General features: G+C 38.0%; 52 protein-coding genes, 2 tRNA genes and 2 other RNA genes (1 of these 56 running past the window's edge). 32 read left to right on the plus strand and 24 right to left on the minus strand.

Translation table 11 applies throughout. The features are described from left to right. Positions 1-126: 126 nt before the first annotated feature. Together BMX11_RS13690 and gltB are read right to left on the minus strand one after the other, a co-directional pair. Positions 127-1,593, minus strand: a complete 1,467-nt coding sequence (locus BMX11_RS13690) for a glutamate synthase subunit beta (RefSeq protein WP_090885202.1) — start codon at positions 1,591-1,593, stop codon at positions 127-129. Between the two features lie 3 nt (positions 1,594-1,596). Beyond that, on the minus strand, positions 1,597-6,096 hold the full coding sequence (gene gltB, locus BMX11_RS13695) for a glutamate synthase large subunit (protein WP_090885203.1): 4,500 nt from the start codon (positions 6,094-6,096) through the stop codon (positions 1,597-1,599). A gap of 458 nt (positions 6,097-6,554) precedes the next feature. On the opposite strand from gltB, the gene ffs reads away from it, so the two are divergent. After that, an RNA gene (gene ffs, locus BMX11_RS13700) (signal recognition particle sRNA small type) lies at positions 6,555-6,654 on the plus strand. A 92-nt stretch (positions 6,655-6,746) separates the two neighbouring features. Continuing rightward, positions 6,747-7,406 carry a fructose-6-phosphate aldolase gene (gene fsa / locus BMX11_RS13705; protein WP_090885204.1) on the plus strand — a complete coding sequence of 220 codons (660 nt, stop codon included), beginning with the start codon at positions 6,747-6,749 and terminating at the stop codon, positions 7,404-7,406. A gap of 356 nt (positions 7,407-7,762) precedes the next feature. Here the strand turns inward: fsa and BMX11_RS13710 are convergent, their stop codons facing one another. From BMX11_RS13710 to BMX11_RS13720, 3 genes are all read right to left on the minus strand, one after another. After that, positions 7,763-8,257: a D-glycero-alpha-D-manno-heptose-1,7-bisphosphate 7-phosphatase gene (locus BMX11_RS13710; protein ID WP_090885205.1), complete on the minus strand. Its 495-nt coding sequence runs from the start codon at positions 8,255-8,257 to the stop codon at positions 7,763-7,765. Between the two features lie 131 nt (positions 8,258-8,388). Then, positions 8,389-9,675 (minus strand): sugar MFS transporter, encoded by a 1,287-nt coding sequence (locus BMX11_RS13715; RefSeq protein ID WP_090885206.1) that lies wholly within the window; start codon positions 9,673-9,675, stop codon positions 8,389-8,391. 104 nt (positions 9,676-9,779) lie between these two features. After that, on the minus strand, positions 9,780-10,892 hold the full coding sequence (locus BMX11_RS13720) for a formylglycine-generating enzyme family protein (RefSeq protein WP_245738670.1): 1,113 nt from the start codon (positions 10,890-10,892) through the stop codon (positions 9,780-9,782). 291 nt (positions 10,893-11,183) lie between these two features. Here BMX11_RS13720 and BMX11_RS13725 point away from each other — a divergent pair. The 3 genes from BMX11_RS13725 to BMX11_RS13735 all read left to right on the plus strand — a co-directional run bounded on the left by BMX11_RS13725 (position 11,184) and on the right by BMX11_RS13735 (position 14,678). Next, positions 11,184-11,256 (plus strand) — tRNA-Lys (locus BMX11_RS13725). Between the two features lie 780 nt (positions 11,257-12,036). Continuing rightward, positions 12,037-14,196 (plus strand): FUSC family protein, encoded by a 2,160-nt coding sequence (locus BMX11_RS13730; RefSeq protein WP_090885207.1) that lies wholly within the window; start codon positions 12,037-12,039, stop codon positions 14,194-14,196. A 71-nt stretch (positions 14,197-14,267) separates the two neighbouring features. Continuing rightward, the gene (locus BMX11_RS13735; protein WP_090885212.1) at positions 14,268-14,678 is read left to right on the plus strand and encodes an organic hydroperoxide resistance protein; all 411 of its coding nucleotides are present in this window, start codon (positions 14,268-14,270) and stop codon (positions 14,676-14,678) included. Between the two features lie 125 nt (positions 14,679-14,803). On the opposite strand, the gene bioB is transcribed toward BMX11_RS13735, so the two are convergent. The 4 genes from bioB to BMX11_RS13755 all read right to left on the minus strand — a co-directional run bounded on the left by bioB (position 14,804) and on the right by BMX11_RS13755 (position 19,058). Then, positions 14,804-15,805 (minus strand): biotin synthase BioB, encoded by a 1,002-nt coding sequence (gene bioB, locus BMX11_RS13740; protein ID WP_090885213.1) that lies wholly within the window; start codon positions 15,803-15,805, stop codon positions 14,804-14,806. Between the two features lie 58 nt (positions 15,806-15,863). Then, positions 15,864-17,213, minus strand: coding sequence for a magnesium transporter (gene mgtE / locus BMX11_RS13745; RefSeq protein WP_090885214.1), 1,350 nt, complete (start codon positions 17,211-17,213; stop codon positions 15,864-15,866). 108 nt (positions 17,214-17,321) lie between these two features. Then, the gene (corA, locus tag BMX11_RS13750) at positions 17,322-18,443 is read right to left on the minus strand and encodes a magnesium/cobalt transporter CorA (protein WP_175474562.1); all 1,122 of its coding nucleotides are present in this window, start codon (positions 18,441-18,443) and stop codon (positions 17,322-17,324) included. Positions 18,444-18,446: 3 nt separating this feature from the next. Further along, positions 18,447-19,058 (minus strand): WbqC family protein, encoded by a 612-nt coding sequence (locus BMX11_RS13755; protein WP_090885215.1) that lies wholly within the window; start codon positions 19,056-19,058, stop codon positions 18,447-18,449. A gap of 121 nt (positions 19,059-19,179) precedes the next feature. Here BMX11_RS13755 and BMX11_RS13760 point away from each other — a divergent pair, with 121 nt between their 5' ends. After that, entirely contained in the window at positions 19,180-20,193 is a 1,014-nt protein-coding gene (locus tag BMX11_RS13760) for a glycosyltransferase family 2 protein (RefSeq protein ID WP_090885216.1), read from the plus strand. A gap of 377 nt (positions 20,194-20,570) precedes the next feature. On the opposite strand, the gene BMX11_RS13765 is transcribed toward BMX11_RS13760, so the two are convergent. Further along, complete coding sequence (locus BMX11_RS13765) at positions 20,571-21,290, minus strand: TlpA family protein disulfide reductase (RefSeq protein ID WP_090885218.1); 720 nt, start codon at positions 21,288-21,290, stop codon at positions 20,571-20,573. 11 nt (positions 21,291-21,301) lie between these two features. After that, the gene (gene aroQ, locus BMX11_RS13770) at positions 21,302-21,724 is read right to left on the minus strand and encodes a type II 3-dehydroquinate dehydratase (RefSeq protein WP_090885219.1); all 423 of its coding nucleotides are present in this window, start codon (positions 21,722-21,724) and stop codon (positions 21,302-21,304) included. A gap of 158 nt (positions 21,725-21,882) precedes the next feature. Between aroQ and xerD the strand changes: the two genes are divergently transcribed. Continuing rightward, the gene (gene xerD, locus BMX11_RS13775) at positions 21,883-22,779 is read left to right on the plus strand and encodes a site-specific tyrosine recombinase XerD (RefSeq protein WP_175474563.1); all 897 of its coding nucleotides are present in this window, start codon (positions 21,883-21,885) and stop codon (positions 22,777-22,779) included. A gap of 10 nt (positions 22,780-22,789) precedes the next feature. Here the strand turns inward: xerD and prmC are convergent, their stop codons facing one another. Further along, on the minus strand, positions 22,790-23,632 hold the full coding sequence (prmC, locus tag BMX11_RS13780) for a peptide chain release factor N(5)-glutamine methyltransferase (RefSeq protein WP_090885220.1): 843 nt from the start codon (positions 23,630-23,632) through the stop codon (positions 22,790-22,792). Between the two features lie 79 nt (positions 23,633-23,711). Between prmC and ribD the strand changes: the two genes are divergently transcribed. From ribD to BMX11_RS13800, 4 genes are read left to right on the plus strand one after another with little or no spacing between them, the layout of a single operon-like run. Beyond that, positions 23,712-24,764: a bifunctional diaminohydroxyphosphoribosylaminopyrimidine deaminase/5-amino-6-(5-phosphoribosylamino)uracil reductase RibD gene (gene ribD, locus BMX11_RS13785; protein ID WP_090885221.1), complete on the plus strand. Its 1,053-nt coding sequence runs from the start codon at positions 23,712-23,714 to the stop codon at positions 24,762-24,764. Beyond that, on the plus strand, positions 24,765-25,631 hold the full coding sequence (locus BMX11_RS13790; RefSeq protein WP_090885222.1) for a DMT family transporter: 867 nt from the start codon (positions 24,765-24,767) through the stop codon (positions 25,629-25,631). It begins immediately after the preceding gene. After that, complete coding sequence (locus BMX11_RS13795; RefSeq protein ID WP_090885224.1) at positions 25,621-26,235, plus strand: IMPACT family protein; 615 nt, start codon at positions 25,621-25,623, stop codon at positions 26,233-26,235. The genes BMX11_RS13790 and BMX11_RS13795 overlap by 11 nt, the downstream gene beginning before the upstream one ends. 20 nt (positions 26,236-26,255) lie before the next feature. Next, a complete protein-coding gene (locus BMX11_RS13800; RefSeq protein WP_090885227.1) occupies positions 26,256-27,125 on the plus strand; it encodes a nucleoside phosphorylase in 870 nt (289 codons plus the stop codon). A 19-nt stretch (positions 27,126-27,144) separates the two neighbouring features. Here the strand turns inward: BMX11_RS13800 and BMX11_RS13805 are convergent, their stop codons facing one another. Beyond that, positions 27,145-27,537 (minus strand): DUF1398 domain-containing protein, encoded by a 393-nt coding sequence (locus tag BMX11_RS13805; protein WP_090885229.1) that lies wholly within the window; start codon positions 27,535-27,537, stop codon positions 27,145-27,147. A gap of 4 nt (positions 27,538-27,541) precedes the next feature. Beyond that, positions 27,542-28,588 (minus strand): aldose epimerase family protein, encoded by a 1,047-nt coding sequence (locus BMX11_RS13810; protein ID WP_090885230.1) that lies wholly within the window; start codon positions 28,586-28,588, stop codon positions 27,542-27,544. Between the two features lie 77 nt (positions 28,589-28,665). Here BMX11_RS13810 and BMX11_RS13815 point away from each other — a divergent pair, with 77 nt between their 5' ends. From BMX11_RS13815 to BMX11_RS13830, 4 genes are all read left to right on the plus strand, one after another. Then, positions 28,666-29,817, plus strand: a complete 1,152-nt coding sequence (locus BMX11_RS13815) for a galactokinase (RefSeq protein WP_090885231.1) — start codon at positions 28,666-28,668, stop codon at positions 29,815-29,817. A 55-nt stretch (positions 29,818-29,872) separates the two neighbouring features. Next, positions 29,873-30,403, plus strand: a complete 531-nt coding sequence (locus tag BMX11_RS13820) for an RNA methyltransferase (protein WP_090885232.1) — start codon at positions 29,873-29,875, stop codon at positions 30,401-30,403. A 10-nt stretch (positions 30,404-30,413) separates the two neighbouring features. After that, a complete protein-coding gene (locus BMX11_RS13825; protein WP_090885233.1) occupies positions 30,414-31,076 on the plus strand; it encodes a YdeI/OmpD-associated family protein in 663 nt (220 codons plus the stop codon). Between the two features lie 216 nt (positions 31,077-31,292). Continuing rightward, the gene (locus BMX11_RS13830) at positions 31,293-32,609 is read left to right on the plus strand and encodes an OmpA family protein (protein ID WP_090885234.1); all 1,317 of its coding nucleotides are present in this window, start codon (positions 31,293-31,295) and stop codon (positions 32,607-32,609) included. Between the two features lie 60 nt (positions 32,610-32,669). On the opposite strand, the gene BMX11_RS13835 is transcribed toward BMX11_RS13830, so the two are convergent. Beyond that, on the minus strand, positions 32,670-33,395 hold the full coding sequence (locus BMX11_RS13835; protein ID WP_090885235.1) for a hypothetical protein: 726 nt from the start codon (positions 33,393-33,395) through the stop codon (positions 32,670-32,672). A gap of 116 nt (positions 33,396-33,511) precedes the next feature. Next, a complete protein-coding gene (locus tag BMX11_RS13840) occupies positions 33,512-33,922 on the minus strand; it encodes a DUF5991 domain-containing protein (protein WP_090885236.1) in 411 nt (136 codons plus the stop codon). 213 nt (positions 33,923-34,135) lie between these two features. On the opposite strand from BMX11_RS13840, the gene BMX11_RS13845 reads away from it, so the two are divergent. From BMX11_RS13845 to BMX11_RS13885, 9 genes are all read left to right on the plus strand, one after another. Next, a complete protein-coding gene (locus BMX11_RS13845; protein WP_090885237.1) occupies positions 34,136-34,507 on the plus strand; it encodes a hypothetical protein in 372 nt (123 codons plus the stop codon). Positions 34,508-34,643: 136 nt separating this feature from the next. Continuing rightward, positions 34,644-35,414: an MbnP family protein gene (locus BMX11_RS13850; RefSeq protein WP_090885240.1), complete on the plus strand. Its 771-nt coding sequence runs from the start codon at positions 34,644-34,646 to the stop codon at positions 35,412-35,414. Next, positions 35,414-36,451 (plus strand): cytochrome-c peroxidase, encoded by a 1,038-nt coding sequence (locus BMX11_RS13855; protein WP_245738671.1) that lies wholly within the window; start codon positions 35,414-35,416, stop codon positions 36,449-36,451. Before BMX11_RS13850 ends, BMX11_RS13855 begins: the two co-directional genes overlap by 1 nt. Further along, complete coding sequence (locus BMX11_RS13860; RefSeq protein WP_090885242.1) at positions 36,414-37,391, plus strand: transporter; 978 nt, start codon at positions 36,414-36,416, stop codon at positions 37,389-37,391. Before BMX11_RS13855 ends, BMX11_RS13860 begins: the two co-directional genes overlap by 38 nt. Positions 37,392-37,397: 6 nt before the next feature. Then, the gene (locus BMX11_RS13865; protein WP_090885244.1) at positions 37,398-37,862 is read left to right on the plus strand and encodes a hypothetical protein; all 465 of its coding nucleotides are present in this window, start codon (positions 37,398-37,400) and stop codon (positions 37,860-37,862) included. Between the two features lie 126 nt (positions 37,863-37,988). Beyond that, positions 37,989-38,639, plus strand: a complete 651-nt coding sequence (locus BMX11_RS13870) for an SCO family protein (RefSeq protein WP_090885246.1) — start codon at positions 37,989-37,991, stop codon at positions 38,637-38,639. A gap of 66 nt (positions 38,640-38,705) precedes the next feature. Further along, complete coding sequence (locus tag BMX11_RS13875; RefSeq protein ID WP_090885248.1) at positions 38,706-39,128, plus strand: c-type cytochrome; 423 nt, start codon at positions 38,706-38,708, stop codon at positions 39,126-39,128. 213 nt (positions 39,129-39,341) lie between these two features. Continuing rightward, an RNA gene (gene rnpB, locus BMX11_RS13880) (RNase P RNA component class A) lies at positions 39,342-39,719 on the plus strand. 124 nt (positions 39,720-39,843) lie between these two features. Beyond that, entirely contained in the window at positions 39,844-41,247 is a 1,404-nt protein-coding gene (locus BMX11_RS13885; protein WP_090885250.1) for a sigma-54-dependent transcriptional regulator, read from the plus strand. Between the two features lie 166 nt (positions 41,248-41,413). Here the strand turns inward: BMX11_RS13885 and BMX11_RS13890 are convergent, their stop codons facing one another. The 5 genes from BMX11_RS13890 to gatB form a co-directional block, all read right to left on the minus strand. Next, positions 41,414-43,204, minus strand: coding sequence for a chloride channel protein (locus tag BMX11_RS13890; RefSeq protein WP_090885252.1), 1,791 nt, complete (start codon positions 43,202-43,204; stop codon positions 41,414-41,416). 65 nt (positions 43,205-43,269) lie between these two features. Further along, positions 43,270-43,992: an RluA family pseudouridine synthase gene (locus BMX11_RS13895; protein WP_090885254.1), complete on the minus strand. Its 723-nt coding sequence runs from the start codon at positions 43,990-43,992 to the stop codon at positions 43,270-43,272. Between the two features lie 130 nt (positions 43,993-44,122). Then, positions 44,123-44,812: a response regulator transcription factor gene (locus BMX11_RS13900; RefSeq protein WP_090885256.1), complete on the minus strand. Its 690-nt coding sequence runs from the start codon at positions 44,810-44,812 to the stop codon at positions 44,123-44,125. A gap of 103 nt (positions 44,813-44,915) precedes the next feature. Next, positions 44,916-46,028 (minus strand): TlpA disulfide reductase family protein, encoded by a 1,113-nt coding sequence (locus BMX11_RS13905; protein ID WP_090885258.1) that lies wholly within the window; start codon positions 46,026-46,028, stop codon positions 44,916-44,918. Positions 46,029-46,080: 52 nt separating this feature from the next. Then, a complete protein-coding gene (gene gatB / locus BMX11_RS13910; RefSeq protein ID WP_090885260.1) occupies positions 46,081-47,538 on the minus strand; it encodes an Asp-tRNA(Asn)/Glu-tRNA(Gln) amidotransferase subunit GatB in 1,458 nt (485 codons plus the stop codon). A 134-nt stretch (positions 47,539-47,672) separates the two neighbouring features. On the opposite strand from gatB, the gene BMX11_RS13915 reads away from it, so the two are divergent. Both BMX11_RS13915 and BMX11_RS13920 read left to right on the plus strand, forming a co-directional pair. Next, positions 47,673-48,176, plus strand: a complete 504-nt coding sequence (locus BMX11_RS13915; protein WP_090885262.1) for a hypothetical protein — start codon at positions 47,673-47,675, stop codon at positions 48,174-48,176. Positions 48,177-48,291: 115 nt separating this feature from the next. Continuing rightward, positions 48,292-48,804 carry a hypothetical protein gene (locus BMX11_RS13920; RefSeq protein ID WP_139180190.1) on the plus strand — a complete coding sequence of 171 codons (513 nt, stop codon included), beginning with the start codon at positions 48,292-48,294 and terminating at the stop codon, positions 48,802-48,804. A 60-nt stretch (positions 48,805-48,864) separates the two neighbouring features. On the opposite strand, the gene alaS is transcribed toward BMX11_RS13920, so the two are convergent. After that, positions 48,865-51,480: an alanine--tRNA ligase gene (gene alaS / locus BMX11_RS13925; protein WP_090885265.1), complete on the minus strand. Its 2,616-nt coding sequence runs from the start codon at positions 51,478-51,480 to the stop codon at positions 48,865-48,867. A 115-nt stretch (positions 51,481-51,595) separates the two neighbouring features. On the opposite strand from alaS, the gene BMX11_RS13930 reads away from it, so the two are divergent. Together BMX11_RS13930 and BMX11_RS13935 are read left to right on the plus strand one after the other, a co-directional pair. Next, positions 51,596-51,931: a MerR family transcriptional regulator gene (locus BMX11_RS13930; protein ID WP_090885267.1), complete on the plus strand. Its 336-nt coding sequence runs from the start codon at positions 51,596-51,598 to the stop codon at positions 51,929-51,931. Between the two features lie 229 nt (positions 51,932-52,160). Beyond that, positions 52,161-52,739, plus strand: coding sequence for a hypothetical protein (locus tag BMX11_RS13935; protein WP_090885269.1), 579 nt, complete (start codon positions 52,161-52,163; stop codon positions 52,737-52,739). 368 nt (positions 52,740-53,107) lie between these two features. Here BMX11_RS13935 and BMX11_RS13940 read toward each other — a convergent pair whose 3' ends face one another. Together BMX11_RS13940 and BMX11_RS13945 are read right to left on the minus strand one after the other, a co-directional pair. Then, positions 53,108-54,352, minus strand: coding sequence for a thioredoxin family protein (locus tag BMX11_RS13940; protein ID WP_090885271.1), 1,245 nt, complete (start codon positions 54,350-54,352; stop codon positions 53,108-53,110). Positions 54,353-54,428: 76 nt separating this feature from the next. Further along, positions 54,429-54,893, minus strand: a complete 465-nt coding sequence (locus tag BMX11_RS13945; protein WP_090885272.1) for a DUF1572 domain-containing protein — start codon at positions 54,891-54,893, stop codon at positions 54,429-54,431. Between the two features lie 297 nt (positions 54,894-55,190). Here BMX11_RS13945 and BMX11_RS13950 point away from each other — a divergent pair. The 4 genes from BMX11_RS13950 to BMX11_RS13965 all read left to right on the plus strand — a co-directional run. Next, positions 55,191-55,263 (plus strand) — tRNA-Lys (locus BMX11_RS13950). A gap of 122 nt (positions 55,264-55,385) precedes the next feature. Further along, on the plus strand, positions 55,386-55,592 hold the full coding sequence (locus tag BMX11_RS13955; protein WP_090885274.1) for a hypothetical protein: 207 nt from the start codon (positions 55,386-55,388) through the stop codon (positions 55,590-55,592). An 18-nt stretch (positions 55,593-55,610) separates the two neighbouring features. Then, positions 55,611-56,186, plus strand: a complete 576-nt coding sequence (locus tag BMX11_RS13960) for a hypothetical protein (protein WP_090885276.1) — start codon at positions 55,611-55,613, stop codon at positions 56,184-56,186. Next, on the plus strand, positions 56,176-57,671 hold the 5' portion of the coding sequence (locus BMX11_RS13965) for a helix-hairpin-helix domain-containing protein (protein WP_090885278.1). Its footprint extends 421 nt past the window's final position; the window shows 1,496 of its 1,917 coding nt (coding positions 1-1,496); its start codon is at positions 56,176-56,178; its stop codon lies off the right edge, out of view. The genes BMX11_RS13960 and BMX11_RS13965 overlap by 11 nt, the downstream gene beginning before the upstream one ends.

A 57,671-nucleotide genomic window follows, 5' to 3' on the forward strand; every position in this document is an offset into this window, starting at 1 on the left:
TAGCTAACACTTCCTACTGCAAAGCGTGTTCGGGACTCTAACCCTATAGTCGATTGCCATGCCCGGCGCACCATAAAAAAAGCCCTGGCTTTCACCAGGGCTTTAAAATATAAATTTTAAACCTATTTATGCATAAGCAACTGCATCTCTTGATGCGAGTTTAGTGGTGCCCATGAGGTATTCGTCTACCTTACGAGCGGCTTCTCTTCCTTCAGAGATAGCCCATACTACCAATGATTGACCACGGCGAACGTCGCCGGCAGCAAATATTTTAGCAATATTGGTTTGATAAGTGTGCTCAGAAGCCTTAACGTTTCCGCGGTTATCTAATTCTACGCCTAAATTTTCGATTAATCCTTCTTTTTGAGGGTGTAAGAATCCCATTGCTAAAAGAACCAATTCGCAAGGTAGATCTCTTTCAGAACCCGCTACTTCTTTAAATGTTACCGGACGGCCATTGGCATCAATCTCCCACTCTACGTCAACTACTTTCAATGCTTTTAAATTGCCATTTTCGTCTGCTATAAACTCTTTCGTGTTAACCGACCAGGCTCTTTCTGCTCCTTCTTCGTGAGATGAAGTATGCTTCAATAACATTGGATAAGTTGGCCAAGGCATGTTTGAACTACGTGCTGAAGGTGGCATTGGCATGATCTCGAATTGAGTTACCGATTTAGCACCATGACGATTTGATGTTCCGATACAGTCAGATCCTGTATCACCACCACCAATCACGATAACATTTTTACCGGTAGCCATAATATCCTCAAACTCAACAGGCCTGTTTGCGACACGCTTGTTTTGTTGCTTTAGGAAATCCATTGCGTAATGAACGCCTTTAGCAGAACGACCTTCGATAGGTAAATCACGAGGGATAGTGGAACCACCAGCCAATACAATTGCCTGATAGTCTCTTAGCAAGGTGCTGATTTCCACGTTTTCACCTACATTGGCATTGCATTTAAAAATAATGCCTTCTTCTTTCATTAAGTCGATACGACGATCTACTACGTTCTTTTGAAGTTTAAAATCCGGAATACCGTATCTTAATAAACCTCCTGGAGCGTCATCGCGTTCGAAAACAGTTACTTCGTGACCAGCTTTGTTCAACTGAGCAGCTGCAGCCATTCCCGCAGGTCCAGAGCCAATTACAGCTACTTTTTTACCTGTTCTGATTAAAGGTGCTTTCGCTTTGATGAAACCTTTTTCAAAGGCGATCTCGATAATATGCTTCTCAATTTCCTCGATTGATACCGGTGGACGGTTAATGCCTAATACACAAGCAGACTCGCAAGGTGCTGGGCAAATTCTTCCGGTAAACTCCGGGAAATTGTTAGTACTTAATAATATGTTGGCTGCCAATTCCCATTTTGCATTATAAACGGCATCGTTAAATTCTGGAATCACGTTACCTAAAGGGCAACCCGACTGACAAAATGGAACGCCGCAATCCATACAACGGGCAGCTTGTCTGTTTAATTCTGTTGAGGGCAATTCATTTAAAAATTCCCCGTAGTGTTTAACACGAGTTGTAGCCTCTTCTCTGGTGGGCGCAACTCTATCGTATTCTTGAAATCCTGTTACTTTTCCCATGGCTTAGTGTGTTTTTACTTGAGTATTACGTTTGCTTAAAACTGCTTTGTATTCTTTAGGGAATACTTTTACGAAATGACCTGATTGTGTTTTCCAATCGCTTAAGATAAATTCAGCTACCTTACTGTCAGTCAAACGAATATGTGTTTTCAACAAAGCCAATATTCTTTCTTCATCTTCAGCCAATAGCGGATCTAAATCAACCATTTCCTTGTTACACTTGCGTGCAAAAGTTCCGTTAGAATCATAAACCCAGGCAATACCACCGCTCATACCTGCAGCAAAGTTGCTTCCGGTATCTCCAAGAATTAATACCTCACCACCAGTCATGTACTCACAACCGTGATCTCCAACGCCCTCTACAACTGCCGTAGCACCAGAGTTCCTTACTGCGAAACGCTCACCTGCTTTACCACGTGCATATAATTCTCCGGAAGTTGCACCATATAGCGCTACGTTCCCGATAATGATATTTTGCTCCGGAACATAAGTTACATTAGCAAAAGGATAAATGGCTAAACGTGCGCCTGATAAACCTTTACCTACGTAGTCATTGGCCTCACCTTCTAACGATAACGTTACTCCACGTGTATTGAATGCACCAAAGCTTTGTCCGGCAGAACCATTAAACTTAAAGTTTATCGTATCTGGTGGCAATCCTGCTCCTAAATGAACTTTAGAGATTTCATTAGAAAGCATAGTACCGATAGCACGGTCAGTGTTTTTCACGTTAAAGCTTGCAAATACCGGTTCATTGTTCTGAATGGCTGGCAATGCGGCAGCAATTAACTGGTGATCAATCACCTGATCTAAACCATGGTCTTGCTCTTCAGTATTGTACTGAGGTAAGCCATTATCTTCTGCTTTGTATAAAATACCTGATACATCGATGTGCTTCAATTTCCAGTCTTCAGCAGGCAATTCACGTACTTTTAAAGCATCAGCCTGACCAATCATTTCATGGATCGTTCTGAAGCCTAATTCAGCCATGATTTCACGCAACTCTTCTGCTAAGAAATAGAATAAGTTTACTACGTGATCAGGATCACCTGAGAATAATTTTCTCAATTCAGGATCTTGTGTAGCCACACCAACCGGACAAGTATTTAAGTGACACTTACGCATCATGATACAGCCAGCAGTTACTAAAGCCGCAGTTGCAACACCCCATTCTTCAGCACCTAAAAGCGCTGCGATAGCGATATCTCTACCTGTTTTAAGTTGTCCATCTGTTTGAAGAACAATACGGTTACGTAGCTTGTTCTTAACTAAAGTTTGATGTGCTTCTGCTAAACCAAGTTCCCAAGGTAAGCCTGCATGTTGAATAGAAGTTAAAGGCGATGCACCTGTACCACCATCAAAACCAGATACCAAGATTACATCAGCATGTGCTTTTGCAACACCCGCTGCAATTGTACCTACACCAGCTTTTGAAACCAACTTCACATTGATTCTCGCCGCACGGTTTGCATTTTTCAAGTCGTAGATCAACTGAGCCAAATCTTCGATCGAATAAATATCGTGGTGAGGTGGAGGAGAAATTAAACCTACTCCAGGTGTAGAGTGGCGAACTTTTGCAATCCAGTCATCCACTTTGTGTCCCGGTAACTGACCACCCTCTCCAGGTTTAGCACCTTGAGCCATTTTAATCTGAAGCTCATCAGCATTGGTTAAGTAATAACTGGTTACACCGAAACGAGCAGAAGCTACTTGTTTAATGGCAGAGCGCATGCTGTCGCCATTAGGTAATTTAGTGTAACGCATCTCATCTTCACCACCCTCTCCGGTGTTGCTTTTCCCGCCAATGCGGTTCATGGCAATTGCTAAAGTAGAGTGTGCCTCGTGTGATATGGAACCGAAAGACATCGCTCCTGTTGCGAAACGCTTCAAGATTGCGGCTGTAGATTCTACTTCATTTAAAGGAACTGATGGACGGCTATAGTTAAATTCAAACAATCCTCTGATGGTGTAAGCTTGTTGTGTTTGCTCATTTACCAGTTTAGAATATTGCTTAAAGATGTTATAATCATTTCTACGGGTTGCATTTTGCAACAAGTGAATGGTTTGTGGATTAAACAAGTGTTGTTCTCCACGTCTGCGGTATTTATATGTACCACCGGCAGGTAATAAGCTTTCTACCTGGGTAACCGGACCAAAACTACGACGGTGTTTGATTAAGGTTTCGTAAGCGATTTCATCTAAACCTAATCCGCCAATACGTGAAACAGCACCAGTGAAGTAAGTATTTACCACTTGTTTATTTATACCTAAGATTTCGAAAATCTGTGCACCCTGGTAAGATTGAAGGGTTGAAATTCCCATTTTAGAGAAGATCTTCAATAAACCACTGTTTACTGCGTAGATATAGTTTTTAGTTAATTGCTCTGTGGTTAAACCCGATTCTTCTTTGAAGCTATCAATAGATTCTAGAGCCAAATATGGGTTAATTGCGGTAGCACCAAAGCCTAATAAGGTTGCAAAATGGTGTACCTCCCAAACGTCTCCAGCTTCACAAACAATACCTACCGCACCACGGTAACCTTTTCTAATTAAGTGGTGGTGTACAGCTGATACGGCTAGTAATGAAGGAATTGCAGCATGCTCAGAATCAATTGCTCTATCAGAAAGTACAATTACCTGGAAGCCATCTTCAACAGCATCAACTGCATAGCGACAAAGTCTGTCTAATGCCTTAGCCATTGAGCCTGGTTTATCGTTAGCCCTGAAGTAAGTTTGAAGGGTTTTCGCCTGGAAAACACCAGTATCAATACTTCTAAGTTTCTCTAGTTCCTGGTTGGTTAATATAGGGTGTTTAATGGCAACACAATGTGCTTGTTTCGGGTTTTCATCCAATAAGTTACCATTGCTCCCCATAAAACTGGCTAAACTCATTACCACTTTCTCTCTAATTGGGTCGATTGGTGGGTTGGTTACCTGTGCAAACAACTGTTTGAAATAAGAAGAAAGGTGTTGTGGCTGTTTAGATAAGATAGCTAGAGGTGTATCCGTTCCCATGGAACCAATTGGCTCTTTACCTTCTAAAGCCATTGGTTTTAATAATAAATCAACATCTTCTCTGCTATAACCGAAAACCTGCTGATATTTAAAAACGGATTCTCTTGATAGACCCGTGAACATTAAACGAGGCTCAGGCAGTTCTTCTAAACGAATCTGATATTGATTAATCCAATCAGCATAAGGACTTTGACCACAAATGCGGGTTTTAATTTCATCATCACTGATGATTCTACCCTGCTCCATATCCACCACGAACATTTTTCCTGGTGTTAATCGGCCTTTTTCTATTACTGTACTTTGATCAATCGCCAATGCACCAGCCTCCGAACCCATAATTACACGGTCATCAGAAGTAATAGCGTAACGGGAAGGACGAAGACCATTACGATCTAAAGTAGCACCAATTAATTTACCATCTGTAAAAGCAATTGCTGCAGGTCCATCCCATGGTTCCATTAATGTAGCATGGAATTCATAGAACGCCTTTTTTACAGGATCCATGTCTTCATTACCATCCCAGGCTTCTGGAACCAACATCATTAAAACATGCGGCAGCGTTCTTCCAGAATGGAATAATAATTCGATAACGTTATCCAAACAGCCTGAATCTGAATTAGTTTCATCGATCACCGGAAGTAACATATCAAGTTCTTCTGGGGTAAAATATGCTGAAGCAAGCGATTTTACACCAGCCCTAAACCAGTTTAAGTTACCCTGTAAGGTATTGATCTCTCCGTTGTGAGCGATGAACCGGAAAGGTTGTGCTAATCTCCATGAAGGAAAAGTATTCGTTGCAAAACGAGAGTGAACCAAGCCTAAAGCAGAAACCATTCGCTTATCACTTAGATCAGTAAAATATGTACGTACTTGCAATGAAGTTAGCTGACCTTTATATATAATGGTCTGTGCTGATAAAGAAACAATATAAAAATCTTTTCCGCCATGCACCGTATTGGAGATAAGCTTAATCAGATAGTTTTTGAATATATATAGCTTTCTTTCAAAGTCGGCACCAGGTGCTATAGCATACGGACGAGCAATAAATACCTGTTCAATTTCTGGCTCTACAGATAAAGCCATATTACCGATATCGGTAGTGTCTACATCTACCTTTCTAAAACCTAAAATTTCCAGGCCAAGTTTTTCTGCAGCGCGATAAATTAATTCGCGACACTCTTCTCTTGCTCTGATATCTTTAGGCATGAACAACATACCTACACCATAGTTGTTGGTTTCAGGTAAGCTAAATCCAGCTTTCAGACATTCGTCATAAAAAAATTCATGAGGAATCTGAATCATAATACCAGCACCATCGCCAGTATTGGGTTCTGCACCACAGGCTCCCCTATGGTCTAAGTTCTCTAAAATAGTAAGCGCATCGGAAATAATTTGATGTGATTTTCGCCCTTTCACATGCGCAACAAACCCAATACCGCAGGCATCGTGTTCAAATTGCGCATCGTACAATCCACTGTTTGGTTTCATTTTTTGCTCGTTAGTTGTTAGTGTATAGGAAACACTAAGATAAGGAAAATATTCTGCAAATTATAGACTTGGCATAATTTTTTGAATTATTTTAGTTTATAAACAAAATAAAGACTATATTTTAACAAATATTCAATATAAAATGTCTTTTGTTAACAGAATTATAACGACCAAAAACAGCGTAAAAAGGGTATTTACAATAGCGTTTAATAAAAAAATGTTTTGGCTTACTTATTTATATTTAAATCAATTCTTTATAAGTAAACATTTCTATCTATTTTGGACTTGCTATCCTGATGAATACAAAAATGTTCGTTTGAATATATATACGCCGATAAGCGCATCAATTTAGCGCAAAAAGAAAAATTATAATTTTAGGAATCAGCTAGATAGCTAATATACCAAAAAAAATAAGAAAATGCATTTTGCATAACAACATCTTTTTCTACCTTTGTGGCGGGCAAGTCTTTTACGACCAGCTCCCTTTGAATTCCCCCAGGGTGGGAACGCAGCAAGGGTAGAAGGTTGTAGCGGTGCGATAAGAGGTGCTTGCCCTTTTTTTTACCCCCTAACCCCCTGAAGGGGGGATATTAAATTCTTCAGGGGTTCTAACAGCAGAACCTAATAATCATTTTAAGAATTTATAAATCATGAAATTTTTTATCGACACAGCTAATCTTGATCAAATCAGAGAAGCTCAAGATCTTGGCATTTTAGACGGTGTAACTACTAATCCTAGCTTAATGGCTAAAGAAGGTATCACTGGCGATCAAAATGTAATTAACCACTACAAAGCAATCTGCGATATCGTTGAGGATAATGTAAGTGCAGAAGTGATCTCTACTACATACGAAGAAATTATCAAAGAAGGTGAAGCACTTGCTGCTTTAAATCCTAAAATCGTAGTAAAAGTACCGATGATCAAAGACGGCGTTAAAGCCATCAAATATTTCTCTTCTAAAGGAATCAAAACAAACTGTACTTTAATTTTCTCTGCTGGTCAGGCATTATTAGCCGCAAAAGCAGGTGCAACTTATGTGTCTCCTTTCTTAGGTCGTTTAGATGATATCTCTACAGATGGTTTAACTTTAATTGAAGATATCAGAACTATTTTTGATAACTACGGTTACGAAACTCAAATCCTGGCAGCTTCTATTCGTGGTCCATTGCACATCGTTAACTGCGCTAAATTAGGTGCTGATGTAATTACTGGTCCTTTAGCTGCGATTGTTGGTTTATTGAAACACCCATTAACAGATTCTGGCTTAGCTCAATTCCTTGCTGATCACGCGAAAGCAGCTGGTAAGTAAATAAGTCCTCAGTCGGAAGTTTTCTGTACTGAGTATGGATAAACAAAAAATCCCAAGCAGAGATGTTTGGGATTTTTTGTTTTAGTATCAAGTAGTTAGTATCAGGTATCAAGATTGGATTCAGAGGGGGCATTCACTGAAGAAGAACTTCAATTCAAACTTTCGTTATTTAGCACCCAAAATCAGAACCCTGTCTAATTACTAACGACCAAATGCTTTGTACTTTACGACGGTATGCCTTTGAATAGGCGCCTTATCTAAGTACTAAAGACTAAATACGATGTACTATCAATCTCGTTTTCAGAAGCCTTCGTCTTTCAGCTATTTGCTAAATATCAACAACCAATTCTCTTCCTCTAAGAACCGAGCGCTTCCTTAATTTTCTCATAGCTGATTTGCTCATCAGGCTCGATTAGAATGCCCTTCACCCCTGCTCCATTAGCCGCTTCCACGTCGCGAGGCTTATCGCCGATCATGATAGATTGTGCCGGATCGATATCGAACATATCAATGGCATCTAAAATCATCCCCGATGCAGGTTTGCGACATTTGCATTCTCCACCAACTGTTGGATGGTGCGGGCAGTAATAAAAAGCAGCGATTTCAGCACCCTTCTTGGCAAAGGCATTTCTAAGCATTTGGTGCATTATACCCAAATCTTCTTCAGTATATCTTTTTAAAGCAATCCCCCCCTGATTGGTAATTACAATCAATAAATAATCTTCATCATAAAGTTTCTTTAAAACAGGAATTTGGTAATCCAGGATCTGAAAATCTTCAACTTTACAGATGTAGTCATAAATTTCGTGATTTAGAACACCATCACGGTCAAGAAAAATAGCTTTATTCATTTTTTAGATATGTATTGAGATGTGAGGTTTCAACTAACCTCTGATATATTTTGCCAAAATAACTGAAAATTAATGGTAAAAGAAAGCCCGATCTATTACTAAACCGGGCTCATTCTTGACAAAAAAAACAATTATTTCGTATGTACTCCTACTTTATGACCTTTGATTGCAAAATAAAGGATGTACAGATAGCAAGGCAGAACCGTTGCAAAATAGGCGATTTGAAAGTGCATATGTAAATTATCCTTTAAAAAGGCATATACAAACGGCATTAAAGCTCCTCCAGCAATACCCATCACCATAATTGCTGAACCAATTTTAGTGAATTTTCCCAGGTGACTGATGCCAAGCGGAAAAATAGCTGGCCACATTAAAGAGTTAGCTAAACCCAGTAAAGCCACAAAAAATACAGCAAAATAATTGGGGATAGCAACCGACAAGAGGGTGAAAATCAGTCCCAAAATAGCACAAATTCTCAGGGCCTTTTGTTGCGACAGATATTTTGGAATGGCAACAATCCCTACAATATACCCAATTAACATACTGAATAGTGTTAATGAAGTAAGTTTACCACTCAATTCAGCACTTACACCTAATTCTCTGGCGTAAACACCGATAATATCTCCAGCCATTACCTCTGCTCCTACGTAAACAAAAATACATAAGGCACCTAAGAATAAATGGGGGAACTGGAAAATGCTGGTTTTGTGAACAACCGTACGGTCATCATCAGTCACAATATCCTCTTCTACTTCAACCTCTGGTAAATCGGTAAATTTAATTACTATAGCAAATAAGCAGAAAACAATTGCCAATACAATATAAGGCATATTAACTCGTCCCAGTACATCATTAAGCAGTTGTTCGTGTGCTGCACCAGTAGCTGCCTGAATTTGTTTCTCTACCTCGGAGGCATTCTTAAGGAATAAAGAGCCCATTACTATTGGCACAATCATTCCGGCAAATTTATTACATATTCCGGCCATGCTAATCCTTTTAGCTGCACTATCTATAGGACCAATAATAGTTAAATAAGGATTAGAAGCTGTTTGTAACAGCGCTAATGCTGCCCCCTGAACAAAAATGCCGGTTAAGAACATTCCAAAAGTACGGGTTTGAGCTGCTGGAATAAAGATTAAAGATCCTAACCCTAAAATTAGTAATCCCAAAATGATTCCGTTTTTAAAACCTACTTTTTTAAGAATCCATGAAGATGGAAGCGCAAGAAAAAAGTAAGCCATGTATGAGGCGAAAGTTACTAAAAACGCTTGAAGATCTGATAATCCGAATGAAAGCTTGAAGAATGGGATTAAGGTACCGTTAGCCCAGGTAACAAATCCGAAAATGAAGAATAGCGCGCAAATGATGATCAGTGGCTTAGGTCCTTTAGAGGAACCCGCTTGAGTGGTGTTTAGCATCTTGTTTGGTCTGTTTAAGTTGAAGCCGCCAATCTACTGAAATATTTTTTCAAATTTACACTCAAACGTTTGCGTAATTTTCAATTTAACATTTTTAACTCCGTTTAATTACTACTTACGCATCTAAAACCGGTATGTTCTAATCCGGTATCTACCGAAGTCTTCATCCTCGAAGTAACCCGATAGCCCTTACAATAAGAGGCATTACACATGAATGAACCTCCCCTAACCACTTTTTTGGGCACTGTAGGCTCCATCGGGTCGTAGCTGTCTCCGGGGCCTTGCGGATTATCTGCTGCTGCAGTTAAGGTTTGGTAATAATCTGGGCGATACCAATCACTACACCATTCCCATACATTTCCTGCCATATCGTAAAGCCCGTAACCATTAGGATTAAATTTTTTGACTGCGGTTAAGCCGTAAAAGCCATCCCAATCGGTATTTTTGATAGGAAAATTTCCCTGCCAGGTATTTGCTTTTCCCTTTCCTTTTTCTACATCTTCATTTCCCCAGGGATATAAAGCATTTTTTAATCCACCTCGGGCAGCATATTCCCATTCGGCTTCAGTTGGCAATCGCTTTCCAGCCCATTTACAGTAAGCCATTGCATCATCCCAGGATACATGTACTACAGGATAGTTCTCTTTGCCTTTAATATTGCTTTTAGGACCATGTGGGTGTTTCCAGTCGGCCCCTTTAACCCAGCGCCACCATTGTGAAGCATCGTTTAATGAAGTAATTGATTTAGGTTGATAGAAAACTAACGATGCGGCTACCAATACACTATCTGGTGGTTTGGGTGTTCCCGCAGGTAATTGCTTTTTCATCTCTTCCCAATCGGGTTTCCTTTCGGCCGTGGTTACATAGCCTGTTGCATCTACAAATTTCTTAAAACTGGCATTGGTTACCTCTGTAGCATCTATCCAGTAAGACGCTAGCTTCACCCGATGTTGCGGGTATTCGTCGGCTCTACCTTCTTTATCTGTAGCCCCCATTTCAAATTCGGAGCCGCGAATAAAGATCATTCCGTCATGACTGGCCTTTCCTCCCTTTATATTCGTTGTATCTAAACCTTTGCCGTATCTGCTGGGCAAATTCATTTCACATGAAGCCAAAGAGTCCTTTTGATGTTGACTAAGTTCTTCCTTTGGTTTAGATTGACAGGCGCTGAGCATAACTAAGGCTGCAAGGTAGGCAACGGTACGGCTATTTAACATTGATGGAATATTCTAATTGATCCTTTTGGTACTAAATTTAATAAACTTTAAGATTTTAATGTTTCCTGCGACCTATAATTTTAAAGCCATAATCAACTTTTTCAAGATCACAATTGCAGAAATAACATGGCTAAAAGTAGCAATTTAAATTAAAAATAAACTGCATGTTAATTAATCGACCTATAAATCAAGGCGGTAGCGCTTTTTGTAAATATTTATTTGCAGGGAATACTCTTTAACTCTATATTTGCACCACTTTAAAGGAAACGGATAGACGTTTTTAATAAAGAAGATTCCGTAGCTCAGCTGGTAGAGCATTACACTTTTAATGTAGTGGTCCTGGGTTCGAATCCCAGCGGGATCACAGAAAGCCTCAAAGAAATTTGAGGCTTTTTTGTTTTAATTTGCATTTTTTAATATTTTTTTAAATGGTAGTGAATGAGATAAATATCCCGATTAAGAAATCTTTAAAAAGCAAAACGGGGAAGCCTTCTTTCGATTAAGTTCCCCGTTTTTAACCTTAAGACAACCGTAGCTGCATTTAAGGCATCTAATTCTAATTACTTTGATTTTTCCGTTCTTGCTTGGTCTTGCAACTTTTGCAACTCGTGAAAATTTATTTCCAGCTATGTCCATCCATAGATTTCTTTAGCTTTCCATATTATCTGTCGGGTCTATCTGATTTTCAGAATCAGCATCTTTCGATGGCTATTCTATATTCTTACTCGGTTTAACCCTTTCTGAAACTAATCGTTTTCCCAGTGGAAGAGATCCGAGCTACTCCCCTTTCGGTTCGTTATCTCTTTTAGATCATCTTATCAGATTTCAAAGTACTTCGTATTTGATATAATCTAATTTACAACAGAAAGCCATTGTTGTCAAGTAAAATCTAATGCTTTTTATAAACATAGTTATCAACCTAAAAACGTTGGTTATCAACATTTTAAATTAGTAAAAACAATGTTTCGGGCTCAATAAACCACTTTTTATTGTATATTAACATTTTAATGTATTTATCTTATTAACAGGTAGATACAAATTAAGCTTATCAATTTTAATAACTTTCTGCCTAAAACCAGGATTATTCCATAAAACTTAATTTAAAAGCCAACAAAAAAAGCGCTTAATATGTTATTTTTGTCCTATGCAGATCAGGCAACCCATCAGAAACATTCAGGACTTTTTATTGAGTACATATTTTGCAGATGGCTTACGCATCACCATTGGTGTATTGTTGCCTTCGCTCATATTTGCACAGTATGGAATGTTAAAATATGGGATGACCTTATCGTTAGGTGCCTTGTGTGTGAGCGTGGTAGATAGTCCGGGGCCTATGGTGCACCGCAGGAACGCCATGCTGGTAACCACGGCATTGATCTTTGTTTTTTCCATTCTAACTGGCTTAACCAATCGAAACCACTATTTTATTGGTTTCTTGCTTACCATTTCCAGTTTTATATTTTCCATGTTCTATATATATGGGCTTCGGGCGGCATCTATAGGAACGGCAACACTTTTAATTATTGTACTCAGTATCGATGATATCAGGCCCTGGCAGGAAGTTTTACTTCATGCGTTTCTGGTTTTAGCCGGAAGTTTATGGTATACCGGTTTAAGCTATTTTGTTTATCGCTTACGTCCTTTTAGGTTGGTACAGCAATCATTAAGTGATTCTATCTTAGAAGTAGCAGAATTTCTCAGGGAAAAAGCTAAATTCTATCATCACAACAATAATTATGATAAAACCTATGCAGATTTGCTTCAACTGCAGGTTTCTGTTCATGAAAAGCAAGACGCTGTTCGCGAGTTGTTGTTTAGAACAAGGGAAATTGTGAGAGACTCTACGCCAGAAGGCAGGTTTCTGCTTTTGGTATTTGTAGATATGGTTGACCTATTTGAACAGGTAATGTCTACTTACTATAATTATAAGCAGCTTCACGATCAATTTGATAAGGCAGGAATCTTATCAGATTATGAAATGGCCATAAAAAGGATTTCATACGCCCTGGATGATATTGCATTTGCCTTGAAAAGTGGTGGAACACCAACTATATCTAAGCGATTGCTGATCGAAATAGAAAGATTAAAAATTAAGATCAATAAACTGGAAGAAGACAATCAAAACCAGGAGTACAACACGCTAGGGATAATTGCATTAAAGAATATTGAGGTTAATATTGAGAATATTTTATCGAGAGTAAAAACCATATTCAGTTATTTTAAGCTGCGCCGTACAGAAGAAATTCGTAAAGCCGATGTGGATGCGGAAAAATTTATTACCCGCCAAAAGTTTGATCTTAGCCTATTTACTGAGAACTTAACCTACAGTTCTTCTACTTTCAGACACTCGTTGAGGGTTACTGTGGTAATGTTATTGGGTTTTGTAGTCGCTCAAATCCTCAATTTCTCACATAGCTATTGGATTTTACTCACCATACTCGTAATCTCCAAGCCTGGTTTTAGTTTAACTAAAGAGCGCAATTATCAAAGGTTAATTGGTACAACCATTGGGGCATTTATCGGAATGGGCGTAGTATCTTACATCCACGACAAAGACACACTCTTTATCATCCTGATTATTTGTATGATTGGCTGTTATAGTTTTCAAAGAAAAAACTATGTAGTTAGCGTACTCTTCATGACGCCTTACATACTCATTTTGTTCGATTTTTTAGGAATGGGTACCATAGCACTGGCTAGAGAAAGAATTTACGATACCTTTATAGGTTCAGGAATTGCCCTGCTGGCTAGTTATTCTTTATTCCCTACCTGGGAGTATGAAAAACTTAAGGAGGCTATGATTGATATCTTAAAGGCAAACCGGGCTTATTATCAACAGGTAGCGAGGCTCTATTTTGAAAAAACTTACCAAAGAACAGAATATAAATTAGCCAGAAAAGAAGTTTATGTAAGCACGGCAAATTTAGCTTCCTTATTTCAAAGGATGTTTTCTGAGCCGAAAAGCAAACAACTGTTTATCAAAGAAGTTCACCAGTTTACGGCACTCAGTCATTTGATATCTTCTTATGTTGCAACGCTTTCATTATATAACAAAGAGCACGATTTTGTATTCGAGAACTTTGATACTTTAAAGCCTGTTTCGAATAACACCATTTACCTGCTGGATACTGCAATAGAAAACCTGGAACAGGGAAAGGCCATTATTGATAATGTCCCGCTTATTCGACTGGCAGAAAGCTCAACAGCCATTAAAAAGGGTGAAGATCTTGTACCCGAACAATTTGATTTGATTCAAAAAGTGGCTTACGATATTTATAAGTTATCGGTTAAAATTAAGATCTGATTCCCAAACGCTATTCCGCATCCAAACAATGACTAACGCCCGTTGTTGTTAATGAAATCAATATTAAATTTATGGAAAAGCTATATACGGCAGAAGTTGCTGCCACAGGGGGAAGAGACGGACATGTAAAATCGAGCGATGGACTTATAGATTTAGAGCTAAGGCGACCAAAAGAGCTTGACGGACAAGGTGGAGCCACAAACCCAGAACAACTATTTGCTGCTGCCTGGGGAGCCTGCTACTTAGGCGCGTTAGGATCTATTGCCGAGCGTGAAGGTGTAGATACCAGCGAAGCACAGGTTAATGTTTTAATCTCTTTTAATAAGGATGGAAATGCCTTTGTACTTTCTGCCGATCTGGATGTGCATATTCCTAATATTACCACCGAGGAGGCCCAGCAAATAGCAGATAAGGCACACAAAACCTGCCCCTACTCAAAAGCAACCCGAGGAAATATAGAAGTAAGGGTTACCGCCATTTAAGGAATGGGAATCGGCCCATAGGAAATGTAAAAGGTTGTATATAAAGGGCGGTGAGTTGCAGGTTTACCAAAGCCATTTGGGCGTTAGACCCTTAACCTGCAACTCATAGCCCACAACCAATTTGATTACAAAACTTCTTCTTTTTGCTGGGTATTGGCTGGCCTGCCATTTTTAAAGGCTTCTCTGGTTTTTAGTCCCAAAAGTTCAAACATAGCCATATCATCTACAAAAGCAGGATTGGGAGTGGTTAATAATTTATCTCCAGCAAAGATGGAACTTGCACCAGCCATAAAGCAGAATGCCTGTTCTAAAGTACTCATTTCATTTCTTCCGGCAGATAATCGAACAACGGAATTAGGCATTACAATACGTGCCGTAGCAATCATCCTAACCATATCCCAAATCGGAACTCTTGGTTGATCTTCTAATGGCGTTCCCTTTACTGGCACAAGCGCATTTACAGGAACTGATTCTGGATGTGTAGGCATATTTGAGAGGGTTTGTAACATAGAAACACGATCTTCAACGGTTTCGCCCAAACCAATAATACCACCGCTACATACAGTAAGTTTTGCTTTACGAACGTTTTTAATCGTATTCAAACGGTCGTCATATGTTCTGGTAGAAATAATGCGCTTATAATCATCTTCAGAAGTATCTATATTGTGGTTGTAAGCATATAAACCTGCATCTGCCAAGCGTTGAGCCTGATTTTCGGTGAGCATACCCAAGGTACAACAAACCTCCATGTCCATTTCATTTACGGCTTTAACCATTTCTATAACCCGATCAAAGTCACGGTTATCTCTCACTTCGCGCCAGGCTGCGCCCATGCATAAACGAGATGCGCCACCTTCTTTAGCCTTAACAGCAGCACTCACTACCTGCCCTATCTGCATTAAGGGTTGCACTTCTAAGTTGGTATGGTATCGGGCAGCTTGAGGACAATAAGAGCAATCTTCCGCACAGCCGCCAGTTTTGATAGAGATCAATGAACTGATTTGAACCTCATTATAATCTTTATTGGCTCGGTGAATGGTTGCAGCTTCGTATACCAGGTCCAGGAATGGTTTATGATATATGGCTGATATCTCCTCCCTGCTCCAGTCGTGTTTAGTGGTTTGCATATTTTAATCTAAATGTTTGGTTAGCTATTATCACGTTGTATTAAACAACAGTTAAACTTTATAACAATAATTTGCTGGCTAGACCCAATATCAGTAGGAAGCCAAAAACATCGGTGAAAGTAGTAATAATAATAGAAGATGCAATGGCTGGATCAATTCCAACTCGCTTTAAAATTAATGGAATTCCGGCACCAGTAACCCCTGCAATAACCAAATTACCGGTCATAGCCAGAAATATAACCAGGCCAAGCATCGGATTGCCATCAAAAAGGAAAGCAAAAAGAAAAACAATTAATCCATTGGTTGCTCCATTAATTAAGCCTACAGTAAACTCTTTTAATACCGTTCGGTAAGCCTGTTTATCAGTCAGGTCGTACAAAGAGATACGACGTACGGTTACGGCCAGTGCTTGTGTAGCAGCATTACCGCCCATACCTGCAATAATGGTCATGTAGGCTGCAAGCGATGGAATTAGTTTTATGGTGGGATCAAAATAGCGTACAACAGATGAGGCTAAAAAAGCCGTTCCCAGGTTAATAATTAGCCAGGGTAAACGAGATTTAACCGCTTCTACCCAGTTACCACTTAGTTCCTCGTCTTCAGATACCCCCGAAATTTTCAGGATATCTTCGGTACTCTCTGCCTCCATTACGTCGATAACATCGTCGAAGGTTACCCTTCCAAGTAATTTTTGATGGTTATCAATAACCGGTATACTGGTTAAATTATATTGGGATATTAGATTGGCTACTTCTTCCTGATCAGTGTCTGGGTGAACATAAACGGCATCAACCTTTACCAATTCGGTAATCTGCGCATTATGCTTGGCTTTGATAATATCTTTTAAAGAAACAATGCCTTTAAAAGTTTCTTCATCGTCTACTACATAGATGGTGTAAAACTCTTCCATCTCTTCGCTTTGGCGGATGATTTCGTCTATTGCATCCTTCTTGGTCAGATTGATGTTTACACAGATTAAATCTGTATTCATCAAACCCCCGGCTGTTTTCTCGTGGTAAGTTAACAGATTCCGGATATTGGAAGCATCCTCCTCATTCAGATCTTCCAGAATTTCCTTCTGTTCGTGAACTTCTAATTGAGAAATGATATCAGTTGCATCGTCATAGTCCAGCTCCTCTACAATCTCCGTTCTTTTATCTGGATGAAGCTGAAAAAGTATGTCTTCCGGATGAGACTCTTCATCCATCTCGGAAATAATTTCTGAAGCTGTTTCTGAAGGCAATAAATTAATGATATGCTGCCTTTCGGATTTATCTAAACGTTCGAAAATAATGGCGATTTCTGAGGCATGATAATCCTCTAAAACTTCTTTCAAAATTTCATCACCAGCTAAAAGTGCATTTTTAACCTTGAGTACGTCGCTTTTATCTATTTCGAATGACTGCATAAATACTTAATCCTTCACCGGGATTTAATTTTTCTACCAATGTATGAAAATACGCTTAATAAGCAGTAGGGAATTTAATAAGTTAATTTAAACTTTATCTGGCTTAGGCTATTTAAACCAGCCTTTTCTCCAAAAATAAATAACTTGTATAACCGCAATTATCGCCATTACCAGCCAGGTATATACATAACCATGTTCTGCATAAAGCTCGGGCATATTATCTCTCAAAACTTTCCCGGTTGCCGGATCTTCCCTGCTAAAATTCATTCCATAAATACCTGCAATAAAAGTAAGGGGAATAAAAATAGAGGAGATGATGGTTAAAACCTTCATAATCTCATTCATCCGGTTGCTGATGATAGAAAGGTTCATATCAATGTTGGCCGATGCAATTTCTTTGAGCGACTCTATAAAATCAATAATCTGGATACAGTGATCATAAGCATCCTTCATATAAGTTTTGGTAAGATCGCTAATTAGCGGACTATCACTTCTAATAATGTCGTTCAGCTTATCTCTTTCGGGCCAGGCTATTTTTCTAATGGTGATTAATGAGCGCTTAATGGCCTGTGTATCATACATGATGCGCCTGTCGGGATTATCATAAAGCCTATCTTCAATGGCATCCAGCTCTTCTCCCCAGAAATTAAGCAGCGAAAAATAGTTATCAACGATTACGTCCATAATGGCATACATTAAATAACTGCTCCCGCCAATGCGAATATTGCCTTTGCCTACCTCCAGCCTTTTCCGTACCGGATTGAAACAATCCTGGTAATCCTCCTGAAAGGTAATCAGGCAATTTGAGCTTAAAATGTACGAAATTTGTTCATTACACAATCCGTTTTCTTCATCTAAATACAAATGCCTGCTTACGGCAAAAACATATTTGTCGTTGTCGTATTCATCCAGCTTAGGGCGTTGGTAGCTGCTGGTAATGTCTTCCAATACCAATCGGCTAACATTGAGCTTCTCATATAGTGTTTCAAAAATTCCAGGGTCTGCCAAACCTTTAATATCAAACCAATAAGAAAATTCTTTATTCTGAATGATCTTCTCAATATTATTGATATTCTTTATCTCCTCCTTGGTGTACGTTTTCTCGTTATAAATGTGGAGCGTAATAATGGGTTTTAATGCGTCATCATCTATAGCATACAGGCCCGGGCTTGTTCCTGGTTCAGGAACCTTATAATGTTTATGCTTGTGGCGGGGTTTGTTTTTTGCCATATGTTAAAGATACAACCGGGATTGTGGCCCCTGATTAAACAATAAATCTACAATGCTTAAGTTAGGCAAAAATTGATGCCTATCTTCAAAAACTTGATAATAGGGTTTATTGTTTACGATATCTTCTGTTTTTTTCGGATTCATCATCGAACGGAAGTCTAATTCAGGGTTTATTTCCTTGATGTATTCCGTTGTAAAATCAATTTCTACGTTGAGCTTCAGCTTTTTATTTAGCCAGTTAAGCAATTCTAAATTGTAGTCGAATAAATAATCAAAGCGCTGGGTGTAAAATTTAGATAGCTCATCTTCGTAAAATTCAAAATAAGCAGAGCTTCTGTAGCAGCTTTGCAAACTCATCCAGTGCAGTCTTTGCCAGTTAAAATCGTTGCTAATTTTTACATCTTTGGCTACGGTATGCATTTTTGAACCTCTTACTACAGGTACGGTTAAATCTAACTTTCCATTTGGCGAGTAAATACTTGCCCTGTTGCGGTACGTTTGTTTAGGGAAATGTTCGCTTTTTTCTATTAGCAAGTTAGGACTCAACTTTTGTAATAAACTAAAATAACCAACCGGTGGAAGATAAAATAATGGAAGTATAGCTGTATTCTGCATTTGAAAATTTATGTTTGTAGCCCAAACGTTAAAATATCGGCAAAAATACACTAACCTATCCATTTTTTAGACCAGGTTACGATTTTTTTAGCGTTTGATTTTAAAGAACAGATAAAATTAGATGAATCCTTCGGTAGCCGTTGTTATTTTAAATTGGAATGGTAAAGCATTTTTAGAACAGTTTTTACCCAGTATACTCCGTTCTGAATATGATAATTTAAAAATTGTTGTGGGTGATAATGCATCTACCGATGATTCTATAGCCTTTGTTAAAGCGAATTTCCCCTCCATAGAAATTATTACCAACGAAATAAATTATGGCTTTGCTGGTGGTTACAACCGGATTTTAGAACGTGTAGAGGCCGATTATTATGTCTTGCTAAATTCGGATGTGGAAGTAATACCCAACTGGATTAAACCCGTAATTGATTTAATGGAAGCAGACGACCAGATTGCCGCTGCCCAACCTAAAATTAAATCTTATCATAGCAAAAATCAGTTTGAGTATGCTGGTGCGGCTGGTGGTTTTCTTGATATTTATGCTTTCCCTTTTTGCCGTGGGCGCATTTTTAATGTTTACGAAGAAGATCAAAAACAATACGAGGAACAAAAGGAAATATTTTGGGCAAGTGGTGCAGCCTTTTTTATCAAAAGTAAATACTGGAAGGAAACAGGAGGTTTAGATGCCGATCTTTTTGCCCATATGGAAGAGATAGACCTTTGCTGGAGATTGAAGAACTTAGGGTATAAAATAATGTATTGCCCCGATGCTGAGGTTTACCACGTTGGTGGCGGAACTTTGCAAACAGAGAACCCCTTTAAAACTTATCTTAACTTCAGGAACAACCTCATTATTATGCAAAAGAACCTTCCTGCCGGTGATGCAGCTTTTCGCATTTTAATCAGAATGTGGATTGATTTCATTGCCTGGTGGCATTTCTTGTTAACGGGTAAGCCAAAGTTTACCCTGGCAGTAACTAAAGGCCACTGGCATTTTGTTAAAGCTATCTTTAAAACAGCCCAAAAAAGACAACAAATACAAAAGCCATATGCTGAGCATGCTGGTGTTTATAATAGTAGTATTGTATGGGCGTTCTTCATTAAAAAAATCAAATATTTTAACGGGCTGGGTTAGGCCAATAGATGTTATTATGATGTGTAAAACGCAACTTGTAACATTTCAACGGTCGTCATTCCCTCGCAGGAGGGAATCTTAATGCGATAGAGTAGCCACACCATGCTTTTCCATCCAGCTAGGCCAAAGTACCGTTTCTCCGTTTCGCTTGGATCGGCCTGATAAAGTTTTCGGGATGCATTGACCAAGCCAACATACTGACTTTAGAAGAAAAGTTTTAAGCCGACACTTTTGTTTCTTTTGGTGTCAAAAGAAAAGAGCCCGTCTGGCCAGGACAGGAGAGATTCTTTTTTTTCATTCCCCCGCAGGAGAGAATCTTAATGCGATATATCTTGCTTTTCTTATAAACAAAGCCTGGACAAAGATTAATCTACCAGCTATTTCCCCGTTAAAGATTCATTAATCGATTTCTTTATCCAATGCATGGTATTTGATGCCAAACCAACGGTGCTAAATTTAATTTTACCGGTTTTATCTATCACGACATGCGTTGGATATAACCTAATGTTATATTTATTGGCAATTGCTCTTCCATCCACAACATTATAATGGTAAGGGTTTGTTTTCAAAAAAGCTTTTAAATCATATCGCTCATCTAATGCTATGGCTAAGAAAACCACATCAGCATTATCTTTATATTCGGCCACCAGTTCGTTTAGTTGAGGAATTTCCTGTTTACAAGGCGGGCAGTTAATAAACCAAAAGTTAAGTACAATTACTTTCCCCGTGGCTTCCCGTAAATCAAATTTATTTCCGTTAATATCTGTGGTTTTAAACCCTTTAAACATCTCACCTTCAGTAAAAGATTCGCTTGGGCGGGGCTTAGCCATTCTATTAAAATGTGCTTGCTGTTCTTCTTTTGATAGTTCGTAAATCCGGTACTCGGGTATTCCGCCATCGGTAAAAGTGCCTCTGTTTTTAATGGCGTATTTTCCGGTAAGCAATAGGTTCTTCCAGGTTTTATATGGATATACCATACCATCATCTCCCCTAACTATAGTGCTTTCATTGAGCATGTTTCTGGTAGGGTTTGCATTTTGTGCACAAAGGTTTAATGTGACAAGCGTTAATAAGAAAAAGAGCGTGTTCTTTAGCATAATATTGTTTTTTATGATTCTATAATTAAACTTTCTAGTGCCAGGCGGTACCCTTTCATACCAAAACCGGTTAGTACCCCCTTACAATTTTTTCCCGTGAGCGATACATGGCGATATTCTTCTCTGGCATAAATATTAGAGATATGTACTTCTACCACAGGTGTTTTAATGGCGGCAATAGCATCGGCAATAGCTACCGAAGTGTGCGTATAACCACCGGCATTTAAAATGATACCATCAAAACTGAAACCTACCTCATGAAGCTTGTTAATCAGTTCGCCCTCTACATTACTTTGAAAATACGTTATTTCTACCGATGGATATATTTCTTTTAGCGCTTTGATATAATCTTCGATACTGATATTACCATAAATAGAAGGTTCACGAACGCCAAGAAGGTTTAAGTTAGGTCCGTTAATAATTTGTATTTTCATGCTTGAAGTTAATATTTATAAGTTTCTGATTGCAATAATACACAATGATGAGAAAATAATTGGCGCATTGACATTTTAACAGACTATTTAGATTAAAATCTTGATATTAGTGCTCTAAATTAAAGCGATGTTATACTTCAATGTATCAGGAGCAGATTATGTGGCAATCATACCTTAAAGGATTCAAAGCTTATTTACGCCTGGAGCGTTCTCTTTCAGAAAATTCAATAGCTGCTTATTTAAACGACCTGAATAAACTGGAGCAGTTTTATTTTTCTATTGATAGAGAACCTAAAATTACAGAAATCAGTAAGGAAGACCTTCGTCAGTTTATTTCCTGGCTTCATGATTTGGGTATGCAAGCCACTACACAGGCGCGTGTAATCTCTGGAATTAAGGCCTTCTGCACTTATTTGTTACTCGAGAATATAATCGAAATTGATCCCTCTGCCCTGCTGGAAGCGCCTAAAATAGCAAGAAAACTGCCCGATACCTTAAATATTTACGAAATTAACAGTCTGATTGATGCCATAGATGCCTCGAAACCTGAGGGAATGCGAAATAAAGTGATTATTGAGGTTTTGTATGGCTGCGGTTTAAGGGTTTCGGAATTAACAGACCTTAAAATTTCTAACCTATTCTCTCAGATAGAATTTATAAAAGTACTTGGAAAGGGTAACAAAGAACGTTTAATTCCCATTGGTGGTGTAGCCATTAAGCTATTGACCATTTATTTAGATGAAGTTAGGGTACACTTAAGCGTTAAAAAAGGAAATGAAGATTATGTATTTCTGAACCGTTTTGGAGCGAAGTTATCAAGGATATCGATTTTTAATTTAATTAAGCAACTGGCCCTTAAAGCCGGGATTAAAAAAACAATTAGTCCACATACCTTGCGCCATTCTTTTGCTACGCATCTTATTGAAGGTGGGGCCGATTTAAGGGCCGTACAAGAAATGCTTGGCCATTCGAGTATTACTACAACCGAAATTTATACGCACCTGGATAGAGATTACTTAAGAGAAGTGGTTACGCAATATCATCCCAGAAGCTAGTTTTTACGGCTTAATAACCAGCTTTAATCATCCTGTCTTTACCCTGCATATCTTTTCTCAATGCTATATTAGAAAAACCTTTACCCTTGAGCATATCAATGGTTTCCTCTCCCAAATATTCATTAATTTCTAAATAGAGGTAACCACCTGGATTTAAGGTTTTAATGGCTAAATCGGCTATAGCTTTGTAAAATACCAATGGATTTTCATTTGATACAAATAGCGCCAAATGAGGCTCATGGCTCAATACATTCTGATGCATCTGCTCTTTTTCTAAATCTTTGATATATGGTGGGTTACTAACCATTATATCAAGTTTATCTTCAGAAGAATAGGTCAAAATATCGGCCTGAATAAAGTTGACTGTTGTGTGTAAGGACTGCGCATTTTCTCTGGCCACAGTCAGGGCTTTTTCAGAAATATCTAAACTGCTAACCTTCGCCCTTGGCAGAAACCGCTTTAAGCTAATTGGAATACAGCCCGAACCTGTTCCAATATCTAAAATATTTAGGTCCTTTCTGGAAGAATGATCTGCAATAATCCAGTCTACAAGCTCTTCGGTTTCTGGCCTGGGAATCAATACATTCTCATTTACTTTATAAACGGAACCATAAAAATGTGCCTCACCCAAAATGTGCTGAATAGGTTTGTACATTTTAAGGTCGTTCAGGATGCTGAGCATTTTTTGGAGATGAATGTGCGATAAGTCATTATCTCGAGACATTCTAAGCTTGATTTGCGTCAATTGAAGCACGTGTTCTGCCGCCAGACTAAACAAAGCGGTTGTTTCATCTTCCTCATATATCTGGCCTAACTCCAGTTGGTAATATTCTTCTAGCTCGTTAAGTTTCATCGCTGCAAAATTACAATTTAACCAGATATCAATTTCAATTTCTCCTGCTCATCATTCATTTTTTCCTATTTTTGCCCTAATGAGCGATGAATTTTACATTAAACGCTGTTTAGAATTAGCAGAACTTGGAATGGGTAAAGTAAGTCCTAATCCAATGGTGGGTTGTGTAATTGTAGTTGATGACAAGATCATTGGCGAAGGTTATCACCAACAATATGGGCAGGCTCATGCCGAACCTAATGCCATCAAATCAGTTTTTGATCAACACCCTGAAAATGCGGAACAACTGTTAAAACAAGCAACTGTTTATGTAAATCTGGAACCCTGTGCCCATTTTGGTAAAACTCCCCCATGCGCAGATTTGTTGGTTAGGCACCAGGTTAAGCGTGTAGTTATTGGTAATACTGATCCTTTTTCTGCGGTGGATGGAAAAGGAATTGAGAAACTTAACAATACGGGTATTTCGGTTACCACTGGTATTTTAGCAGAAGAATGCAGCTTTTTTAACAGGCGTTTTTTTACACGAGTACAAAAACAACGCCCTTATGTAGTATTGAAATGGGCGCAAACTGCAAATGGATATTTCGCTGCGAAGGATGGACACCAAAAATGGATCAGTGGCTCTTTAGCAAAGCGCCTGGCTCATAAATGGCGTACAGAAGAAGATGCCACCTTGATTGGTAAGCAAACAGCGATTATTGATAACCCTCAGCTAACAGCAAGAGAATGGGCTGGAAAGAATCCTATACGCCTGGTTATTGATAAAAACTTAGCAATTCCACCAGGTAATCACCTTTTTAACAAGGAGGCTAAAACCATCATTTTTAACGAGATTAAAACAGATGTAGAGGAGCACATTCATTATATTCAAATGGAAGATATGCAGTATTATTTACCGCAAAAGATCATGTTCCAACTGTATTTAATGGATATACAATCGGTAATTATTGAAGGCGGGGCTCAGATTTTAAAACAATTTCTTGATGCTGAACTTTGGGATGAGTGCCGAATTTTTACCTCAGCCAATAGCTGGACGGACGGTATTGCTGCACCAACTATAAACGGTACACTTCAGGAGCAAATAGCACTCGATTCGGATAAATTATCTATCTATATAAACAAGCTTAAATAAATGATATACATTATTTTAAGTATAAGCTGTAGCGTAACTGTAGCCATACTTTTAAAGTTAGCCAAGCGGTACCAAATCAGTATTATACAAGCGGTTACAGTAAATTACCTTACTGCACTGATACTTTGCTTTTTATTTTTTAAGCCTGATACTTCATTGATTTCGTCAGCTGCTCCCTGGCCTGTTTATACTGCATTAGCCATATTACTGCCAACCATCTTCCTGTTTCTTGCCGCTTCGGTTAAAAGATTAGGAATTGTAAAAACAGATATTGCACAAAGACTTTCTCTTTTCATTCCGATTTTAGCCGCTTACTTTATTTTTAAGGAGGATTTTAATCAATATAAGCTGGCCGGATTGATTGTTGGATTCCCGGCTATCTTTTTAACCTTTATCCGTAAATCGGAAAGGCAGCCTACAGCAGGAAACTGGATCTACCCAATAATGGTTTTTGTTGGTTTTGGTGTAATTGATGTACTTTTTAAGCAAATTGCCTTACACAAAGCACTCCCCTATACTACTTCCTTATTTGTCGTTTTTAGTATGGCTTTTGTGGTTTCCTTAGTTGTAGTGAGTATAATGGCAATTACAAAGAAAACAAAAATTCAACTGGTTAATTTAGCCTGTGGGGTAATTTTGGGACTTTTTAACTTCGGTAATATCTTATTTTATCTTAAGGCACACCAGGCACTCGCTAAAAATCCATCAACGGTATTTGCAGCAATGAACCTGGGTGTAATTGTAGTGGGAAGTTTAGTAGGCGTGCTTATTTTTAAAGAAAAGCTATCGAAAATCAATTACCTCGGACTTTTGCTCGCCGTTGCTGCTGTAATTTTAATCACCTTATCTCAGATTTATGCTGTTTGACGATACCTATAAAACAATAGAAAGCAATGCAGAGGGAATCTTTAGAGATAAAGGAAGTAAGTTTATCGCTTATGCCTATCCTATTCGTACAGAAGAGGAAGTGAAACCCATTTTATTGAATTTAAGGGCTGAACATACAAAAGCAAGACATTTTTGTTACGCTTACCGCCTCAGTCCGGATCGTTCTGTTTTTAGAATAAACGATGATGGTGAACCCTCTGGTACTGCTGGAAGACCTATTTTAAATTGTCTTTTATCCGAAGACGTAACCAATGTTTTAATGGTAGTGGTGCGTTATTTCGGTGGAACACTTTTGGGCGTTCCTGGTTTGATTGCAGCGTATAAAAATGCCAGCATTGAGGCCTTAAAATCAGCTACCATCGTTAATAAAACCGTAAATGATCTTTACCAGATTGAATTCGATTATCTACAGATGAACGATGTGATGCGCCTGGTAAAAGAAGAAGGATTAATGGTATTATCTCAAAACTTCGATACCCACTGTGTATTAAAATTTGAAGTTAGAAAGGCACAACTCAACCAGGTTTTGGCTAAGTTTGATAAAATTGAAGGTTTAAAACACCAATATCTGCAAACGATTTAAAACCACTAATCAAAACCCATATGAAGATATCAGAGAGTGATTTGATTATCAATCCAGATGGCACCATTTACCATCTGAACTTGTTACCTGAAGATATAGCCGATACCATTATTACTGTTGGTGATCCGGACAGGGTTAGCGAGGTGAGTAAATACTTCGATCGTATTGAGCTCAAAAAAGGTAAGCGAGAGTTTATAACCCACACTGGTTACTTAGGTCAAAAAAGGATAACTGTACTTTCTACCGGCATAGGAACGGATAATATCGATATTGTATTTAATGAATTAGATGCGTTGGTTAATATTGATTTTCAAACCCGGGAGATTAAAAAGAACCTAACCAGCTTAAATATTATCCGTATTGGTACCTCTGGAGCTGTACAAGCCGATGTACCCATGGGAACAATTTTAGCTTCTGCTTATGGCTTAGGCATGGATGCACTGATGAATTACTATGTGCATGAATTATCTGGAGATGAACGTTTGCTGCTAGACGATATTAAATCTCATTTTGCCCATCTAAAGCATATTAATCCATACTTAACTGCTGCCAGCGATAAATTATTAAATACTATAGGTAAGGATATGGCAAAAGGAATAACGATTACAGCCCCTGGATTTTACGCTCCACAAGGCCGGATAGTGCGTGCTAAAAATTCAGTTCCTGATTTTATCGGTTTAATCAACAGTTTCAGGAGCAATCAAAACAGGATCACCAACTTAGAGATGGAAACTGCCGGTATATATGCGCTTGCAAAGGTTTTAGGCCATCAGGCTTTGTCTGTTAATGCTATATTGGCTAGTCGCGTAAACTTTGAGTTTAGCAAGGAGCCAAATAAGGTTGTAGATGAAGCGATTAAGACTGTATTAAGCCGCATTGCCGAAGTTTAGAAAACTTCGGCAATGCGTTCTAAACTTCGGTGATGTGTTCTAAAACCAATTCCTTTTGTTCACTATCTAAATAGCTGCAGGTCATGTTTTCTAAATCTACAACCCACTTTTCTACTCCCGCATCTGCAGCTTGCTTGCAAAAGGTAGCGAAATCAGTTTCGCCACGCTGATGAATTTTTAAGGCATGCTTTAATTTATCTGCCGATGATTCTTCATTGATAAGCAAGTCAGGGTATTCGTCAGGGCTAACCTGTTCCGTTTGATCATCGCCAAAATATACAGATAAACCGTTGGTCACGTAAACATCGTTGCGCTTTATCCCAAAAGACTTAAGCGTTTTGATAAATTCGGGAAAATCTGCCCCGCTTTTAATCTTTGATTCTGCTGCTTTAATATCATCAACTTTAAACATAATCTTATTGGTTAGAAACCTTATAAATGGTGGTTTGTGTATATAAATCTTCTGGCTGTAAGATAGTAGAAGGAAATTCAGGAATGTTTATTGCGTTAGGATGATGTTGAGTTTCTACACAAAAAGCATCGTAACCATTGTAATCCTTCCCTCCTTTACCATTTTTTACACTTAAATACTTAGCCGTATATAAATGAGCTACAGGTTCGGTAGTATACACGCTTAATGTTAAACCACTTTCGGGCTCAAATGTTTTAGTGGCTAAAGTTAGATCGCCATAAGTTTTATCTAAAACAAAAGTCTGGTCATAACCTTCTTCGGGATTCCAGTCTTTTCCAATCTCTTTTGCTACAGTAAAATCCAGTGCTGTACCTTGAACGGGAATAAGCTTACCTGTTACCGAATAGTTGTCGTCTTGCTCCAAATAGTTACTTGCAAATATTTGCTGAACATGATTGGCAATGCTTCCTCCATTTGGATTTAAGTTGAAGTAACCATGGTGCGTTAAATTAATAGCCGTAGCCTGATCTGTCTCCGCTTCGTAAGTTAATATTAGCTCATCATTATCGGTAAGCTCAAATGTTAAATCAACAATTAAGTTTCCAGGGTAATTTTCTTCACCATCAGGACTTTCATAAGACAGCGTAACAGCGGCCTGAGGTTGTTCAGTAGTATCTATCACTTCCCATACCTTTTTATCGAAACCTTCAATTCCGCCGTGCAAAGCATCAGGGCCAGCGTTCTGGGCTACTTGATAAGTTTCACCGTCAATGGTAAATCTTCCATTTTTAATTCGATTAGCATATCTGCCCACCACAGCACCTAAATAAGCACCATTTTTTAAATATTCTTCACTCAGATATTCTTCAAAGGTGTCGAAACCCAATACAATATCCTGCATCTCTCCTTTTGCGTTTTTAACCACGAACTTATTAATGATTGCGCCGTAATTAAATATTTTAACGTAAGTGCCTTTGTTATTGGTGAGTTCAATAGCAACAACTTCGTTGCCGTCAATAATATTACCTGTAGGTGTTTGCTTTACTTTCATAAATTGTAACTTAGGGCTTTTGTTTCCCAAACAAACATAACATTATTGTTTGCTTTTATAAACATTTTTTAAGCTAAATGAAGTTTAACCTCGAAGAGAAATTTGCACAGTTATTTAATCAGAATGCCGTGGCAACCTACTTTGCTCCCGGACGCGTAAACCTAATTGGTGAGCATATTGATTATAACGGTGGCTTAGTAATGCCCTGTGCCATCACCATGGGAACATGGCTAACCCTCAGCCCAAATCAGGAAGGCAAAATCAGATTTAAAAGTTTAAATTTTGATGAGCATGGCGAGATGAAGCCAGCCGAGATTCAAAATAAAAACCAAGGCTTTTGGTTTAATTATCCTGTTGGAATTATTAATGAAATGATTAATGATGGGCATCAAATTCCAACTTTAGATATGTTGTATTATGGCAATGTTCCTATTGGATCTGGCCTGTCTTCTTCTGCCTCTATTGAGATTGCAACAGCCTTCGCGCTTAATGATTTTCTTGCTTTGGGCTATGATAAACTGCAATTGGTAAAAATGGCTAAGCGGGTTGAAAATGAGTTTATTGGTGTGAATTCTGGAATTATGGATCAATATGCCGTTGCCTTCGGTGAAAAAGACAAAGCCATTGTACTGGACTGCGATACGCTGAAGAGCAAACTGGTGGAAATGGATTTAGGCGATTATGTATTGGCCATTATTAATACAAATAAACCAAGGGCACTGGCAGAATCAAAGTACAACGAACGGGTGGCCGAATGTCAAACAGCTTTAAAGTTGCTTAACGAAGAAATTTCACTACACAACCTGTGTGAACTTACTTTTGAGAAGTTTGCGCTTCATAGCCATTTAATTCAAGATGAAACGATTCTGAAAAGAGCTACTCATGTGATAAAAGAAAATGATCGGGTTCACCTGGCTGCTAAGGCCTTAAATAATGGACAACTCCAGGAATTCGGACGTTTAATGTATGCCTCACACGAATCACTAAAAGATTTATACGAAGTAAGCGGAAAGGAATTGGATACGATTGTAGATTTTTGCATCAATTACGAACCTGTTATTGGCGCTCGGATGACAGGAGCTGGTTTTGGTGGTTGTGCAATGGCATTACTTAAAAAAGGATCTGAAGAGGATTTTGCCAAGCAGCTATCTGACTATTATTTCGAAAGAATAGGTTATTATGCAGCCATCTATATCAGCGAAATAGGAAACGGACCAACAAAATTATAGATATGTTAAAATATGGAAGTAATTACCTTACTCCTTATTGTATGACTGGAATAGCATGAAGAAATTAAAACTAGAAGAATTAAATCGACCAGATATAGCAGAATTTAAAGCTCAGGAAAAATTACCGGTTGTGGTGGTTTTAGATAATGTGCGAAGTATGCATAATGTTGGATCGGTTTTCCGTACTGCAGATGGATTTGCACTGGAGAAGGTGATACTTTGTGGAATTACCGCTCAACCACCGCACCGTGAAATAGAAAAAACAGCTTTAGGTGCTACACAGTCGGTAGATTGGGTACACTATGCCGATACAGTAAGTGCTGTTGATGATTTACGCACTTCAGGTTACGAGATTGTTGCCATAGAGCAAGCTCAAAACAGTACCATGCTCAATATTTTTACGCCCGATGTTACTAAAAAATATGCTTTAATATTCGGTAATGAGGTTGATGGCGTGAGTGACGAAGTAATGGCGAAGATAGATGAGTGTATTGAAATTCCTCAATTTGGAACTAAACATTCGTTCAATATTGTAATATCTGCCGGTATAGTGCTTTGGGATTTCTTTGCGAAATTAAGGTTATAAAGATTGCTTCATGGTAAATTCCTTTTTAAAGAAACTTCAGATCAAATCAAATTTTAAGGTAAGAGTTGAAAATGCGCCGGGAAATGCAGCGAATATCTTTGGTGAAATTCCAGTGGAAATTCAATTTACCTATGCTGAAGCCGATGAGATAGATGCACTAATTATCTTCGCAAAAAGTAAGGAGGTACTTCATCAGCAACTAAAAAGGAATTTACCTCTCATTTCATTGAAAACCGTGTTCTGGGTTTTCTTTCCGAAGAAATCTTCCAAAATAAGTACAGACTTAGCATTAATGAATAGCTGGGAAGAACTCAGCACCTTCGGCTTGTCGCCATGTGCATCTGCAGCAGTTGATGAAACCTGGACTGCCTTACGGTTGAAATTGATTTCAGCCATAAAGCCTTCAGGCATGAGAAATGAACATATAAAAGCTAACCCATTTGGCGAATTCATAGACCCTGATTCCAAAACAGTCAGGCTTCCCGCTGATCTCCAAGAAGCATTAATTGATCATCCGAATGCGCTGGATCATTTCTCCAGCTTATCCTATACCAACAGGAAAGAATATGTGCTTTGGATTTTGAGTGCAAAGCAAGAGAAAACGAGGCAAAACAGAGTCAAAAAAACAGTTGATTTGTTGTTGGCTGAGAAGAAAAATCCAAGTTCAAAATAAAAGTGGCGCGCTGTTTTGTACAGTATACAGTACAATTTTTCGGCCCTTCACTCATTTAAGGTAACTTTTTTGTAAGATAAATTTGATATTATAATGATCTGATTACATGGTATTTGTAGTGTTTTTCCTGTCTTTGGCAAGATTTTTTCTTAGTCGAAGCTAAACAGAATCATATAAACGCTGTTTAGAGGTTATATCTACAAAATACAAAAGAAAATGAATTCGAAAATTACTAAATCAACAATGTTGATTGCTTTATTAGGTTTATCATCACAGTTATTTGCACAGGAAACTTCAACGACAACCGGTCGTTTTTCTCCTAAAGTTTTTAGAACCTGGTCGGTTGGTGTGCACGGCGGTTTATTAACGCCAAGAACAATATTTGGAAATTCTAACCATGCATTTGAAACACCGGTTGAACACATCGGTTATGGTGGTTACGTTAAAAAACAAATTTTACCATCACTGGGTATTCAGGCTGATTTCTTAGCAGGTAAGGTGGAAGAATTAAGAGCTTCTAACGGAGCGGGTGGATTTATCGCCAATACAGGTTACAAAACCAATATCCAGTGGTCTGGTGCTTTAAGTGCGGTTTGGAACGTAGCCAACGTAAACATCAACAATGAGAATGCGATTTTAATCCCTTACTTAAAAGCAGGTGCTGGTTACTTGTCGTCTGGAGCTACAACTTCTCCTGCTACAAATGATCAGGGTTTTTACAGAGATGGCTGGTTTATTCCAGTGGGTGCCGGATTTAAATTGGGCGTAGCTAAAGGAATCAACTTAGATTTTGGTTACGATGTTAACTTTGTTAAATCTGCCAAATTTGATGGTTTCAACGGACCTACAAATGATAAGTTTGCTTACGCACATGCTGGTTTAGAATTTGCAATTGGAAGCAAGGAAAAACCACAATTACAAAACTACAGCTCATTGGCCGATTTGCGTAAACAAAGCGCCGAAGAAAGTTCTGAATTAAGAAGAGCTTTATCTACAGCAGAGCAAAATGCACAAAGAGACAGAGATCAATACGCTAAAGATATGGGCGATGATGATAATGATGGTGTAGCGAACAAATTTGATAAATGTCCGGGAACAGCTTCTGGAACTGTTGTTGATGGTTCAGGTTGCCCAATCAAAGTACAAAGAGAAGTTGTTAAAGAAACCAAAGTTGTAGTTACTGAGGCAGATCGCAAAGTGGTAAGAGATGCTATTTCTAACTTAGAGTTCGATTTAGGTAAGTCAACTATCCGTTCTAAATCTTATGCTACCTTAAATCGCGTTGCAGCATTACTAGTAGAGAAAAACTTTAGCTTGAAATTAGCTGGTCATACTGATAATACTGGCGGTAGAGAGTTAAACTTACGTTTATCTAAAGACAGAGCTGAATCAGTAAAAGCTTATTTAGTGTCTCAAGGGGCTAATGCATCAAGAATTGAGGCAACTGGCTACGGTCCTGATCAACCAATTGCAACCAATAAAACTGCAGCTGGACGTCAACAAAACCGTCGTGTAGAATTTACTTTATATTAATCGTAAATAACATTTGTGAAAGCCTTCTGAAAATCTTCAGAAGGCTTTTTTTTGCCCTAGCTATTCGATTATCAATTGTTCTATGTTCTTTTTAGAAACATATAAAATTGCTGGTTGGCCCTCTTCCTCTTTTAAATATCTGCTTGTATTTTTATCATATATAGCACTTGATGCAGAAACATATAGCCTGCCTTTAGAATCAATGCTTACATTATTAATCTGATTATCAAAAGGCAGTGATAAGGTTTTATTAAAATTTTGACCATTGCTGATTTCAATGGTACTTTTTAATACCAAATTAGAGCCCCTAAAATGTTGGATATGTTCTTTTACTTTTACAGTCAAATTTTTCAAGCTGGCCACAGCGTATTCCTGTTCTCTCTTTTTACTTACCTTATACTGATCTGCATATAACCAGGTTTGCCCTTTATCTAAACTAAAAAAATCAGCATATCTGGCTATTTTTGGAGAAATCAGATCGTCTGAGTAAGCAGCAGTCAGTGCAAATAAACTATCCTTTACAGCTAAAAATCCGTAGGTGGGTTGATTATGCTGTTGTGTTTTGTGCCAGGTTTTTCCTTGGTTTGTGGTTTGATAAATACTGGTTTTTGAAGAAAGAATTAAAGTGTCGTCGATATTGCCAAACGCCGCGTGCGCTTCCTTGCCATTCTCAATTTCTATTCTGGTCCAGTTTGCATGGTTAAATGTATCAGGTTCTTTAATTTCTTCTTTTTTAGAGCAAGCGGAAAAAGCCATCGCAATGGCCAGTGCTTTAATTAGTTTCATAGGTTTCAGGTTTTTGTGTACAGCAAAGTAAGAAATATGATTTTAAATGCATATTTCCAACAGGGCTGTTACAATCTAAACCATGGTTTAAACTAACATAGCAAAAAACTCAGTGCTTATTGACTAGCTTTTTTAAAGGTAACCTCTCCCTCCCCATTTGTGTTTAAGTTATTGTAAATCTGCTTCCAGTAAGATACAATCTTGCTTCCTTTGGCGGTTAGATTTAGAATGGGTTTAGATTTATCTATCCTCTTTTCGTTTAACAACGTTCCTTCTAAAACATTGATATAGTAAATATTTAAGGTATTTTCTTTGAGGATTGCCGAGCATTTTATCTGATAGGAAGCTTGGATGCCCTCCGCATCCATAATACAAGGATACTTACCGTTTACAGGTTTGCCGATATCTAATGTATAATCTACATACCCATCATTAAAAGTCCAGTGCCCGATGAAATCTAATTTTGAATTTTGAGCAAGGCAGAGTTTTGTACTCAAGAAAAATAGAAATAAAAATATATGTTTCATTATGGAAGTTTAAATATAGGTCCTTCTATTTAAACAGGGAAATCTAAAACTAGTTTAATGTTGTAAAGAGCCAGAGGTGATAAAGCAAAAGAATTTAGATTTAATGTACTCTATGCAGGGTTTGGCGGGCAGGAATTAGATCACTTATTTAAATATCCTGTATGAAATGTTTTTATTCTTGATATTCTTTAATACTTTTGCAGGCAATCGCACATGTTTAAAAGAATTCTGATATATTTTCTAATTATGGCTACCGTTTCTAATGGTGCTATGCAGTTGGTTATATATTCAGGATATCAAATGAATAAGGAATACATTACCAGTGTATTTTGTATCAATAAAGAGCATCCGGAATTGCATTGCGATGGACAATGTTTCTTAGCAAGGAAGCTGAAAGATCTGGATAGTAAAAACAAACAGGTACAAGATCAGTTAAAAAGAGTTATCGAGGCTGAACCACAGTTTCAACAGATAGCAATTAATCATCAAATTCCTTCTTTTATCATCAACATGCCTAATGGCTATTTGGAAAAGCCGGTTAAGGATCTTTCCATTTCAATATTTCATCCGCCTAAAACGGCTTAGTTTATTTAAGATTTTCTTGCTGTTATTGCCGTTGTATCTACATACAACTGTAAATATTTGTGCGCTATTTGCCCCGCAGATAGCTTAATCTGCCAAAACAGCCAATAACTATTTTATTACTAAGACCATTTTAACCATGAAATTTTCATACTATCTACTGGCATGCCTATGCCCTATTATATTATTCTCTTCTTGCAAAAAAAGTAACGATGAGATTAGCCCCGATACTAAATCCAGCTTTACCATTGAATTTGAGAACCAGGTAAGTGGTAGTCCTTTGGTTCTTAACACAGCAACTTATAAAAATGCCAATGGCGATGATTTTAAAATCAATGTTTTCAAATATTATGTAAGCAATATCAAATTGAGCAAAGCCGATGGTAGTAGCTATGCCATTCCCGAGAGCTATTTCCTCATTGATGCCTCGAAAAGTGAAAGCACTCATATTACGTTAAACGACGTTCCTGCAGGTGATTATACTAAAATTGAATATACTATTGGTGTAGATTATGCCAGAAACTTTGCAGGCGCACAAACGGGAGCGCTAGATCCTATTAATGGCATGTTCTGGACCTGGAACAGTGGTTATATTTTTGTGAAACTAGAAGGGACTTCACCTCAATCTAAAGCGGCGAATAACTTACTTACCTTTCACATTGGTGGTGTGGTTGATCCCAACAATACCATTAGAACCTTTGCTACAGACATTAATGCGGCTAATCCATTGAGGGTTAGAGCTGATGGAAAACCCAATATGCACTTTATCGTCAATGCAGGTGCCCTCTTTACCGGAAAAACCAACATTAATTTTGGTACTTTAAATTTTACCATGGGGGGTGCAAACTCGGTATTGGTTGCAGATAACTATGCAAATGGTATGTTCAGGTTAGATCATATTCATAATTAATGCTGAAGAAAACTTATATCATCGCAGTACTCTGTTTGTGTATTGCGATGATGTATGCTTGCAGTAAAAACCAGGACAACGAAGTACCGGCAGATGTGAATATTGCCTTTCGTGTTCCTGCTAATTTTCCTGCGCCAGCATATCATTTCGAAGATAATAAGCTAACAAATGCGGGTTTTGCCTTGGGCAAAAAACTGTTCTATGATGCACGCTTATCGGCAGATAAAAGCGTTTCCTGTGGAAGTTGTCACCAGCAATTCGCCGCTTTTGCCAACCTGGATCATAAGGTTAGCCATGGAGTAGAAAATTGTCAAGGTAAGCGCAATGCCCCGCCACTTTTTAATTTGGCCTGGCAAAAAGCCTTTTTTTGGGATGGTGGTGTGAAGAACCTGGAAACTTCTCCGCTTAACGCCTTTACCGATACCTGCGAGATGAGGACTGATATTGCAACAGTAATTGCTTTTTTAAAGCAAACTGCCCCCTATCCCGAATTATTTCAAAAGGCATTTGGAACAACAGATATCAATTCCCAGCTGATTTTAAAATCACTCGCTCAATTTACTGGTGTTTTAGTTTCAGGGAATTCTAAATACGATCAGGTTGTAAGAAAAGAGAACTCAGCCGCATTTACAAGTACTGAATTGGCTGGTTACAATTTATTTAAAGATAAATGCGCGTCCTGTCATACGGAGCCATTTTTCACCGATTTTTCATATCGAAGTAATGGCCTTGATGTACAGAGCGCAGACGAAGGTCGTTCGCACATTACCGGGGTAGCAACCGATTTTGGCAAATTTCGAGTGCCTACATTGAGAAATATTGAATATACTTCCCCTTATATGCATGATGGTCGTTTCTATAGTTTAGATGAAGTATTAGAACACTACAATTCTGGCGTAAAGCCTGCCAGCAATCTGGATCCCTTACTCAAAAATGGCATCCCGCTAAATACGCTCGAAAAGGAACAGATCAAAGCATTCTTAAAAACATTAACAGATCATGAATTTATTAAAAATACATTATATAGTGAATCGTAAATGGCTTACCCTACTGCTGGTTTTGGTGGGTAGCCAGGCATTTGCCTGCGATATTTGCGGTTGTTTTATGGGAATTACGCCCTACTATAATCGTAATAGTATCAGCTTATTGTATCGATATCGTTCCTTTAGTGGATACGAAGGACAAGCTCATTCCTTATTTCCAAATGGAGGGAAATTCTTTATCCCGGCAAGAAGTCAGAATTCTCCAATTACCAACCACGCAGGAAATCCCGACGATTATGAGCTCTATCGCTCATTGGAAATAAGAGGTAAATATTTCATCAATAGCAGACTGGAAATAAATGCCATTTTACCCTATGTAGCTAATAGTGAGAGGTATAATGGATACACCTCTTCTATTTCCGGACTTGGAGATGTAAATCTATATGCGGGATACCATGTGGTTCAAAAGCTCGAGGATAATTTTAAACAGCAGCTTATTGCAGGTGCAGGAATAAAGCTTCCTACAGGTAAGAATGATTTTAAAAACAATGAGGGCATTCGTTATTCATCTTTAATGCAGGGCGGTACAGGAAGTACTGATGCCTTTGTTTACCTGAATTATATGGTAGGTTTAGGTAAATTCGGTGCGAGCTTAAATACCTCTTATAAAGTAAATGGCAAAAATAGCCGGGATGAAGGTATTGCCAATAGTACCACAAGCTTCTTAAATATCTTTTATGTACAAAGTATTGGCAAGGATGTTCAGCTAATGCCTTCTGCGCAATTTTTCTACGAATATTCTGGTGGAGAAAAATACAAAGGGCAAAAAACAGGCGAACATGTGATGAATAATTTAATGGGCGGTGCCGGAATTGATGTTTTTTACAAGAACATTGCCTTAAATGCAGGCATTCAAAAAAACATCTGGGAAGCTAAAACGGATCATCCAATGAGTGCCGGAAGAGTTTATTTAGGAGTTACTTATAATTTTTAATACCATATGAAAAGATTTAATATTAATGCAGGTTTGCTTCCGATTGTAATTTCAATACTAGTGGCCTGCAATACGGAGCCAGATGCAAAGGCGATCCGCAAGGAAGTGCTAAATATACATGATAAGCTAATGGTTGACGGACAGAAGCTGATGCGAAACAAAATGCAGCTAGATACCATATTATTGAATGAAAAGGCAAAATCATTGCCCGACTCGTCGAAATTAGCTGATTTAATTTCAAGACTTAATCAAGCGGATGAGAAAATGATGGATTGGATGCATTTTTTTAAGGCTGATTTTAAGGGTAAAACGGCTGAAGATGATATGGCGTATTATAAATCACAGATGATCAAAATTCGTGCTGTTGAAGACGAGTATATTAACGTCATCAGAGCATCTGATTCGGCGCTAAAAAGTCATCAGGTTATCCCTTTAAAAGATCAGAACGGGGTGCATCAACATCAACACTAGTTTGTTTCCCGCAGATTAAAAAAAGAATCTCTTTAATCTGCGGGAATAACTATATAAAGTAACATTACCATAATTAATTACCTTCAGCCCGGCAGAGGTCGTATATTTACAATTTAAAATCACATTATGAATAAAATCATTTTTTCCATTGCAAGCTGTTTGCTAGTTGTTGCATTACTCTCCTCCTGTACTCAAAATAAAAAACTCCCTTATTATGGTGAAAGACATGCCGAAACGGTAAGAGATGCCGCTGGAGTTGAAAAAATAGATACAGTATATCAAACCATTCCCAACTGGTCATTTTTAAATCAAGACAGTGTGGTTACGACCAATAAGAGTACAGATGGTAAGGTGTATGTGGCAGATTTCTTCTTTACTTCCTGTACCACCATTTGTCCTACCATGCACCGCAATTTAATGGGTGTGTATAACGAATTTAAAACGAATCCTGATGTGTCGTTTGTATCCCACACGATTGATTTTAAATATGATAAGCCCTCGGTCCTAAAAAAATACGCTCAAAAACTGGGTGTAGACGGACCGAAATGGTTGTTCCTTTATGGCTCAAAAGACAGTGTATATACCTTAGCAGAAAAAAGCTACCTGGTTGCTGTTGGTGAAGATAGTACAGCAAAAGATGGTTATATTCATCAGGGGTACCTGGTACTTATCGATAAGGACAAACACATTAGAGGTGCATACGATGGAACAAAACCAGAAGAAGTTGAAAAGCTTAAACAGGATATTCCATTATTATTGGCAGAGTATAAAAAATAAATCTCCATCCCCCAGCAATCTTGTCTTTTAAGATTGCTGGGGTAATATCTTCTTAAAGAAACACAAATGCGCCGACACATAATCAGATCTGTTTTTATCTTCTCCATTGCTGGAATAATAGCATCTTGTCAAAATCAGGAAACTATCGATTTACAGAACTATCTATCCAGTGGCAAAGATATTTACAAGGCTAAATGTCAAAACTGCCACGGAGAAAATGGTGAAGGATTAGGTCAATTGGCTCCTCCATTAACAGATAGCGTTTTTCTGAAAAACAATAAAGCCCGTTTAGCCTGTATAATCAAGAATGGTTTAAACGAAGAAATTTCCATATTAGATAAAACCTACAAAGAAAAAATGCCTGGCTTTCCTGAATTGACTGATATTGAAGTGGCTCAGGTTAAGGTTTTCATCACAAATTCGTTTGGTAACAACCAGGGATTTTCTTCCTATCATCAAGTGGCTAAGGAGTTAGGAAAGTGTAAATAAATGTAAGATGGTGTGATGGAAAATGGATTCTATTGTGTAGTACTCCACTCCTGCCTTATTGCTGCTCTGATTGTATCACACCGCTAATACCTTTTAACATCGATATCACCATAATGACACAAAGCGATAAAGGTGAGCGTAATTGTGATGGCTTTTTAGTAAAAAACGTCTATCTGTGTTATTTATTCATTAAAAAAAACCATCTTTGCGGAAAATGCAGGTTGTTCTATCGCTGTTTCGAGTAAAATCGAGAGAGAGGAAAGTCCGGGCAACACAGGGCATCTCGCTTTCTAACGGAAAGGGATTTAGGATTGAAAACCTGAATTACGGAATAGTGCAACAGAGAATATACCGCTTCGATTTATCGGAGTAAGGGTGAAAACGTGCGGTAAGAGCGCACGAGCATTACAGGTGACTGTAATGGTTTGTAAACCCCGAGAGTTGAAAGACCAAATAGGCTAACGCATGTAGGGCTGCCCGTCCGATGTTAGTGGGTAGGTCGTTAGAGATAAATGGCAACATTTATAGTGGATTAATGATAGAAATTCCGTTTACGGAACACAGAACCCGGCTTATAGACCTGCATTTTTTTATTCTACCTTTTCTTAAAACCTTTCTCCCCTTTTCTCGTTTATAGCTTATAAATTGTATAAAAAACTATACATTAATTAAAAAATAATATATTAGCATTTCAAATTAGAATCATATAAAACTAATGGCCAAACTATTAATAATTGATGATGAGCGGGCGATAAGGAGTACCCTTCGCGAGATCCTGGAATACGAGAATTACGATGTTGAAGACATTGACAACGGTATCGATGGATTAGAGATGATCAAAAAGGAAAACTTCGACTTAGTACTTTGCGATATTAAGATGAATAAGATGGACGGTTTAGAGGTGCTTGAGCAGGCTCAGGTTATCAAGCCCGATCTTCCATTTATTATGATCTCTGGCCATGGTACTGTAGAAACAGCAGTTGAGGCCAGTAAAAAAGGGGCATTTGATTTTATCTCCAAACCACCTGATTTAAATCGTTTATTAATTACAGTTCGAAATGCATTAGATAGAGGTACCTTAGTTACTGAAACTAAAGTTTTAAAACGTAAGGCCAGTAAAACCAGAGAGATTTTAGGTGGATCTGATAGCATTTCCAAAATTAAAGAAACTATAGAGCGTGTGGCTCCAACTGAAGCCAGGGTATTAATTACTGGCGCAAATGGATCTGGTAAAGAGTTGGTTGCACGTTGGTTGCATGAAAAGTCTAATCGATCTGAAAGCCCTTTAATTGAGGTAAACTGCGCCGCAATACCATCAGAACTCATTGAGAGTGAACTGTTTGGTCACGAAAAAGGTTCTTTTACCTCTGCGGTAAAGCAGCGTATTGGTAAATTTGAGCTGGCCAATGGTGGCACACTTTTCTTAGATGAGATTGGGGATATGAGCTTATCTGCCCAAGCTAAAGTATTAAGGGCTTTACAGGAGCATAAAATTACCCGTGTAGGTGGCGAAAAAGAGATCGAGGTTAATGTTCGCGTACTGGCGGCTACCAATAAAGATTTATTAAAAGAAATTGAAGACGGTAATTTCCGTATGGATTTGTACCACCGATTAAATGTTATCAATATTCATGTACCTCATTTAACTGAGCGTGTTGACGATATTCCTGTAATTGCACAAAACTTTTTAGAGAATATTTGTGGCGATTATGGTATGCCTGTGAAGAAGATTAATGATGCGGGAATGTCTGCTTTACAAGCTTTACCTTGGACAGGTAATGTGAGAGAGTTACACAACATGATAGAACGCCTGATTATTTTAAGCGATAAGGTAATTACCGAACATGATGTAAGAGCCTTTGCCAATCCTGGTGGAGGAACGAATATTGGTTCGGCTACTGCATCTCAAATAGCCAATAACGGAGGTTCTAGCCTATCATCAACCTTTGATAGTTTTAATAATTTCCAGGACTACAAGGATCATGCGGAGCGTGAGTTTATTAAGTTCAAATTGGAAAAAAACAATTGGAATGTATCTAAAACAGCCGATGAAATTGATATCCAACGCAGTCACTTATACAGTAAAATAGAAAAATTTGGCCTAAAAAGAGCTGAATAGGAGCGTAACATAAAAAAGGAGGATGTGTCAGCAAGTATTTACCATCCTGAGCTTGTAGAAGGGATCAAGAAACTAGATTCAAGAAAGTTTCGACATACTTATCCCATTTTACATCTTTCAGGACACTGAATAATAATGATGCAGCCTCTTTTTATTTTTTCAGATTTTAATTCATGTAATCTGCCTGGCGCATTAATAGAGCTCTGTATTTATTAAAAACGGCAGTTTTAGAAATGAAACCTTTATAAATATTCTGGTCGGTTACCACCGGAAGCAACCAAACATTGTTTTGCTCCATTTTTTGCAATACCAGTTTCAGGTCTTCGTTTTCGTACACAATAGCTGGTGCAGGCTGCACAAGGTGCTGAGCTGTAATGTTTTCTCTCTCTTCAATCTGCATCATTTCCCTGAACAACTCTTCTACATAAATTACACCCTTAAAATCACCGGTTTCATCGGTTACTGCGCAGATATTTTTATGAGATTTTAAGATCTCATTCATTTTAAGAAATAGCAAATCATTCATGCGCAGTTGAATGTGGTTTTTCTCTATTAAATACTTTAATTTCATTTGATTCAACACGGTGGTGTCTTTATCTTCATGAGAGAGCAGTTCGCCCTTATCCGCTAAAGCTTTAGTATAAATTGAATGTTTCTGCACTCCTCTGTTTATCGCATAAGAAATTGCTGAAGTAATCATTAATGGTACCATCAGCACATATCCACCGGTTATTTCGGCAATTAAAAAGATACCTGTTAATGGCGCATGCATGATAGCGCTCAGGGCAGCGGCCATGCCTGCAACAATAAAGTTAGCCGTATTAAGCTGAGCAATACCTGATAGATTTACCGTATAAGAAAAGATAAAACCAATCAATCCGCCCATAATCAAACTTGGGGCAAAGGTTCCTCCATTCCCTCCTGCGCCCAAAGTAACCAGCGTTGCAATAGACTTGGCAAAAATAGTTACCACGGTAAAAAGAATAACCAAAGCAGGAATTTGATTATAATCGGCAAATATACTGTTGTCTATTACGGCTAAATAATCGCCGCGTAAGAGACTTTTAATGGTGATGTAGCCCTCTCCATAAAGGGTTGGGAATAAGAAAACCATCCCGCCTAACAAAATTCCGCCAACTATAACTTTAGCATAAGGGTGTTTAACCTTGTAAAAAAAACCTTTAATGGCATAGTTGGCTTTGGTAAAGTAGATGGAGAATAGGCCAATTAGTAGAGCTAAAACTACATAGTATGCCAGTGCATTCACCTTCCAGCCTTCTGTAACCAGGAAAAATAACTGTTGCGTATAAAAAAGTCTGGCTACTACAGCAGCCGTTGCAGCAGAAAGTAGTAGCGGAATAAAAGCTGGAATCGTAAATTCAGGAAGAAGAATTTCGATGGCGAAGACAATTCCGGCAATAGGACTATTAAAAGCGCCTGCAATCCCTGCGGCTGCACCGCAAGCAACCAACATTGTAATTTCACGGTACGAAAGTCCGAGCATCCGGCCTAGGTTTGATCCAATGGCCGAGCCACTGGTTACAATAGGTGCCTCCAAGCCGGTAGAGCCACCAAAGCCTACAGTTACAGCTGCGGTAATAACCTGAGAATATATATTGTGAGGCTCAACCCTACTCGATTTTTTAGAAATGGCATACAGTAATGGTGTCAGGCCTGTTTCAAATTTACTTTTCCGGATAAAGTACTTCACATAAAGTACCGTGAGAAAAATACCAATTAGCGGAAAAAACAGGTATAAATAGTATTTATATTTCCAATGCCAGTCTGATTGCAGGAATTCTTCGATATGATGCGTGAGGCTTTTGAGTACTGCGGCAGCCAAGCCTGCCAGTATTCCCACCACCACAGCCAAAATGATTAAGAAATTACGGTTTGATACTTTGGATTTTCTGTATTGATTTACAGCATCCAGGTAATTTACAAATCTGATGTACATGATATCGAAGATTAACTGAGCGCAATGATTTTAATATTAAAGAAATTGATTCCTAGTTGATTTCTCTAGGCATCAAATTTATCCAAAAGCTTAATTAATGTGGCAAAGTCCTTTGGGTATGGCGCTTCAATTACAATATCATTTCCATCTAAACCTTTAAATACAAGATGCCTGGCATGCAGCGCAAAACGCTTCATAATAGGCTGTTCTTCTTCTCCCTTGGTCAGCTTAAACCCTCTCTTAATGGATGAAAGAAACACCGGCTTACCTTTATACATATCATCGCCTACAATAGCTGCCTTTTGAGTAGCTAAGTGAATGCGGATTTGGTGCATTCTTCCGGTGATGGGTTTACATTCTACCAGGGTGTAATGTTTATAATATTTAAGTGAATTAAAGATCGTTTCGGCCTTTTTTCCCTCTGCCCTGTCTATAGTTACATTCTTGTTCCCAGCATTTAAAATGGGAAGATCAACCAACAGGTCGTCGAAAATAACATGTCCATCAACAACAGCATGATAGGTTTTGCTCACCTTTCTCTTTTCGAACTGGATAGATGCATTGCGATAAGCATCTGAATTTTTAGCAATAATTAATGCTCCAGAAGTCTCTTTGTCTAGCCGGTGGCAAACCTGTGCGTCTTCCGTGTACTGACGTGCCAATCTGAGTACATTAATTTCTCCGGGAGCAGTACGCTCATCTAAAGAAGCCAGAAATGGAGGTTTGTTTACAACAATATAATCGTTGTCTTCGAAAAGGATAAGATCTTTAAAATTTGGGAACTTCAATATGTAATGTGATTAATGAGCTGCAAAAATACAATTTATTTTATTAGGTTGAAGTCAATTCTGGAAGATGCCCTAAAACAAAATGCCCCAGGGATAGAATCCTGAGGCATTTATATTTTTTTAATGGTATTTAAGACAGTTCAAACTTATACCCAACACCCTTAACCGTTGATACATAAGTTTCACCTAATTTCTCGCGCAACTTTCTGATGTGTACATCAATCGTTCTGTTGGTTACCACTACTGAGTCTTCCCAGATATTTTTAAGGATAGACTCGCGGGTGTAAACTTTTCCGGGTTTGGATGCCAAAAGATATAGTAGTTCAAATTCTTTCTTGGCTAATACTACCTTTTGCCCAGCCTGAAATACCAAATAAGCTTCTCTATCAATTACTAAATCGCCTATTTCCAACTTATTTTCAGATACTTCTTCCGTTCCTGTGTTTCTACGCAAAATAGCATTGATACGGCTAACTAAAGCTCTCGGTTTAATAGGTTTGGCTATATAATCATCGGCGCCAACATTAAAACCAGCAATTTCTGAGTATTCTTCACTTCTGGCAGTTAAAAATACCATAAACGTATTCTTAAATTCTGGAATGGCACGCATCAATCTGCAAGCCTCAATTCCGTCCATTTTAGGCATCATGATATCTAAAATAATCAGATCCGGGTGCACCTTCTTTGCTACGCTGATACCTTCCTGGCCATTTGATGCTAAAAACACTTGATATCCTTCTTTCTTTAGATTGTACTCAATCAGTTCCAGGATATCTGGTTCATCGTCGACAATTAAAATTTTTTGACCTGCGTTATTCATAGTTAAATATTTGTTACGAAAGTAGTGTCTCTGATGTAATTATTGGTTAAGCCTAAGTTAAGAAATTGTTAACCGATTAGATTAGTTTAACATTCATTTTGTTTTAACGTAACGTTTTGGCTAGAAACGCATCCAGCTGGTCTCCACGAAGGTTTTTGGCTGCGATTTTACCATTGGGATCAATCAGATAAGAAGTCGGAATAGCCTGAACCTGATATTTTCTAACCGTTTCGCCATTAAAATCTTTTAGTTCACTGGTGTGTGTCCAGGTTAAAGCATCCGCTTTTATAGCTCCTAACCAGGCTGCCTTATCGGTATCTAATGAAATGCCCAGAATATCGAAATTCTTAGTTTTATACTTATTGTATACTTTAACAACATTAGGATTTTCCTGGCGACATGGCTGGCACCAGGAAGCCCAGAAATCAACGAGCACATATTTACCTTTATAATCTGATAAACTAACAGGTTTTCCTTCTGCAGTATTGATGGTAAATCCTGGAGCGGGTTGCCCCACCTGAACCGTTTTTAACAGCGCCATTTGTTTTACGAATGTATCAACGGTAGCGTTTCCTTTAATATCTTCCTTGATCTCATCGCTAAACTTCACTAACTCCGCTTCAAACTCTTGCGGACTAAGGGTATTCATAGCGTAAAAACTAGCCAAAGTACCTTTATTATCCTTGGCAAATTTTAATATTTTCTCATTAAGCTGATTAATATACGATTCGTACTGGGGTTTCAGCTGTTCTAAAATGGCACTTCTGTTTTGAGGTTGGCTTGCAACTTTAGACTCTAATTCTGCCTGAAGTTTTTCGGCCTGCTTTGCAAAATCATTTCTAATGGTATTCAGTTCTGAAAGTTTCTCCACTTCGTTCGCACCTGAGATTTTGTAAGCCAGTGTTTTATCGGCTAAGTCGGCTTCCAGCTTAATGGCATCACCGTTTTTCGCAATAAGCATAAATTCGTGATTACCGGCAGAAACCCTGAAGAAATCTACTGAAGGAGTCTTTCTAATGAATTTAAACTCTCCCTTTTCTGAAAGATTTGTAGAATCGATAGCCACCATGTTGCTGTTCTGCATGCCATAAAGAAATACTTTTTTCTCTGTTCCTGGGTTTTCAAATTTTCCATCAATAACAAAGCTATCTTTGGGTTTACAAGCAGTAAAGGCTATTGCAACTAGCAATATTAAGCTTAATGATTTAAGTTTCATGTGTATATTTTTTATGGTATAGGTAGACAATGGCTGATGACCCAGAGCTTTCTTATTTTAATTTTTCAAGTATCAGTTCGTTTAATTTCTTAGCATCTGCTTTTCCCTTGGCGAGTTTCATTACATCGCCTACAAACAAGCCTAAAACGCCTTTTTTACCTTTTTTATATGCTTCTACCTGTTGTGGATATTTATTTAACACTTCATCAATAAAAGTGGTCAACTCGTCTCCGTTTTCAGAAATTAAAAGATTCAAAGACTGCGCTAATTCTGAGGCCTTTAAACGCTGATCTTTCTCAAGTGCTGGAAGTAGTTGCTGTATGGCAATCTGTTGTGTGAGTTTCTTTTGATCAACTAAATTAATGGTTTCAGCCAATTGAGTTGGTGTAACGGCAAATTCAGCAATCGAAATATTCTTTTCATTTAGCAAAGCCCTTACAGGACCAATTAACCAGTTGATTAGCGTTTTCTTATTCGCTACCAGGTCGAGTGCCTGATTGAAATAACCCAGTAAATCGAGATCTTCTGCAAATAAGGTTGCATCAGCCTTGCTAATACCAAATTCTGCTACTAATTGCTTAGAAATTTCATTTGGCAAAGCCGGCATAGCCGATTTGATTTGGGCTAGCCAATCATCTGAAATATAGATGGGTTGCAAATCAGGATCTGAGAAATAACGGTAATCATTTGCTTCTTCCTTTGTACGCATGGGCGAAGTGGTCCCTTTTTCTGCATCAAAGTTAAGTGTGCTTTGAATAATTTTGTCTCCAGCTTCAATTACTTCTACCTGACGGCTAAATTCAAAATCTACGGCTCTTCTTACATTTCGCATAGAATTGAGGTTTTTTACCTCACATCTCGTTCCGAAAGCCGTTTCGCCGTGTTTACGCACCGATATATTGGCATCGCAACGCAAACTCCCCTCTTCCATATTGCCATCGCTTACATTGAGGTGCCTAACAAGCTTACGGATTTCAGCCAAAAGTACTGATGCTTCTTCTGCACTTCTGATATCCGGCTCCGTTACGATCTCAATCAGCGGAACACCGGCTCTGTTTAAATCAACAAGCGAATAGTTGTCATCCTGATCGTGTATGCTTTTTCCGGCATCCTCCTCCAAATGAATCCTATTGATACCGATTTTCTTGGTACTTCCATCTGAAAGTTCTATCTCCAGAAAGCCATTTATACAAATGGGCTGATTGTCTTGCGTAATCTGATATCCCTTTGGAAGATCAGCGTAGAAATAATTTTTACGATCGAAATGATTGGTTTGGTTAATCGTGCAATTTAAAGCCAACCCAATACGTATGGCTTTTGCTACAACCTCCTTATTTAATTTAGGTAAGGCCCCAGGCAAAGCCAGAGAAACTGTAGAAATATTTTGGTTAGGTAATGCTCCAAAAGATGCGCTATCTGCAGAAAAGATTTTAGTGTTCGTATTCAGCTGGACGTGTATCTCCAGTCCTGAAACGAGTTCGTATTTGTTTTCGGATGTACCTAAACTCATATTTGATGGATGTGCTTCAATTTATTTATAAAGCAAAGATAGTTAAATACTCCAAAAACAGACAGTCACAATTAAACTGGCACGTAAAATGAATATTGATCAACAAACAAACAATTTTTAACGTAAAAGCGCTTATGAAACGATTATTTTTAGTAGCTACAGTAGTGATGGTATCATTGCTAAGCTTAAGTACAAGAGCCCAGGTTAATGTGAGTGTAAACATTGGTTCTCAACCGCTTTGGGGGCCTACAGGATATGATCATGTAGACTATTATTATCTTCCTGATGTGGAGAGCTATTATGATGTGCCGAAAAGGCAATTTGTTTATTTGAACGGTAACGACTGGGTATTTGCAAATAACTTACCTTCCCGATATGGAAATTATGATTTATATAATGGTTATAAAGTAGTGATTAATTCTCCCCGGCCATATTTAAACTTTAGGAATGATAAAGTTAAATATGCCAAATTTAAAGGAAATGGAAAGAAACAGATGGTGATTCGGGGTAGCAGAGAAAGTAAATATTATGTGGTAAAAGGTCATCCACACGGTATGCCTCCAGGCCAAGCAAAAAAGCTTTATGGCAAAGGAAATAAGGCTAACGGGCATGGAAACGGTAAAGGAAAGCATAAATAGAGATGGAATGTTTAAATGGAGAAGCATAAAAAAACTTCTCCATTTAAATTTTGATACAATAGTTTTTTTGGCACAGCGTTTGAATTCACGAACACACACACAAATTAATACGATTATGAAAAAGTTATTTATCATCTCTGCGATTTTAAGTATCGTAGCTTTAACATCTAATCAATCAAGCGCTCAAGTTAGTATCAATGTAAATATAGGTGCCCAACCTTCATGGGTTCCGGTAGGTTATCAAAGTGTAGACTATTATTATTTACCAGAAGTTCAATCTTATTATTATGTTCCCCAAAGACAATTTGTTTTTCTAAGTGGGAACCGTTGGACAAGATCTAGATATTTACCAGCAAGATATAGAGGATATGATCTTCATCATGGTAGAAAAATTGTGATGTATGGAAATAGTCCATACCGCAGTTACCGTACCCACAGAGTAAGATATGCCAATAATTATGGCAACCACAGGGTGATTCGCTCTTCATACAGAAGTGATAGAGGCCCCGCAATGCTATATGGATATAAAGGACATGGCAGATCAGATCGTCACTACAGTTATGGAGGCGGACGCGGTCGCGATAAAGGTCATGACAGAGGCCACGGACATGGTAAAGGAAGACATTAAGAAATAAAAAAAGAGGCCTAGTGCCTCTTTTTTTATGCATTATATTTTAATTCAGTTTATCTAGGGGATAAAAGTTTCTGCTTTTTCTAAAACGGTTTTTAAACCTGTAGCATTTTTCCCTCCTGCAGTCGCATAGAAAGGTTGTCCCCCTCCGCCACCTTGAATTTCTTTTGCCAACTCGCGAACAATGTTTGATGCGTTTAAGCCTTTATCTTTTACCAGGTGTTCAGAAAGCATAACGGTAATGCTAGGCTTGCCATCAATCTCGGAGGTAAATACCAATACCAGGTTGTCAATCATTCCTTTTAAAGAGAAGGCAAGATTTTTAATCGCCTCAGCATTAGGCAAATCTATATGACGGGCAATCAGGTTAAATCCTCTGATGCCTCGTACATGGTGAACGATTTCATGTTTTAGATTCTCTACGCGTTCGTTTGTAGATTTTTCAATCTCCTTTTTAAGCTTAGTGTTCTCATCTAAAAGGGCTTGAACTGATGCAGCTAAATCTTTACTGCCATTTAGTAAAGTTTTTAAATGTGCAATTTCTTTTCTCTGATCAAGGAAAAATTGTTCGGCTTTATCTGCGGTAATGGCTTCTATACGACGAACACCTGCAGCAACAGCGCCTTCAGAAATAATTTTGAAGGAGCCAATCTGACCGGTAGCCTTAACGTGTGTTCCGCCACAAAGTTCTTTAGAAAAATGGTCATCAAAAGTGATCATGCGTACAAAATCGCCATATTTCTCACCAAAAAGTGCCGTAACACCGCTATCAATAGCATCCTGATAAGGAACATTTCGTTGCTCTTTCAATTTGATATTCGCTCTGATTTTTTGGTTAACAATAACCTCTATCTGTGCCAGTTCCTCTTCTGTTACTTTAGCGAAATGTGAGAAGTCGAATCTTAAGTAATCGGCATTTACCAATGAACCTTTTTGGTTGACGTGATTGCCCAATACCTGTTTAAGCGCTGCATGCAATAAGTGTGTTGCCGAATGATTGTCTTCTGTTAGAATACGTTTATCTTCATCTACAACAGCCCAAAACTTACCTTCTAAATTATCGGGAAGAATATCTGCAAAATGAACTGTTAAGCCATTTTCCTTTTTGGTATCTGTAATATCCACCCAAAACTGGCGACTGTGGTCTTCTAAACGACCTGTATCTCCAACCTGACCACCGCTTTCTGCGTAAAATGGCGTTTGGCGCAGAACGATTTGATATTGCTCCTTCCCTTTTGCAGTAACCTTACGGTATTTTAAGATTTCCGTTTCAATTTCCAAATCATCATAACCTACAAACTCGCTTTGATCATCTGCATTTACCACAACCCAGTCGCCTGTATCAATGGCTGTAGCCGCCCGACTATCATCTTTTTGTTTCTTTAAGGCCAGCTCATACCCTTCTGAATCTACTGTCCAGCCTTTTTCTTTAGCCATTAGCTCGGTTAAATCAATTGGAAAACCAAAGGTGTCAGACAGTTCAAAGGCAAAACTACCTTCGATGACGTTATTTTTTGCCTGATATTTTTCAAAGCGCTGAATACCTGTTGAAAGCGTTCTTAAGAAAGCTACCTCTTCCTCTAAAATTACCTTTTGAACAAAATCCTGCTGAGAAACCAGTTCTTCAAAAACACCTTTAAACTGATCGGCTAATAAAGGCACTAACTGATTTAAAAATGGCTCTTTAAAGTTGAGGAAAGTGTAAGCATAACGTACAGCGCGACGCAAGATTCTGCGAATCACATAACCAGCCTTGTTGTTTGATGGCAACTGTCCATCGGCAATAACAAATGAAATAGCCCTGATATGATCGGCCATTACCCGCATAGCGATGTCTGTTTTCTCATCAGCTCCATATTTTATTCCAGATTTCTCTGCAATAAACTGAATGAAGGGTTGGAAAACATCTGTATCGTAATTTGATGTTTTATTTTGCAGCACACGTACTAAACGTTCAAATCCCATTCCGGTGTCAACATGTTTTGCCGGAAGACTTTGCAATGAACCATCTTTTAAACGGTTGAACTGCATAAATACGTTATTCCAGATTTCAATCACCTGAGGATGATCTGCGTTTACCAGGGTAGCACCATTTACCAACGCTTTCTCATCATCGGTACGACAATCTACATGGATTTCAGAGCACGGTCCGCAGGGACCAGTATCGCCCATTTCCCAGAAATTATCTTTTTTATTTCCCGGAAGAATGTGGCTTTCATCTACGTATTGTTTCCATAAATCGTAGGCCTCCTGATCTTTTGCTAAGCCCTCTTTTTCATCACCTTCAAAGTAAGTAACGTAAAGTTTTTCTTTAGGTATTTTATATACTTCTGTTAGCAGCTCCCAACTCCATGCAATAGCTTCCTTTTTAAAATAATCTCCAAAGCTCCAGTTGCCAAGCATCTCAAACATGGTATGGTGATAGGTGTCTATACCTACTTCTTCTAAATCGTTATGTTTTCCCGAAACACGTAAGCAACGCTGAGTATCAGCTACCCTAGGATACTTGATAGTGGCCTCGCCTAAGAAGAGATCTTTAAATTGGTTCATGCCCGCATTTGTGAACATTAAAGTAGGATCGTTCTTCACTACTATTGGAGCCGAAGGAACAATATGATGTTGTTTGGATTCAAAAAAATTGAGGAATGCCTGTCTTATCTCTTTTGCTGTCATTACGTTATTAATTGGAGAACAAAATTAAAATTTTATTGCGTTAATAAGGAAAAATCGAACTACATTTGAACACTTTAATTAATCGATGTAATACACTCATAATCAAGCTCCAAATATGCCGTATAAAGAAAGAGATATTAATAAAATGTATTATACCATGGGCGAAGTGACCGAAATGTTTAATGTAAATGCTTCACAAATCCGTTTTTACGAAAAGGAATTCGATATCCTTCAGCCTAAAAAGAACAAAAAGGGCAACCGACTTTTTACTCCGGAGGACATAGAAAATTTAAAGATTATTTTTAATCTGGTTGACGAGAAGGGCTTCACCCTTAAAGGTGCAAAAGAGCATTTAAAAAATAATAAATCCGATGTTAAAGAGAACCAAAAGATTATTGATTCACTGGAAAAATTAAAATCGTTTTTATTGAATATTTCACAGGAACTATAGACTGAAAGCCATAAGCTTCCTTGCTTACTAGCTAAAAGAATGACTGGAAATGGCATTGAGGTTTTAGATACTTAGCATTTATATTGGCCTCCATTTGCATCTTAGCGCTCAGGTTTAGCAGAAAATTTATGCACTGATGATGACCCATTTACATAAAAAAGCCTTTATACTTGTATGATGGCAGTTTTTCAAAGGGTAACATCTTCTATCTTTGTACAAAATTATTTAAATGAACAATATTACTCCTTATCCTGTATTGGCCCACGTTGTCAATATGATCGAAAATGTTATTAGCGGCATTAAAATTCAGTATACTGCCGAAGGTGTTGTAACCCTAAAGGATGGTAACGATACCATTCATTTAGAGCAAAAAAATGACGGTGCCGGGAATTTTGCAACCATATTTATCAAAGATCCGAGGGATATCATCTTCAGTGAGGACTTGTTTCCATCATTAAAGAATTTACATCAGGGAACTTCAGGAGATTTAAAGCTTGAATTACAAAATACAACAGTGATTATAAATGACCTTGATGTAGAAACTCAAATCATATTAGAGGAGGCAAAGGATGAATTTGATCAGATCAGCAACAGTTATGAGTTTGTAAAAACAATCGAAAAAGAGGGTAACAAATTGAAGTCTAGCTTAAAATTTGGTAACAATAGTTTTATTCTTAGTTTGATAAATGATGCAGATCAGATTTTAGTTTCACCAGAATTTGCCTCATCATTTGATGCAACGGTTAGAAAAACAATCGAAAGTGATACGCTTAAAGTTCAAGAGGAACTAAATGCCAGTTTCAAATAAGGAAATTAATTAAAGCAGTCTCTTCATAACCAGAAAAGATCCTGTATCATAAATTGATTTTTCAGCAGCATTAGAAGGTTTGATAAAAGCTGCTTTTAAGCGTTTCGACAAGCTCAACGTGACAATCTAGCAGAAATCGATTTATGATACAGCTTTTTCTATCCATCGCGCTGTTTAGAAAAATACGGAAGATGTAGTGATGGAAAATGTACCTTTTCTATCGCCCTATAATTCATTTCCATATTTACCTTTTACATCATAGAAAAGATGGAAGATGTGTTGATGTGAGAATGGACGATATACCTTGCAATCGCTATTCAATCCATCTTCCATATTTCCCTCTTACATAAAAGAAGAGATTTAAGATGTTATCTGGTCATGGTTTCCAATTCCGTCCTTAATCGCGTTAGATTTTCATTTTTATAAATCAGGCAGGCGAACTGCATCCATTTTAAAGCATCCAGAAGAGACTTATCCTGAGCAGGCAAAGTTTGCTTGAAAAAATCAGAAACGGTGTAAAGTGTTGTGGCAATATGAGCAGAATATTGGATGCTGGCTAGTCTTTTTTCGTCCTGAAAATTAACAATTTTGGTACTGTCTTCGCTCCCATTCCAGAATGGCTTCATTGCCTTTTCGTACAGTAAACGGTCTTTTGCTTTAATAGAATCTATAGGAATAGTGAATTGTTGGTTGGCTATGCTATATCCAATCTTTTTCAAGCCTGCAGTATCTCTGGCGGCCTTAAAATAATGTAGGGCCAGATTATCAGCTGAAGGCAGATTTTTTTCTGCGAGTATTGGCCTAATTAAATCTAACTGTCTTAAAAGCTTCGCCGCATCCTTGAGCTTATTTTCTTTGATGGCTGCTCCCAGTGCATAATAGAGCAATTTATTATACAACTGATCCGCCACCTTTCGCTGGTCGTTATGAGGAAGTTTGTTGATGTGTTTTAATATAACCGGTAGCGCATCAGATGGTGTACTACCTATGTTACGACTCAAAAAGAGCAAAGATTCAGGCATGCTTAATTTATCTACGGAAACCTTTGCGACATAAGCATTAAGGAACTCGGTATTGTCTAATTGCATGCTACTGCGTTTTTCGATCAGCAGGCGCAAAAATTCAGGCTGCCTATCACCGTTTTTGAAACGGGTTTCCAATTTGCTTAAATCCTGTACCTGATATTGTTTTAGCGCTTCATTAGCTGCTGCAATAAATTCAGTTGCTTTAAGATAATCTCCATTTCTATAAATTAAATTTCCTGCATTATCTAAGAACAAATATGTTGGATAAGATTTAATGGCGTAATATTTTGCGAGTTTTATTCCTTCGCCGCGTTCGGCATTTAAACGGTAATTGAGGAATGAATGGTTATAAACCTGCCCTACTTCTTTTAAAGGAAACACCTCTTGCTCCATTCGTTTACAAGGGGCACACCAGTCGGTGTATAAATCTACGAAAATAAGTTTCTTTTTTTGGGAGGCTTCTTTCAATAATAATATCCAGTCTCCCTTGAAAAAATCCATTCCAGATGTTATTGTAGCCTGTGCAAAGGTTATACTGGTTAAACTGGAAAAGGTAAGGAACAAAATATAACTATACATTTTCATCATATAAATATGCGCTTAAAATGATGGAAAGAAAATGGTTATTAATAACCATGTTAACCTATAATGCCGATGCGGTAATTTATCTCAGTATTTTTTTGATTATTGTAATCTGCCCTAAATGATAATACGTGTGTTCGATAATGCCATGGAGATTCCTATAATAACTGCCGTATTTGGGGTCTGTAAAATCAGTTGATATTGCTTCTACTTCAATTTTTTCAATTAAGTTTACAAACTTTTCGCCATCAGAGAGAACTTTCTCTACCAGCTGAATCCAATCCTGCTCATTGTTTATAGGTGGAAGATCAAAACTAACCTGATCGCTAGCTTCAAGCTTTGCGCCCTGCAAAACCTTCGAAACTTCGCTCACATAATAATTAATATGATACGTTAATGCAGCAATTGTATTCAGATCAGCTATTTTTCTTAAAGCTTCTTTCCAGACAACATCTTTTAAAGTGTCTTTTAGATTTACTGTTGTCCAGTTTCCACCAAAATAAACTTCCTTAAAATGTTTGGCAATGTTATAATAAAGCGCTTCCATAAAATATTAGATTTGAGATAAAAATAATAAATTGTATGTATTTATAAATACTACATTTATGGAAGCCAAATCGCTACAGCCGGGATTCAGGTTCAGACTTATTCGTTTGGGTTTAAAATATTTGTTCTAATATCATCATGTAAGATTTAAAAAACTGAATGACAATAAATAGAACATAACTAGAATACCTGTATTTTCATCATCCCAATCGTGAATTCAATAAAAAATAAAAAATATTTTACAGCTATTTGAAAAAGTACAATTTATTTCTATATTTGCACCTCCTTAAACGGGAATGATTCCGTAGCTCAGCTGGTAGAGCATTACACTTTTAATGTAGTGGTCCTGGGTTCGAATCCCAGCGGGATCACAGAAAGCCTCAAAGAAATTTGAGGCTTTTTTGTTTAAATTTGCATTTTTTAATATTTTCCCTACATTAGAGTAATCAAACAAAAATCACCCTATTTTTTTTAACTGGTTTAACGCCCTTTTATGAAGATATGGTATTTATTGTTTATCTCCCTTTTTCCGCTATTTCTCTTTCCTCAAAACAATTTGGGCCCTCGTTTAACTGCTATGGGCAACATTGGCACTGCTGTTTCGGATGCCTGGAGTATAAAAGCCAACCCTGCAGCACTTCATAGTGTAACCGCTTTTACCCTATCCGGAAGCTATCTTAGAAATCTATACGCTCATTAAGTTAGTACGCAGGCGTTTGTGGCGGTATTGCCCATCAAAAATAATTTTGTTGCTACAAGTTTTCAGGGTTATGGCTTTTCTGAATTCAAGGAAAGTAAAGTGGGTTTTGCTTATGCCAAGAATTTTGGGCCACGCTTAACACTTGGTCTTAAAACCACTTATCACCAGTTAAAAATTGCAGGATACGGTGTAACCACTGGTTTTTCTTTAGATGCCGGAGCCTACTATCAACTGACAAAAGAACTCGCCTTTGGCGCATTTGCCGCTAACGTTTCAAAACAAAACTACACCAATAAAGAAACCAGCGTATACATACCTGTATCCTATAATATTGGACTATCCTACTCGCCTAATGATAAGGTTTTAGTTGCTGCAACTATAAACAAGGTGCTGAAGGAACGCGTAGATGTTGGCATCGGAATAGATTACCAGATTATACCTTTCTTTGGTTTGCGGGGTGGCCTAACAGTAAACCCATTTAAACAGTATTGCGGCTTTGGGCTGAAATACAAGCATTTCACATTAGACATGGCAAGCGTTTTTGATGCCAACCTAGGGTATTCACCTCAAATGGCCATCAGTTATGCGTTCTAAAATCTTAGCCTTTTTAATCCTGGGGATCTCGGTATCTGCTGGATATGCTCAAAATCAGGAAGAAGTAGAAATAAAGGATATTATAGAAAGTGTGGCGGAAAATCTACCTGAAGATTATGACATGACTGAATTAACAGAGGTATTATCTCGATTAAAAAAGCGGCCCATAAACTTAAATAACACTTCCGTAGATGAACTAAAAAATCTTGTTTTTCTTTCCCCTTTGCAAATCAGCAACTTCTTCAATCACCTCCGGGAGAATGGAGAATTATTAGATGTAATGGAATTGCAGGCAATAGATGGATTTGACACAGAGACAATTCAGCGACTGATTCCTTTTGTTACTATCCATCAAAACCTCCTGATAAATGAATTGAAATTGAAGGATATTCTACAGAAGGCTGAAAATGATCTGTTTATCAGGTATGCCCGGACACTTCAAAAACTAAAGGGCTTTAATGATTTGTCTGGAAATAAATATTTGGGTACTCCAGAAAGATTGCAGTTGCGCTACAGATATCATTTTGATGATGTAGTTACAGCATCCTTTACAATTGATAAGGATGCCGGAGAAAAATTCATTAGCAAACCATTTGACTTTTACTCTGGCAACATTTCGATTTTGAAACAAGGAAGGATAAAGAAATTGGTGATTGGCGATTATACCCTGCAATTTGGACAAGGGCTAACCTTATGGTCTGGATTTTCATTTGGGAAAGGCCCGGATGTGACCACTACAGTAAAAAAAGATTTAGGCTTACGTGCCTATACCTCATCAAATGAATATGCTTTTTTTAGGGGAGCTGCTACCACGATATCTTTACGTAAAAATTTTGAATTCACTCCTTTTGTTTCGTTGAGGAATCTGGATGCCAGTCAAACTTTAGACATTGAGGGTAACCTGATACAGTCTACAATCAACCAAACAGGACTCCATCGAACCCCAACAGAGATAAAAAACAAAAACACTTTAAGTCAGCTTGTGTTGGGAACTGTTCTTCAATACAATACGAATACCCTAAATATTGGCGCAATAGCTTACAAAACTCAGTTTGATGATCGCTTTATCAGTCAGGCAGCCCTTTATGATCATTTTAGTTTTACAGGCAAATCATTAACTAACCTTGGATTTTTCTATAACTACAGCTTTAAAAACATTTATTTCTTTGGTGAAGGAGCCAAAAGCCTGAAGAGTGGGATCGCCTTTAATAGCGGTGCGCTAATCAGTTTGTCGCGAACTACTTCTCTAGCCTTGTTATATAGAAATTATGCAAAAGATTATCATTGCTTTTTTAACCAGGGTACATCAGAAAGTAGCGAACCGACAAATGAAAAAGGGCTTTATGCTGGCTTGAACATAATTCCAAATAAGCAATGGTCTGTTTCTTTTTATGCCGATTATTTTCAATTCCCATGGTTAAAATATAGAACAGATGCACCCTCAAAAGGCTACGAAATATTAAGTCAAACGGCATACAGCCCAAG

The organism is Pedobacter rhizosphaerae (genome assembly GCF_900111155.1).
Lineage (GTDB): Bacteria > Bacteroidota > Bacteroidia > Sphingobacteriales > Sphingobacteriaceae > Pedobacter > Pedobacter rhizosphaerae.

Excerpts from the sequence above, each read along its gene's own strand:
- BMX11_RS13945 (WP_090885272.1), bottom strand. The coding sequence starts at position 54,893 with ATGGAAGCGCTTTATTATAACATTGCCAAACATTTTAAGGAAGTTTAT.
- BMX11_RS13955 (WP_090885274.1), top strand. The coding sequence starts at position 55,386 with ATGAAGATATGGTATTTATTGTTTATCTCCCTTTTTCCGCTATTTCTC.
- BMX11_RS13860 (WP_090885242.1), top strand. The coding sequence starts at position 36,414 with ATGAATTTATTAAAAATACATTATATAGTGAATCGTAAATGGCTTACC.
- BMX11_RS13865 (WP_090885244.1), top strand. The coding sequence starts at position 37,398 with ATGAAAAGATTTAATATTAATGCAGGTTTGCTTCCGATTGTAATTTCA.
- BMX11_RS13720 (WP_245738670.1), bottom strand. The coding sequence starts at position 10,892 with ATGTTAAATAGCCGTACCGTTGCCTACCTTGCAGCCTTAGTTATGCTC.
- BMX11_RS13820 (WP_090885232.1), top strand. The coding sequence starts at position 29,873 with ATGAAGAAATTAAAACTAGAAGAATTAAATCGACCAGATATAGCAGAA.
- gatB (WP_090885260.1), bottom strand. The coding sequence starts at position 47,538 with ATGAGTTTAGGTACATCCGAAAACAAATACGAACTCGTTTCAGGACTG.
- BMX11_RS13825 (WP_090885233.1), top strand. The coding sequence starts at position 30,414 with ATGGTAAATTCCTTTTTAAAGAAACTTCAGATCAAATCAAATTTTAAG.
- BMX11_RS13800 (WP_090885227.1), top strand. The coding sequence starts at position 26,256 with ATGAAGATATCAGAGAGTGATTTGATTATCAATCCAGATGGCACCATT.
- BMX11_RS13755 (WP_090885215.1), bottom strand. The coding sequence starts at position 19,058 with ATGCAGAATACAGCTATACTTCCATTATTTTATCTTCCACCGGTTGGT.
- BMX11_RS13810 (WP_090885230.1), bottom strand. The coding sequence starts at position 28,588 with ATGAAAGTAAAGCAAACACCTACAGGTAATATTATTGACGGCAACGAA.
- BMX11_RS13885 (WP_090885250.1), top strand. The coding sequence starts at position 39,844 with ATGGCCAAACTATTAATAATTGATGATGAGCGGGCGATAAGGAGTACC.
- BMX11_RS13760 (WP_090885216.1), top strand. The coding sequence starts at position 19,180 with ATGAATCCTTCGGTAGCCGTTGTTATTTTAAATTGGAATGGTAAAGCA.
- BMX11_RS13690 (WP_090885202.1), bottom strand. The coding sequence starts at position 1,593 with ATGGGAAAAGTAACAGGATTTCAAGAATACGATAGAGTTGCGCCCACC.
- aroQ (WP_090885219.1), bottom strand. The coding sequence starts at position 21,724 with ATGAAAATACAAATTATTAACGGACCTAACTTAAACCTTCTTGGCGTT.
- BMX11_RS13805 (WP_090885229.1), bottom strand. The coding sequence starts at position 27,537 with ATGTTTAAAGTTGATGATATTAAAGCAGCAGAATCAAAGATTAAAAGC.
- BMX11_RS13900 (WP_090885256.1), bottom strand. The coding sequence starts at position 44,812 with ATGAATAACGCAGGTCAAAAAATTTTAATTGTCGACGATGAACCAGAT.
- BMX11_RS13905 (WP_090885258.1), bottom strand. The coding sequence starts at position 46,028 with ATGAAACTTAAATCATTAAGCTTAATATTGCTAGTTGCAATAGCCTTT.
- ribD (WP_090885221.1), top strand. The coding sequence starts at position 23,712 with ATGAGCGATGAATTTTACATTAAACGCTGTTTAGAATTAGCAGAACTT.
- fsa (WP_090885204.1), top strand. The coding sequence starts at position 6,747 with ATGAAATTTTTTATCGACACAGCTAATCTTGATCAAATCAGAGAAGCT.
- BMX11_RS13940 (WP_090885271.1), bottom strand. The coding sequence starts at position 54,352 with ATGATGAAAATGTATAGTTATATTTTGTTCCTTACCTTTTCCAGTTTA.
- corA (WP_175474562.1), bottom strand. The coding sequence starts at position 18,443 with ATGGCAAAAAACAAACCCCGCCACAAGCATAAACATTATAAGGTTCCT.
- BMX11_RS13795 (WP_090885224.1), top strand. The coding sequence starts at position 25,621 with ATGCTGTTTGACGATACCTATAAAACAATAGAAAGCAATGCAGAGGGA.
- BMX11_RS13735 (WP_090885212.1), top strand. The coding sequence starts at position 14,268 with ATGGAAAAGCTATATACGGCAGAAGTTGCTGCCACAGGGGGAAGAGAC.
- prmC (WP_090885220.1), bottom strand. The coding sequence starts at position 23,632 with ATGAAACTTAACGAGCTAGAAGAATATTACCAACTGGAGTTAGGCCAG.
- BMX11_RS13815 (WP_090885231.1), top strand. The coding sequence starts at position 28,666 with ATGAAGTTTAACCTCGAAGAGAAATTTGCACAGTTATTTAATCAGAAT.
- BMX11_RS13765 (WP_090885218.1), bottom strand. The coding sequence starts at position 21,290 with ATGCTAAAGAACACGCTCTTTTTCTTATTAACGCTTGTCACATTAAAC.
- BMX11_RS13715 (WP_090885206.1), bottom strand. The coding sequence starts at position 9,675 with ATGCTAAACACCACTCAAGCGGGTTCCTCTAAAGGACCTAAGCCACTG.
- BMX11_RS13930 (WP_090885267.1), top strand. The coding sequence starts at position 51,596 with ATGCCGTATAAAGAAAGAGATATTAATAAAATGTATTATACCATGGGC.
- BMX11_RS13845 (WP_090885237.1), top strand. The coding sequence starts at position 34,136 with ATGTTTAAAAGAATTCTGATATATTTTCTAATTATGGCTACCGTTTCT.
- BMX11_RS13890 (WP_090885252.1), bottom strand. The coding sequence starts at position 43,204 with ATGTACATCAGATTTGTAAATTACCTGGATGCTGTAAATCAATACAGA.
- BMX11_RS13850 (WP_090885240.1), top strand. The coding sequence starts at position 34,644 with ATGAAATTTTCATACTATCTACTGGCATGCCTATGCCCTATTATATTA.
- BMX11_RS13920 (WP_139180190.1), top strand. The coding sequence starts at position 48,292 with ATGAAAAAGTTATTTATCATCTCTGCGATTTTAAGTATCGTAGCTTTA.
- BMX11_RS13790 (WP_090885222.1), top strand. The coding sequence starts at position 24,765 with ATGATATACATTATTTTAAGTATAAGCTGTAGCGTAACTGTAGCCATA.
- BMX11_RS13855 (WP_245738671.1), top strand. The coding sequence starts at position 35,414 with ATGCTGAAGAAAACTTATATCATCGCAGTACTCTGTTTGTGTATTGCG.
- xerD (WP_175474563.1), top strand. The coding sequence starts at position 21,883 with ATGTGGCAATCATACCTTAAAGGATTCAAAGCTTATTTACGCCTGGAG.
- BMX11_RS13915 (WP_090885262.1), top strand. The coding sequence starts at position 47,673 with ATGAAACGATTATTTTTAGTAGCTACAGTAGTGATGGTATCATTGCTA.
- BMX11_RS13835 (WP_090885235.1), bottom strand. The coding sequence starts at position 33,395 with ATGAAACTAATTAAAGCACTGGCCATTGCGATGGCTTTTTCCGCTTGC.
- BMX11_RS13830 (WP_090885234.1), top strand. The coding sequence starts at position 31,293 with ATGAATTCGAAAATTACTAAATCAACAATGTTGATTGCTTTATTAGGT.
- gltB (WP_090885203.1), bottom strand. The coding sequence starts at position 6,096 with ATGAAACCAAACAGTGGATTGTACGATGCGCAATTTGAACACGATGCC.
- BMX11_RS13875 (WP_090885248.1), top strand. The coding sequence starts at position 38,706 with ATGCGCCGACACATAATCAGATCTGTTTTTATCTTCTCCATTGCTGGA.
- BMX11_RS13935 (WP_090885269.1), top strand. The coding sequence starts at position 52,161 with ATGAACAATATTACTCCTTATCCTGTATTGGCCCACGTTGTCAATATG.
- BMX11_RS13870 (WP_090885246.1), top strand. The coding sequence starts at position 37,989 with ATGAATAAAATCATTTTTTCCATTGCAAGCTGTTTGCTAGTTGTTGCA.
- alaS (WP_090885265.1), bottom strand. The coding sequence starts at position 51,480 with ATGACAGCAAAAGAGATAAGACAGGCATTCCTCAATTTTTTTGAATCC.
- BMX11_RS13730 (WP_090885207.1), top strand. The coding sequence starts at position 12,037 with ATGCAGATCAGGCAACCCATCAGAAACATTCAGGACTTTTTATTGAGT.
- bioB (WP_090885213.1), bottom strand. The coding sequence starts at position 15,805 with ATGCAAACCACTAAACACGACTGGAGCAGGGAGGAGATATCAGCCATA.
- mgtE (WP_090885214.1), bottom strand. The coding sequence starts at position 17,213 with ATGCAGTCATTCGAAATAGATAAAAGCGACGTACTCAAGGTTAAAAAT.
- BMX11_RS13710 (WP_090885205.1), bottom strand. The coding sequence starts at position 8,257 with ATGAATAAAGCTATTTTTCTTGACCGTGATGGTGTTCTAAATCACGAA.
- BMX11_RS13840 (WP_090885236.1), bottom strand. The coding sequence starts at position 33,922 with ATGAAACATATATTTTTATTTCTATTTTTCTTGAGTACAAAACTCTGC.